Here is a 57671-nt window from a genome sequence, read left to right as displayed (position 1 = left end):
GTGACAAAAGGAACGAATGAACCGTATCGTCTGCTCACCTCACGCGCAGAGTATCGTTTGCTATTAAGACATGATAATGCAGATATGAGACTGACTGAAATCGGTTATCAGATGGGACTGGTCTCTAACGAACGTTATCAGAAATTTGTTGAGAAAAAACGTTTGGTTGAATTAGAGAAGAAGCGGCTGCGGAAAAAGATTATTAAGCCAGAATCCGCTGTCCAGCAGGTGTTAAGAGACGCAGGAGCAAGTGAACTAAAAGAAGCGGTCAGTGCAGCAGATCTCTTAAAACGGCCGGAAATCACATACTCAATAATTAAAAATTTAAGTGAGCCAGAAGAAGAATTACCGCTGGATGTAGAAGAACAGGTTGCCATTCAGATCAAATATGAAGGATATATTGAAAAATCAAACCAGAAAGTTGAAAGAATGAGAAAGATGGATAATAAGACGATTCCTGTTGATATTGATTATGATGCCATTCAGGGAATTGCAACAGAAGCCAGAGAAAAATTGAAAAAAGTCCGTCCATTATCCGTGGGGCAGGCTTCCAGAATTTCCGGTGTTAATCCTTCCGATGTTTCGGTTCTTCTGGTTTATATAGAGCAGGGAAATATCGCCCGCGTTTCAAATGAATAAGAGGAGTATTGGATATGGATAAACAAACCTTCCAGCAGAGTCTGAATGAAAGAGGAATTGAACTGAATCAAAAGCAGCTGAAGCAATTTGATCAATACTATCAAATGTTAGTGGGATGGAATAACAAAATGAACTTAACATCCATCACTGATGAGGAAGGAGTGTATTTAAAACACTTCTTTGATTCACTTTCTGCTGCCTTTTATTATGATTTTAACAAGCCTTTAAAGGTATGTGATGTAGGTGCAGGAGCGGGTTTCCCGTCCCTGCCCCTTAAAATTGCCTTCCCTCAGCTGCAGATCACCATTGTTGATTCATTAAAAAAACGAGTGACATTTTTAAATGAGTTAGCAGATCAATTAGATTTAGAGCATGTAGCCTTTTATCATGATCGAGCTGAAACATTTGGTAAGAATAAAGCGTTTCGTGAGCAATTTGATGTGGTAACTGCCCGTGCGGTAGCCAGAATGTCTGTCCTTAGTGAATTATGCCTGCCACTTGTGAAAGTTGGAGGCACCTTTTTGGCTATGAAAGGGGCCCAATTTCAGGAAGAGGAAAAAGAGGCTGAAAAAGCTGTCCAGCAGCTGGGCGGGGAATGGAAGCGTATTTATGACTTTCAATTGCCAGAGGAAGATAGCAAACGTTACATTGCTGAAATAGACAAAGTAACCCAGACACCAAAACGTTTTCCGCGAAAACCAGGAACTCCTAATAAAAATCCAATCACTTAATTTCGCCGATTTTCTGTATTTCTATCTATTATATGATAAAATATAATTATTATTGCAACTGGACGCTCCCGTTAAAGGGCTGCGTTTTTGCTATTTTAATAGAATTGCAAAGCGACATCAGCTATCTGTTATTTCGTATTTTTGAGGTATTATTTTATTTTTTTGTTCTAATACGATATCTACCTGTTTTTATACATAAGCTGGCGCAGAATAGGAAAATTAAATAGATTTTGAGTGAATGTTTCACGTGAAACATTGGCAGGAAATTCAGCAATCATCCAAGAAATAGTAGTAAGGTACTGTTACGAAAGAGGTGATGTAAGGGGATGCATCCATTAAATCGTTTCTTTGGAGTGGGTGAAAAACAGGATACGGGCAAAAAAGACCAAAGTCATCAGGAAGAAGTTGTCCAGATACCAGTAAGTGAAATTCAACCGAACCAGTATCAACCGAGATCAACGTTCAGCCAGGAGCGTATAGAGGAATTGGCGCAGACCATTCATACGCATGGCATGATACAGCCAATTGTTATTAGAAAAACAGATGAAGACAGGGTTAAATATGAACTGATAGCTGGTGAAAGACGTTGGAGGGCCGCGCAACATCTCAATTGGGAGCAAATACCTGCCATTGTAAAAGATATGACAGACACTGAAACAGCTTCCGTAGCTCTTATTGAGAACCTGCAGAGGGAAGAACTGACAGTGATTGAAGAGGCTATTGCCTATGGTCAGCTGCTTGAAATGCACGGTTTGACACAGGAGGCGCTCGCTCAACGTTTAGGGAAAAGCCAGTCAACGATTGCTAATAAACTCAGATTGTTGAAGCTTCCAGAACCTGTACAGGAGGCTGTTTTAAATAAACAAATTACAGAGCGCCATGCCCGGGCATTGATTGCTTTGGAAGAACCTGAGCTGCAGGAAAAACTGCTAAAAGAAATTTTGGAGAAAGACTTAAATGTTAAACAGACAGAAGCTCGTATTGAACAATTAAAAAATCCTAAACCAAAAAAGAAGCCCAAACCTCGTGTGAAGGGGATCAGTAAGGATGTCAGGATTGCCATGAATACACTTCGGCAATCCATCCATATGGTGAATGACACAGGGATCGAACTGGAAACAGATGAAGAAGAATTAGATGATTACTACCAATTAACAATTAAAATACCAAAAAAGAAATGATAGAATAGAAGTATCCCATCTATTGTGTAACGTGTAGTCCGAGTAACGACAGTGTTCTGTTTTCGCTGCACGTTCCTTTTATTGATGGGGTTTTTAAACATAGATGAAAAATCTTTGTTAAATAAAAGAGAATGAAATAGAGGTAGGTGACACCATGGGCAAAGTCATTTCAATAGCGAACCAAAAAGGAGGGGTTGGAAAAACAACCACTTCTGTGAATCTAAGTGCATCCTTAACAGAAGCAGGGAACAAAGTGCTTTTAGTAGACACAGATCCGCAAGGGAATGCCACGAGTGGGGTAGGAATCGATAAGGCAGACATGGACCAGTGTATATATAATGTACTGATAGAGGACCTGGATGCCCAGGAGGTTTGTGTTCCAACATCGGTTGAAAATCTGTATTCCATTCCGGCAACGATACAGTTAGCAGGGGCAGAGGTGGAATTAGTTCCAACGATTTCCCGTGAGGTTCGTTTAAAGAAAGCTTTGGATCCGATTAAAGATCAGTTTGACTATATCATAATTGATTGTCCTCCATCATTAGGCCTTCTTACCATTAACGCTTTAACAGCATCTGACACAGTATTAATTCCTGTTCAATGTGAATATTATGCTTTGGAAGGGTTAAGTCAGCTGCTTAACACGGTTCGTCTTGTGCAGAAACAACTGAATAAATCATTAATGATTGAGGGCGTATTACTTACCATGCTTGATGCCCGGACAAACCTGGGTATTCAAGTTATAGAAGAAGTGAAAAAGTATTTTCAGGATAAGGTCTTTCAAGCGATTATTCCTCGGAATGTCAGACTTGGCGAAGCTCCCAGCTATGGAGAACCAATTACCACGTATGATCCAAAATCACGAGGTGCTGAAGTTTATAATGAATTAGCGAAGGAAGTGATGGCGAATGGCGCGAGGGTTGGGTAAAGGTTTAAGTACTTTTTTCCCCGATGTAGATGAAGTTGATGCCAAAGATGAGTCTGTTAAAGAAATTCCGATTAATCAATGTCGTCCAAATCCTTATCAGCCTCGTAAGACATTCCAGGCGGATGCGATAGAGGAGCTTAAAGAATCGATTATTCAACACGGTATATTACAGCCAATCATTTTACGGGAAAGTATTAAAGGCTATGAGATTGTAGTTGGAGAGAGGCGTTTTCGTGCTGCTAAAGAGGCTGGTTTAGAAACCATCCCGGCTGTTGTTCGTGATTTAAGCGATGACCAGATGATGGAATTAGCCTTATTGGAGAATTTACAAAGAGAAGACTTAACACCAATTGAAGAAGCTCAGGCTTATGACAGGCTTATCAATGAATTAGGCGTTACGCAGGAAGTTTTAGCACAACGATTGGGGAAAAGCCGCTCACATATAGCCAACCTTGTACGTCTTTTATCACTGCCCGAGAGTGTAATTGCGCTGATTAATAACCGTGAGCTTTCGATGGGACACGGCAGAGCTCTATTAGGATTAAAGGATGAAGAGAAGCTTCCATTAGTAGTGGAGAAAGTTCGGAAGGATAAGTTGAATGTTCGTCAGTTAGAGCTTTTAATTTCGAACTTAAACAATAAAAAAATCAAGCCGAAGCCTAAGAAGGAGAAAAAGGATATCTTTCTGCAGGCAAAGGAAACAGAATTACGCGAACGATTTGGCACAAATGTGACCATTCAGAAAAGCAAACGAAAAGGAAAGATTGAAATTGAATTTTTCAATCAGGATGATTTAAATCGAATCATGGATTTGTTAAATGGGGACGATGAATAAGTTTCAAAAGCTGGTTGAAGAACTGTTTTCAACCAGCTTTTTGTCATCTCATATTATCCTTGCCTTTTTAGAAAGAGATTTTTAAATATCATTTATCCCAATGTTTCACGTGAAACATTGGGGATTGTATAACCTGAAATGAGGGAAGTAAATGGCGTTGTTAGGGACACTTGTAAATGGACTGGGAATATTCGTAGGTACATTTATTGGTTTGTTTTTAAGTAAAATACCTGAAAAAATGAAAGAAACAATCATGAGTGGTATTGGCCTGACGGTCGTCATGATTGGGTTAAGCATGAGTTTTACATCTGATCGGGTGATTGTGATTCTGTTAAGTCTGCTGACAGGTGCGATTATCGGAGAACTTTTACAGCTGGACGATAAGCTGAACCGTTTAGGGGAATGGATAGAATCAAAGTTTCAAAAGCAATCGGGTCAGTCCATGATTGCCCAAGGTTTTATAACGGCTTCGTTGATTTTTGTTATCGGGGCAATGTCTGTCATTGGAGCGCTGGATAGTGGCTTGAGAAATGACCATGAAATACTGTTTACAAAAGCAATGATTGATGGCTTTGTAGCTCTTGTTTTAACAACAACATTAGGTTTTGGTGTTATATTTTCAATTATTCCTGTTGTGCTTTATCAGGGCTCCATTGCTCTTTTTGCCACCCAAATCGAAATGTGGCTCCCGGATTCCTTTTTAAATACATTCATTGAGGATATGACAGCTACAGGAGGACTCCTTATTTTAGCTATCGGCCTTAATCTATTAAATCTAACCAATATCAGGGTTGCTAATCTATTACCTAGTATATTAACAGTAGGTTTTATATTAGCCGGATATCTTGCTGTTACATAAAGTGATACTTCCATCAGTGGGGGTATCCATCCCTCTCTTAGTCTTATTGGGGTAACTCAAGACTTGAATGTGGGGGTATTACGGCCAGTTAATGCGTGATAAAAATAGATTTGAATAAATAAGCATGTGTACAGAGATAGGTGTACACATGCTTATTTTGTTGCCTTTTTTTCCTTGGATACCAAATGATCAAGTAGTCGCAGGGCATGGGCAATTTCCTTAGCCATATTCATGACGATTGATAGACGGGTATTTTGCAGAACAAAATACTCCATATAGCCGCTAATATTAACGACTGCACTTATATATAAGTCGCCAATCTCAGGTAAGTGCTTCTGAACTGCTGCACCAGGTTTCATAGGGCCGGAACCGATGATAATCGAGCCAATGGAGGATTGCTTTCCTAGACAGGCATCGATGGCAAGAATGTTGGCATCAGGATGCTTTTCAGAAATAACCTCCAGCTGCTCCTCTAAATTCTTTGCATGAACAGGCTGGTCCAATGTTCCATATATGTAAAGATTGTTCAGGTTTAATGATTGGTCCTTGAGTAAAGTACCGACCATAGGGCCGAGAGAGTCCCCAGTAGACCGATCTGTCCCAATACATACCACAACAATGTCTTTTTCTTGTTTAGGAATCCATTCTTTTAAGGTTTTGGCTATTTTTAATGTCGCTGTTTTTTCCGCATAGTAAAACCTTTTTTCCTGCTTTTTTGGAAAAAGGATGTCCTTTAGATTCATAGCTGCTCCTCCATCATCATAATAGTATTAGTATACGGAAAACGTTTAAATTCTATACGTGAATCAAAGTAAAAATAAACCATTACGGGCAAGAAAAATGGGGGCTATGATATGCTAAAAGCAGGATTTAAATGGATGTTCTTAATTATTGGTACAATGGTCGGTGCAGGATATGCATCAGGAAGAGAATTGTGGCAGTTTTTCGGCCATGAAAGTGGACTAGCTATTCTTTTATTCGCCATTATGTTTGGTGTCTGCTGTTATGTGATTTTATCCATAAGCTATGATCAGCAGTCCACACATTATGTTCCTGTGCTTCGAATCATTGTGGGGAAGCATTTAACATCTTTATATGACTTTCTCATTCTATTTTATTTATTTACGACAACCATTATTATGATGGCAGGAAGTGGGGCAACCTGGCAGGCCTTTCGTCATTCATACTGGTTTGGAATCGCCGCACTGTGCATTCCACTGGTTTTGGCCTTTGTCTGGAATATAAATGGAATCCTATCCTTAAATAGTATTATTTTACCCTTGCTGATCGGCGGGCTTTTATATGTACTTGTTTTATTTACTTGGCAGGAGGATTTATCGTTACTGTCCCATATTCATGAACAGACGAATTGGGTGTCAGCCTTTCCTTTTACTGCACTGAATATCCTGCCATTAATTGCTGTGCTTGGCGCTGTAGGTAAGCACGTAAAGAAAAAAGGGGAGATATGGATTGCCAGTGTAGGAAGTGCAGCTGTTTTAGGGATTATATCTTTCATTTATAACAACAGTTTAATACATATATCTGAGGAGATTCTTCTCTATGAAATCCCTTTGTTTGCCATTTTAAAGCAATATCCCTATAAGATGTTTATTTTTATTTCATTTTTACTTTGGATTGCCTTGTTTACCACGGCATTATCCGGAGTTCTGGGGTTAATTACGCGAATTCAGGAAAAAATTCAGGTGCCTCTATGGCTGTTAGCACTGGTTACAGTCGTTATTATGATTCCTTTTACATCATTTGGTTTCGCTACTTTAATTGAATATCTATACCCTTTATACGGCTTATTGAATCTATATATCCTGTCGGCAATTTTGTTGTATCCTATTGCCAACCGATATAAAGATGATTTAAGATATTAACGATATGATTCTGTATAAATGGTGGTACTGATCGAAGCACAGCAATTCCATTTATAACAAAAATATAGTAAGCTAGTGTAGGCGAGATTAATCAAGGAGTGATAGGTGATGGACCAAAGCAAACAATTTGGAATGAATGATGTTGTTGAAATGAAAAAGCCTCACCCTTGTGGAACAAACGAATGGAGAATTATTCGTATGGGCATGGATATACGAATAAAATGTGAAGGTTGTAATCATAGTGTACTGATACCCAGAAAAAAATTTGAGAAAAAGCTCAAAAAAATTATTTCCAAGGCAGAAGATTAATTTCTATTGTTTCACGTGAAACATTATAAAATTGATTTCTTTTGGATAGAAACCTAATGAAAATTAAATTTTTTCTCAGGAATAGGGCAAAAACAATGGCTTATTGAGATTGTTTTTGCTCTTTTATTGATTTGTTTTTTAAACGATGACTATCTATAATGAGAATAGCAACGTTGAGAGGGAAGGAATAAAAGGAGTGGAAAGATAAATGTCTTTAACTGCAGGAATCGTCGGACTACCGAACGTGGGAAAATCCACATTATTTAATGCGATCACACAAGCTGGAGCAGAGGCGGCCAATTATCCGTTTGCTACGATTGATCCGAATGTTGGAATAGTTGAAGTGCCGGATCATCGTCTTCAAAAGCTGACAGATATGGTTAATCCCAAGAAAACCATTCCTACAGCATTTGAATTTACGGATATAGCCGGAATTGTTAAAGGGGCAAGTAAAGGAGAGGGGCTGGGAAACCAGTTTTTATCTCATATTCGTCAGGTGGATGCCATTTGTCATGTTGTCCGTTGTTTCAGTGATGATAATATCACACACGTATCCGGCCAGGTAAATTCAGTTGATGATATTGAAACCATTAATCTGGAATTAATTCTGGCTGACCTGGAAACTGTTACGAAAAGACTTACACGAGTGGAAAAAATGGCGAGGCAGAAAGATAAACAAGCTTTGGCTGAATATGATGTATTAACGAAATTGAAAGAGGCGCTTGAAGCTGATAAGCCTGCCAGAGCTATTGATTTTTCAGAAGAGGAAATGAAAACCGTTCAGCAGTATCATCTTCTAACCATTAAGCCAGTATTGTATGTAGCTAACGTTGGAGAAGATGAAATCCAAAACCCTGATGCTAATGAAAATTTAAAGGCTGTGAAGGAGTACGCTGAGAAAGAGGGTTCAAATGTCATTACGGTCTGTGCCAAAGTTGAAGCAGAAATTGCTGAACTTGATGGTGAAGAAAAAGAGATGTTTTTAGAGGAGCTTGGTATTGAAGAATCAGGTCTGGACCAATTAATTAAAGCATCTTATGATATGTTGGGCCTTGCTACCTTCTTTACAGCAGGTGAACAGGAAGTAAGAGCGTGGACCTTTAAAAAGGGAATGAAGGCTCCACAAGCTGCCGGAGTCATTCACAGTGATTTTGAACGTGGTTTTATACGGGCAGAAACGGTTTCTTACGATGATCTTATGGAGGCCGGGTCCATGGCTGCAGCTAAAGAGCGTGGAAAAGTCCGTTCAGAAGGTAAGGAATATGTCGTTCAGGACGGAGACGTTATTTTATTCAGATTTAATGTTTAATGGAAGGCTCATTATGGTGGACATGCTGGTTGGTCAGATGCGCATTTTAACTTGATACTTATGCCGTCGAACCTAACCGGTCGCCTTCGCTTTTCTAATGTCCAGCTACGGCTCCCAGGTCCAAGCGGTCATAAGCAAAATCCCCTCCATGGCCAAAAGCGGCCACTCCGGAGATTTTGCTTATGCCGTCGAACCTAATCGGTCGCCTTCGCTTTTCGATCTATTGTCCACTTTGTTTTTTTGTGGTATAATACATCGATGTGAGTAATTAGACAAATTACTCCTTGCTCTGTATTCAGAGCCGTTTAGTCCAAAAGGAGGTGAAGACGGATGACAAAATATGAAATTATGTATATCATCCGCCCAGATGTTGATGAGGAAACTCAAAAAAGCATTGTTGAGCGTTTTAACAGTGTCTTAACCAATAATGGTGCGGAGATTGAAAAAGTTGATGAAATGGGCAAGCGTCGTTTGGCATATGAAATCAACGACTATCGTGAAGGATATTACGTTGTTGTGAACTTTGCGAGCGATGCTTCAGCCGTTGAAGAATTTGATCGTCAGGCTAAGTTTACTGATGATATCATTCGCCATATGGCTATTCGTGAAGAAGATCAATAAGGAGTGATTCTGATGATGAATCGTGTCGTTCTTGTAGGAAGATTAACAAAGGATCCTGACTTACGTTATACACCAAACGGAGTAGCAGTTGCGAACTTTACCGTAGCTTGTAACCGTCCTTTTTCAAACCAGCAGGGAAATCGGGAAGCTGATTTCATTAATTGTGTCGTATGGAGACGTGCGGCAGAAAACCTTGCAAATTATATGAAAAAGGGAAGTATGATTGGTGTAGACGGTCGTATTCAGACACGCAGCTTTGACAACCAGGAAGGCAGAAGAGTCTTTGTTACGGAAGTTGTAGCGGAAAGTGTTCAGTTCTTAGAAACAAGGGGATCCTCACAAGGTGACAGAGGTTCATCAGGCTTTCGTGCAGATCAGAATCCTCCACAAGATAATAATAATCGTCGTGAAGAAGATCCGTTTGCAGATAATGGTGAACCGATTGATTTATCCGATGATGATTTACCATTCTAAAACTGAAAAAGGAGGGATTTAGCAATGGCTCGTCGTGGACGTAAGCGTAAAAAGGTTTGTTACTTTACAGCCAATGGAATTACACACATTGACTATAAAGATGTAGACCTTCTTAAGAAATTTATTTCCGAACGTGGTAAAATTCTACCTCGTCGTGTAACAGGAACATCTGCTAAATATCAGCGTAAATTAACAAAAGCAATTAAACGTGCCCGCCAAATGGCACTGTTACCATACGTTAGTGAGTAAAACGAAAAGGCATAATGGAGGATTTTTTACTTCCCCATTATGCCTTTTTCTACTTAGAAGGGAATATTTGTCTGAGGCTGTTTCCTGAATGATGTGCTTTGCAGGCCATTTAAAAACAGGGATAGACTGGTCATCCAGCAGTGCACTATGGAAAAATAGTTCATTCAATTAAATGATGTTCATGATTGGCAATCATTATGAATATTCCTCTTCTAAATAGTGAAATTGTGTTATGATGGATATCCTATAGAGGGATTTTATTTTCACTCATGTATGACTATTGGTACACTGATAAACAGATGGATTAAGTTTACTTAATGAGGTGCAAAAGAGATGAAGAAATCAAATGTTGTTACTGAAGGGGCTCTTTTTTCCGGGATATATATTATTCTGTTGTTAATTACAGTCTTTGTTCCACTGGTTTCTTATATTACCATTTTTCTTACCCCTGTTCCTTTTATTTTATATGTATATAAAAATGGTTTGAAACCTGGTTTAATCATGTTTATGGTTACATTGCTCATTTCGAGTGTATTTGCTACTGTATTTTCTATGCCATTAACCATATTTGCGGCTCTTGGGGGTATTACAATCGGTGCCGGTCTTCATGCCCGAAAATCAACCTATGAAAATTGGGCAATTGGCTCAGTGGCGTTTGCTTTGGGCTTTTTGATTGTATTTGCATTAGGGCAGTGGATGATGGACATTCATTTAATGGATGAGTTAAATTCCATGATCAATTCCACCATGAATACCAGTGAACAAGTGATGGAGGAGCTCGGTTATACGCAGGATGAACTAATGGAAGCAATGCGTGAACAAATCAATCAGATATTTTACCTGATGCCAACGCTTTTTGCCTTCATTGGAATTATTTTCGCCTTTCTAACCATATGGATAAGTTATAAAATCATTAATAGGCTTTATAGTGATCACGGTAAGCTGTCATTTCCTCCATTTCGTGAATTCCGGTTACCAATAGCCGTCATATGGTATTATCTGTTCGCCTTGATTCTAACCTGGATCTTCCCGGAACAAGGGGAGCTTTTAAATCAGGCGGGTGTTAATGTTGCGACATTAATCGGGTTTCTTTTTGTGTTGCAGGGACTGTCATTTATTTTTTATTATATACATGTAAAAAAGATGACAAAAACATTAGCGGTAGTTGCCATTATTGCGGCAGTAATTATGCCGATCTTCCTTTATCTTCTAAGGATTTTAGGTATAATTGATTTAGGATTTAATCTGCGAGACCGTTTAAACCCTAACAAAAAGTAATACAGGGTTAGGAGATGACGAATCTATGTCTAAACTCTATAAGAAAGGGGCCGTAAATTATCATACACGGGCCCTGTATGGACTCACCATTGTTTTAATAGGTGTGATTGCCTACTTCAACTGGATGATTGGAGCAGCAATGGCCTTGATTTTGCTCATTACCATTTATAATAGTGTCAGCACAGACAAACAGATTGAAAACGATACGGAAAAATATATTTCAACATTGTCCTATCGTGTCAAAAAGGTTGGCGAAGAGGCTCTTCATGAGATGCCAATCGGGATTTTGCTGTTTAGTGAGGATTACGAAATTGAATGGGCAAATCCCTTTGTGAATCTGTTTACAGAGGAAGAGGACACACTGGTGGGTCTAGATTTAAATGCCATTTATGATGACTTTATTTCCAGTATTAAAGAGGATAAAACAGAAGTCTGGTTCCAGCATAAAGATCGTACGTACCAGGCTTTGATTAAAAGAGAAGAGCGTCTGATTTATTTCTTTGATAAAACCGAACAGGTCGAAATTGAAACTTTATATAAAAATGAACAGACTGTTTTGGGAATTATCTTTTTAGATAACTATGAGGAAGTTACACAGGCCATGGATGATACAACAAAAAGTCATTTGAACTCCAAGATGACTTCTATCCTGAATGAATGGTCGAGAAAAAATGATATTTATTTAAAAAGGACTTCCCAGGAACGCTTCCTGGCAGTGATGAACCTGGAAATATTAAATAAACTGGAAAAAGAAAAGTTTGAAGTGCTTGATGAAGTACGTGAGCTTATTTCAGATAAAAATGTTCCCCTCACATTAAGTATTGGTGTGGGCATTGGCAATGAATCGAGCCTCCGTGAAATTGGAGAATTAGCCCAGTCCAGCTTAGATTTAGCTTTAGGCCGTGGGGGCGACCAGGTAGCGATTAAAGATGAAACAGGGAAAGTGAAATTCTTTGGCGGAAAGACCAATCCTATGGAGAAACGAACCAGAGTCCGTGCACGTGTCATTTCTCACGCTTTAAAGGAATTAGTCAAAGAAAGTGATAAAGTCATGGTAATGGGGCATAAGAGCCCTGATATGGACTCTATTGGTGCAGGGATTGGTATTTTAAAGGTTGCTCAGGCCAATGACAAGGATGGATTTGTGATCTTTGACCCTGATGGTGTAAATACGGGGGTTGAACGCCTGATGGATATGGTGCAGGAGGATGAATCCCTTTCGAAGTGGTTTATATCTCCAGACGATTCATTAGATATTGTTACCAAAAACACCTTACTGGTCGTTGTGGATACACATAAGCCATCTATGGTGATGGATGAAAGGCTGCTGACCAAAACGGACCATGTCGTCGTGATTGACCATCACAGAAGAGCAGAGGAATTTATTGATGATCCTACGCTCGTTTACATGGAACCTTATGCCTCCTCTACAGCTGAGCTAGTTACAGAATTGCTGGAGTATCAGCCAAGCACATTAAAACTGAACATTAATGAGGCAACGTCGCTATTAGCCGGCATTATTGTCGATACTAAATATTTCACATTGAGAACCGGCTCGCGAACGTTTGATGCGGCTTCCTATTTACGATTAAAGGGAGCAGATACGGTCTTAGTGCAGAAGCTGCTTGAAGAAGATTTAGATGTGTACGTAAGGCGTAGTCAGCTGATTGAACGTGCAGAGGTTTATCAAAAGGGAATTGCCATTGTAAGAGCAGAAGAAGGCCAGACGTACGGTCCGATTCTGATTGCACAGGCAGCGGATACCCTACTGACGATGAGTGGAATTAAAGCATCTTTCGTTATTTCTGAGCGGGATGATGATAAAATTGGAATAAGTGCCCGTTCCTTAGGTGATATCAATGTTCAGATCATTATGGAACAAATGAATGGGGGAGGCCATTTAACCAATGCTGCCACCCAAATAAGTGATACAACTGTTTATGATGCTGAAGAACAGTTGAAGGAAATCATAGATGAATATCTGGAAGGGAGAGAAGACAAGTGAAGGTTATTTTCAATAAAGACGTAAAAGGCAAAGGAAAAAAAGGCGAAGTAAAGGATGTAGCTGAGGGCTATGCACGTAATTATCTTTTAAAAAACAACCTTGCCGTGGAAGCAACCAATGCGAACTTAAAAGCACTGGAAGCGAAGAAGAACAAGCAGAAGAAGCAGGAACAGGAAGAATTAGAAGAAGCAAAAAAGCTTAAAGAAACCCTTGCCAATCTTACTGTGGAATTAAAGGCAAAAGCAGGAGATGCAGGTCGGTTGTTTGGTTCAATTACCAGCAAGCAAATTGCCGATGAACTAAACAAAACCCATAATATTAAAGTTGATAAACGTAAAATTGAACTTGATGAGCCAATTCGTGCATTAGGATATACCAATGTTCCAGTCAAGCTTCATCAGGAGGTTACAGGAACCATCAAAGTACATGTTGGGGAAAAATAATTTTTCCTCAGCTGAAAGGGGAAACTTGTTTTGAACGAGATATGGAATGATCGTACTCCACCTCATAATATAGAAGCAGAGCAAGCAGTTATTGGTGCCATTTTTTTAGAACCACAAGCGGTTGTTACAGCTTCGGAAATTTTAGTTCCGGAAGATTTCTATCGGGCAAGTCATCAGAAAATCTATGAAATGATGCTTCAGCTCTCAGATCGTGGAGAGCCGATTGACCTTGTAACCATCACAACCCTTCTTCAGGATCAAAAGCTGCTGGATGACATTGGTGGTGTATCTTATTTAAGTGATTTGGCCAATTCAGTTCCTACAGCTGCAAACATTGAGTACTATGCGAGAATTGTTGAGGAAAAATCCACACTAAGACGATTAATTTCAGCAGCTACGAATATTGTACAAACAAGTTTTTCCGAGGAAGAAGAAGTAACAAATGTTTTAAATGATGCTGAAAAAAGCATCTTAGAAGTTTCCAATCAAAAGAACTCCGGAAAATTTAAAAATATAAAAGATGTTTTAATTGAAGTCTATGATAATATTGAACAGCTTCATCACCATGATGCAGAAGTTACAGGTGTTGCTACAGGCTTTAAAGACCTGGACCAGATTACGTCCGGCTTCCAGAAAAATGATTTAATTATTGTTGCGGCCCGTCCATCTGTGGGAAAGACTGCATTTGCCTTAAACATTGCTCAGAATGTTTCCGTTCAAACTGACGAAAATGTAGCCATATTCAGTCTGGAGATGGGGGCTGAACAGCTGGTGATGCGTATGCTTTGTGCAGAAGGGAATATTGATGCACAGAGACTCAGAACAGGAAATCTCACAGCTGAAGACTGGGGTAAGCTAACGATGGCGATGGGAAGTCTATCAAATGCAGGAATTTATATTGATGATACTCCTGGCGTAAAAGTTAATGAAATACGTTCCAAATGCCGCCGTTTAAAACAGGATGGCGGTCTTGGTATGATTTTAATTGACTATTTACAGCTTATTCAGGGCTCTGGCACGCGCAGTGGTGAAAACCGTCAGCAGGAAGTTTCAGAGATTTCGAGACAGCTAAAAGCCCTTGCCAGAGAATTGAATGTTCCTGTTATTGCCTTATCTCAGCTTTCCCGTGGGGTTGAACAAAGACAGGACAAGCGTCCAATTATGTCCGACATTCGTGAATCCGGAAGTATTGAGCAGGACGCGGACGTTATCGGCTTCCTGTATCGTGATGACTATTATAATCGGGAAGACTCAGAGAAAGAGAATATCATTGAGATTATTATTGCCAAGCAGAGAAATGGACCTGTTGGCACAGTTGAATTAGCCTTTGTAAAAGAATACAACAAATTCGTAAACTTAGATCAGAGGTATGGCGAAGAGGACATCCCGCCAGCTTAGAAACCTATTTCAGTTATGATAGGTTTCTTTTTTTGGTTTCATAGAGAACTAGGAGTGATAAGGCCTGCTGTGGATAATTAAGATAATGGATGTGAAAGATGGATGGCGGGTGTGAATTGTGGATAAAAGGGCTTGAGATTTTATATAAATGGCCTTCATAAACGGAATGAAGGCTAAAAACCGGGGAAATGGCACCCCCATTGTCCTTCAGCCTCATGTTATCTTTTAAAGATGCAAAGCTAATCTTTGTGAAACCACTCCTCAGAGCCATCAACTAAAATGGCTTTTCCTTCCGCATTCTTGTTCCCGGTTAAATGGTACCAGATTTGCGCTTCATCCAAGAGAACCATTTGGGCCTCTTCGCCATCAACCAGAACTTTTTCATATTTGCTGCCGACTGTTCCACAGTAAATGTAAGGGCCACCGTCTGTAATTGTTGTCTGACCCCATTTTTGATTGCAGCTTGCGGATGCCGCCCATTCCCACTTGTCTCCCGCACCCTTTGAAACATTAGCTTTAAAATAAACCAGTGAGGTATTTTTTTTAGGAGGCGTCTGATAGAGTACGATTCCTTTTTCAGCAGCTTTGTCCTTATGTAAATAAAACATTGAATAATTCTCAATATCATGATCGTTCATTTCCTCGTGAAAGACTTCCTCCATCGTTTGGGAGCTGCAGCCCGTTAATAAAAACACTGGGACCAAAATTAAAAAATAGATCTTTTTAATACTACCCCTCCGTTTTCATTTCTATTAGTTCTATCCTAACAAACCTGTCTAATCAGTTTAAGAAGTTTTAATAGCTACATAGATGTAACAAACAGCATCAAAAGCATGAGAATGGTTAGTAAAACACTTAAAAAGATGGATAATAATGCTGCAATTATATTCGTTTTACATTCTCTTATCCCGAACGCAAGGCCACCTAAAACAATCAACCACCAGAGTATTTCCTCTAACACAGAATTAAAACTGGCTAATGCTCCAGTGAAGAACAATAGAAACAGGGTCAGTTGCAGGAATATCGTGCATAACACCAGTAAAGAGGTTTTTTTCAGAGTATCCCTTTGTTGACGGTATACAGCAGCACCTATAATGATAAAAAGAACAGCAAGAAACAGGACAAATAGCAGTACCAAACCGGTAAATGGCATAAATGTTCTCCTCTCATTTAGAATCCCGGACTTCCAAGCTGAGATGTTTTATCTTTTATTTATTAAAACATAGGAGGCTTCTTAAAACAATATAATAATATTAAAATAAAATAATAATTTATTGTAAAACGATATATTATATAATAAGATTGGGATAGGATAATAAAAGAGAGGTGCTTACCATGAAACAAGGAGCAACATTATTTTTAAAAGTGGCCATTTTCTTCATTGGGGTTACCGTGCTTGTTTTGTGTGTATTCGCGTTACCCCGATTAGCGAGCTACACAGCGGAAATGTATCCGGAATTTGCATATTTGCAGTATCCTGTTTTAATCGGATTGTATGGAACCGTTATCCCGTTTTTTATGGGGCTTTATCAGACTTTACAGCTTTTAAAGTTCATTGATCAGAACTATGCCTTTTCGGATAGGTCTGCAGCGGCTTTGATGTATATAAAATATTGTGCAGTAACGATCAGTATTTTGTATGCAGCAGGTACGTTATTTCTTATAACCCAAAGCGCTCTTCACCCTGGAATAGCTATCATTGGACTTATCATCATTTTTACCTCTGTAGTGATTGCGATTTTCGCCGGAGTACTTCAGAAGTTACTTAAAAATGCCTTGGACTTAAAAACGGAAAATGATTTAACAGTCTGAGGTGAGAGCAATACATAATATCTCGAATAAAATGTACTATTATATCAATAATGTTCGGATTTTGCTTGACGATGATTCCATAACATTGGTAGAATTAGCTTGGATATTAGAGTGGTTATATTTTTGGGGGTGTGTTAAATGACAACAGCAGTAGTCGTAGGAACCCAATGGGGAGATGAAGGAAAAGGGAAGATTACAGACTTTTTATCAAAGCAGGCTGAATTAGTTGCCCGCTATCAGGGAGGAAATAATGCCGGCCATACCATCGTATTTAATGGGGATACATATAAGCTGCATTTAATTCCGTCCGGGATCTTTTATGAGGATAAGACCTGTGTAATGGGGAATGGCCTGGTGATTAATCCTAAAGCACTGATTGAGGAAATGAACTATTTAAAGGAACGCTCCATTTCCCTGGATCAATTACGGATCAGCAATCGGGCGCACGTTATTTTACCTTATCATATCAAGCTGGATGAGCTTCAGGAGCAGAGCAAGGGCGATAATAAAATTGGCACAACGAAAAAAGGAATTGGTCCGGCCTATTCAGATAAAATCGCACGTACTGGAATTCGTATTGCTGATTTATTAGATAAAGATATTTTCTGGTCTAAGCTGCAGGCCAATGTGGAAGAAAAAAATCTTCTGTTTGAAAAAATTTATGATGCAGAGCCGGTTGATGCCGAGAAAATTTTTGAAGAGTACTTTGCCTATGGGCAGGAGATTGCTCCATATGTATGCGATACTTCCGTAATTTTAAATGAAGCGGCAGATGAAGGAAAGGATATTTTATTTGAAGGTGCACAAGGCGTGATGCTGGACATTGATCAGGGTACATATCCATTCGTGACATCATCCAACCCTTCTGCAGGCGGCGTAACTGTTGGAGCCGGGATTGGCCCTTCTAAGATAAATCGTGTGATGGGCGTTTCAAAAGCTTACACGACCCGCGTAGGTGATGGTCCGTTCCCGACAGAGCTTCATGATGAGATCGGCAATCAAATTAGAGAAACAGGACGGGAATATGGAACAACCACAGGCCGTCCAAGAAGGGTAGGATGGTTTGATACCGTGGTGGTTCGCCATGCAAAAAGAGTAAGTGGAATTACGGATCTATCCTTAAATTCATTAGATGTTCTGACTGGTTTGGACACGGTGAAAATATGTACAGCCTATGAGTATCAGGGCAAACAGATTGATGAATACCCTGCAAGCTTGAGTGTACTATCTGAGTGCAGCCCTGTATACGAAGAACTGCCGGGTTGGAAGGAAGACATCACAGGTGTTCGTTCTTTTGACGATTTACCCGTAAACACTCAAAATTACATGGAGAGAATTTCCGAATTGACAGGAATCCCCATTGCCATCTTTTCCGTAGGCCCTGATCGTGCACAAACGATCGTTCAGAAGGATATCTACAGTGAATAGCAGGGTCTGTAAGGCAGGAAAACAGATGGCTTCCAAGGCTTATCAGGAGAAATAGAAAATGATATAATTAGTCATCAGCGATGAGCATATCAATAGGTAGTATAAATTGATATGCTTTTTGTTTTGGAAGAGGAAGTCTAAGGAGGGAATACAGGCTTTGAATCAATTAAAAACCTGTTTAATCAAGCTGATTATTAGTTTATTATTGGTGTTAGGAATTCATAAAATAGCACGTCTGGATTTACCTCTACTTTTCGAATTCCCATTTGTCGGCGACTATATACAATATCTATATGATTTTTTATTTAAGGGAATTTTACTGGTTATTGCAGTTGTGCTGTTTTTAAAAGTCGCTTATCAGTGTGCTAAAGAGTTATGGTCCAATTAGATGGATTACTATTTAGGGCAGGGCTCCATATATATAGGTGGTTCCTTTTCTTATGAGCAAGTACCCTAAGGCTTTTCGGGAGGTATAAACATGCTGGAAAACAAAAGATTGTTCTATATGGCCTTTATACCGTTTATAGCTTCAATGATTTTAAACTTTCCATTTCCTCATAGACATCCATTTGGGGAGGAAATCGTATCGATATTGAATATTCCAGTGGCGACAGTAAATGGTTTACAATATGTTGGGCTTACGTCACTGCTCTTACTGATCATCAGCCTGTTTATGTTCTATAAATCCTTAAAAAAGTACCAGTCACGTTTTGTCCTTATGGCTATCATAGCTGGTATCTTTCTGCCCAATGCTCTTGCTGATACCTATCAAAAAACATTAGCAGACGGAATCTACGCCATTTCCTACGATCAGGAAGCGAGTGAGTGCAGTTTTGAAATGATAACCGCCGATACCATGCAGGCTGTGTGTGAATTTCCATTTGAGAATTTGAGTGGTAAGGACGTTTCGTTTCATATTGATTTCTATGATCAGTATCCATTTGAGGAAGAAGCAAAGATGGTTTCATTACTGGGCCAAAGTGATCCATACACTGAAACCATTAAAGTGAACAATTATAAAGTAGTGAAAATAAAAGCAAATATTGATGTTTCAGAAATAGATAATCATGTGACAAGTGGTACAGCTGGTCATGTAAACATTATTTTAAAACATGGAAATCAACTTAGGAAGCTGTGATGGAAAAAAGGATTGCGTTGCTGATTAAATCTATGATATATTATGATCATTGTTGTCAGATAAAGGGCTCGGTAGCTCAGTCGGTAGAGCAACGGACTGAAAATCCGTGTGTCGGCGGTTCGATTCCGTCCCGAGCCATCATAGCGAATAGATCCACCTATTAGACCCTTAGCTAATAGGTGGATTTTTTATTTTATAGCTGTAATAAACCTGTTACATTCCCATGTCGAAACAAAAAACTTTTCTGCGAATGATTGCTAATAAAGTCAAATACTCTCACACTACTGTATAAATTTAACAACTATTATACAAGTATATTACATTTCTACTAATTCTATTTATATTATTAGTAGATTTATGGTAGATTAGTATTATAATTGTGAATAGTAGAAAAAAACCACCATAGCAGATTGAAACCATCTCTATAGGAGGATACAGTAGCGATGAAATATAAAAAGAAGCGATTGATGCATTTGAATGGCAAGGTGATTTTTCTTGTCTGTATGGCATTGCTGTTATCAGTAAGCACAGTACAGGCCGAGACGGATTCCTTCCCAAAGATCTATCATGTATATGTCTCAGGTGAACATCTTGGTTCGGTAGGAGATAAAGAAATCGTGGAGTCCTTTTTAAAGGAACAGGTCGAACAGGCAGAGAAGAATTACGATGATGATCTGAATCTTGCTGTGAATGAAGAGATTACATACATATCGGAATTTGCCTTTCAGCCTTCTTTTAATAATGAGAAGGTACTTAACAAGCTGAAGAATAAAATCACCTTCAATGTGAAGGCACAAAAGCTGGTCGTAGGTGAGGAAGAAATCGGCTATTTCAAAACAAAAGAAATGGTAAAGAAGCTGATGAAAGAATTCCAGTCCAAATATCTTTCAGAAGAGCAGCTGAAGCAGGCCAAAGAAAACAATCTGCTAAACATAGAGCTGGAGAACGAAAAAGATGAAAAGACAAAGTCCAGTAATGACAAACAGAAAAAGAATACTGACAAACAGCAGGGCACCCTTTCTGCGGGTGAGTCAGTAATGATGGATTTGTCTTTAACAGAGGCAATACATATTGAAGAAGAAACGGCCAATCCCAACGAATTATTAACGATTGAACAGGGGTTAAAGCTGTTGGAACAGGATAAGAGCAGCGAAAAAGTTCATGTTATTGAGAAAGGCGATTTTTTAAGAAGCGTTGCGAATGATTACGACTTGTCCATGGATGAAATTCTTGATTTGAATCCTGATTTAGAAGAGGATGAGATTCTGCAAATTGGACAGGAGGTAAAGGTTGAAAAACAGGAGCCTATAGTGCAGGTTGTAACCGTAGAAGAAAAGATCGAACAAAAAGACATCGATTATGATACAGAATACGAGGAAACCTCCTCCTTATATGCAGGCGACAGAAAGGTAAAGCAGCAAGGTGAAAAAGGGAAAAAAGAAATTCAATATAAAGTTGTGAAACAGGACGGGAAAGTTACAAAGAGAATAAAAATTAATGAAGAAATTTTAAAAGAGCCTGTAGATAAGATTGTCTTAAAAGGAACAAAGACTTCTACGTCTAACCAATCAGCATCGGGACCCGCACGTAAAGGGTCAGGTCAGTTTCAATGGCCAGCTGCAGGCGGAATTGTTACCAGTTATATGGGCCCTCGAGGCGGGGGTTACCATAGTGGTATTGATATTTCCGGTGTAAGCAACCGTACCCTTTATGCTGCAGATGGTGGCGTTGTGACCACTGCAGGCTATCAGAGTAATGGCTACGGAAATCGGGTTGTCATTAACCATGGAAATGGATACAAAACGACCTACAATCATTTAGCATCGATTCGGGTCAGCAGTGGTCAATCCGTTAAGAAAGGGCAGGCAATAGGGGTCATGGGAACTACAGGTTACTCAACAGGTGTTCACTTACATTTTGAAATCCTGAAAAATGGTTCCTATGTAAATCCGATGTCATTTTATTAAGAAATAAGGAACTAGCAGAGTAATTTATAAAAACAATTACTCTGCTAGTTTTCTTGTTATCCGCGAAATTATCACGTATGAACTGGCCGTAATACCCCCACTTCAAGTTTTGAGGGTACCCCAACAAGACGAAGTGGGGGATAAACGGCCAGTAAAGACCTGATAAGTTCAACTAACCATCAGTGGGGAATGGAGAAAACCCCCACTGATGGAAGTTTCACTTTATAAAAAAAGCAATTTGTTTGTTTTTTTGTGCAGAAAGACTTTTTATAGAATTTACGATAGAATGTAAAATAGAAGTAGATTGGATCGTTTAAAATTGAAAAAAGGATGTGAAAAGCTTGAGTCAGAAAATTGTGGTTGTTGATGATGAGAAGCCCATTGCAGATATCCTGCAATTTAATCTTGAGAAAGAAGGGTATACAGTAGTCTGTGCGTATGATGGTGATGAAGCCATTAAGGTTACACAGGAGGAGAATCCGGATCTCGTTTTACTTGATATCATGCTTCCCAATAAGGACGGAATGGAAGTTTGCCGTGAGCTTCGAAAGACCCTTAACATGCCGATTATCATGCTGACAGCAAAGGATTCAGAAATTGATAAGGTCCTCGGTCTTGAACTTGGGGCTGACGATTACGTGACGAAGCCCTTTAGCAACCGGGAATTAATTGCCAGAGTCAAAGCCAACCTCCGCCGACACAAACAGGGGGGAGAGGATCAGCGTCCCGGTGATCACCAGAATATTCAAATCGGCAAGCTGGTCATTCATCCGGATGCCTATACAGTCACCAGAGATGGAGAAGAGATTGAGCTGACCCACCGTGAATTTGAATTGCTTTATTATCTGGCCCGTCATATTGGACAGGTCATGACACGGGAGCATTTACTGGAGACCGTCTGGGGCTATGACTACTATGGTGATGTGCGTACAGTAGATGTGACTGTCCGAAGATTGCGGGAGAAGATAGAGGAAAACCCAAGCAGTCCGATGTGGATCGTTACACGCAGAGGTGTGGGCTATTATTTACGTAATCCTGACCAGGAGTAATGTGTTATGAAAAACAAAGTAAGCTTTTTTCAATCCGTTGGGTTCAAAATCATTCTCGTTTATATATTTCTATTGCTGATTACCATTGAACTCATTGGGGTTTATTTCGATACAGAGCTCGAAAGGAACATGGAGTCAAATTTTAAAAGCTCAATTGAGAACCGAATCCAATTACTGACTTACAGCCTGGAGGAGGCTTTTACAAAAGAGAGAACAGAAGGAGATCCCACCCTTCAGCAGGAGGTTCAGACGATTTTATCGGAATTTGATTCTCAGGATATTACAGAGCTGCAGGTCATTGACAGCGAGATGCGCATTATCGGTACCACCAGCCAGTTTAATGAGAATATTATCGGGAAGATTACAACACGCGAGGATGTCCAAAGGCTGTTTTCCTTTCAGACCCAGCTGCCGTATCGAAAAACCTATGATCCGGAAACGGGCACTCGAACGTTAGTCAATACTATTCCCGTCTTTAATCAATCCGATGAAATTGTAGGGGCTGTATTTGTTGAAGCGAGTATGGAAGAGGTCTTTAATCAGCTCGAAAACATTACCAAAATCTTTATGAACGGAACTTTAATTGCTTTGTCCATTACTGTTGTGATCGGAATTCTCGTCTCACGTACGATTACCAGACCGATTTCTGAGATGAGAAAACAGGCCAATGTAGTTGCCGGTGGAAACTTCACCAAAAAGGTAAATGTTTACGCCATGGATGAGATTGGACAGCTGGCGAATTCCTTTAATCATATGACCGAACGATTGAAAGAATCCTATGCTGTAACAGAGGATGAACGTCGGAAGCTGACCTCTGTTTTATCAAACATGAATGAAGGGGTTATTGCCAGTAATAGTGAAGGAAAAATTATTTTAATGAATGAGCGTGCAGAAGAGTTTATCGGCCAAAGCTTTGGAAAAATTGAAGGGCAAAACATCCTGTCTCTTCTCGGGATAGAGGAGGAGTTCACGGCTGTTTCGGATATAACGAGTCGTGAGCCGGTTCTGATTGATTTTAGTAATGATCATAAAGAATTACTGATTAAAGCTACCTTTTCAGGCATTTATGATGAACATGAAAGGGTCAGCGGCTTTATTACGGTATTAAATGATGTCACAGAGGAAGAGCGGATTGAGCAGGAAAGAAGAGAATTTGTAGCCAATGTATCTCATGAATTACGAACCCCTCTGACAACGATGCGCAGCTATTTAGAGGCACTAACGGACGGGGATACCTGGAAGAACCCTGATATTGCTCCTAAATTTTTAGGGGTCACACAAAATGAAACGGAGCGGATGATTCGCCTGGTAAATGATCTGTTACAGTTATCCAAGCTTGATAATGAAGAAAACTACTTGCGAAAAGAAAGAGTGGATTTTACAGATTTCTTCCATAGCATTATCGACCGGTTTGAAATGAACAAGTATGAGCAGGACTTATCCTTCGAGCGTCAGTTACCGGACAAGCCGCATTGGGTATGGATTGATAAAGATAAAATGACCCAGGTTTTATATAATGTTCTTTCCAATGCGATTAAGTATTCTCCTGATGGGGGAACCATCACCTGTAAAGTGGATGTCAAAGGCAAAATGCTGAACGTTACGGTGACAGATCAGGGTGTCGGAATCCCATCTGATCAAGTCGACCGTATATTTGATCGCTTTTATCGAGTGGATAAGGCGAGATCACGAAAACTGGGAGGTACCGGCTTGGGACTCGCTATTGCCAGGGAAATGATTGAAGCCCATGATGGAAAAATATGGGCTAATAGTAAGGAAGGCCAAGGAACATCCATTACCATTACTTTACCTGTAATGCATCAGAAACGGGGTGATGCATAATGAATTTAGAGAGTATTAAATCAGGAATCCTGGCCATTCTGGTGGTCGTGAGCATGGTTTTAACCCTGAGTATATGGAATTATTCAAACTACGAAGAAATTAATGAGGCGACCACCAAACAAATTTCCATAAATGGAAAGGATGCGGAGTTAAACGAGGTTATCCTGCCTTCCCAGATGGTATTTCATCAGCAGAACCAGTCCTATCAGCTGAAAAACAGGACGGATCAGCTCAACTTTTATCAGGACATACAGGAATGGAACGTTAGCTTATCTAATCAGGTGGCAAACGCACAAGATCCGGGGGCATCTTATGTAGAAATGATTTATCCTGTAGAAATTCCATTGAATCTGTTACCTAATCTGATGCAATTTCCTGAGGAGAACAGGAATGCTTCCCTTCCGGACTGGGCCTTTAATCAATTGGTTTTAATTCCTAATCATGATTCAGACAGTATTACTCTTTCATTTCGATCCACACAGCATGAACAGACCTTTAATGCAGAGGTCCAGAATCCTGAGTCGTATACAGCCCTGGTAAATCATACACAGTCAGAGGATGCCCTGAGTGAGCTTGTGGCCTATGAACTGAATGACCGGGTGATTTATTTACCGGAAAATGAAACGGTGTTATCCAAACAAACGTATACAACCAGCTCCATAGCCGTTGCACCCTTAATTAACAACCTGTTTCCAGTCACCAGTTACGTCCGTGAAACCAGCGGCGGCAGGTATATTGATGGAAGTCGTATGCTGGAGGAATACCAGGTGTTTCCGAATCAGAAATACATGCGTTTTGTAAATCCAAAAAGTGAGGAACAATCGCAAGCAGGGGCAGGCTTTTCCAGAGAGGAGCTCATAACAGAAGCCAATTTATTTATTAACAACCATGATGGATGGACGCAGGATTATATGCTGACAAATGCAGAAATTAACAGTGAACATTCCACGGTTACATTTGATATGCTTTTTAATGGTTATCCGGTTGTGAGCAAACTCGGTCATATTGAGCAAAGGTGGATCAACAGGGAATTAAACACCTATATCAGGCCTTTAATGAGGCTTTCAACCCCATTAGGCAGTGAGACGGTTACGCTTCGTTCAGGTGAGGATATCATCTATTTGTTAGAAGAAGCAGAAGGACCCCTAACAGTTCCGAAAAAGACGATTGAGGATATTCAAATGGTTTATACCATGAGTAATGAGGAGGAAGGGTATTCATCTGATATCATAACCCTGGAGCCTGCATGGTTTATGAAATCAAACGGAAGGTGGATGCCTGTTCCTGAAAATGGAGATATGCTGAATGTACAAGGGGGAAGCCGGTCATGAAATGGGGACAAATTAAATCCATTTTTATTATATGTTTCCTTGTACTGGACACTTTTTTAGTTACACAGTATTTAAATAAAAAAAACAGTGAACCACAGGCGCTTCCAAACCAGGAAATATCGTCTATTGAGGACGAATTATCCAGAATGAATATTGGTTATGAAAATGTACCTTCCGAAGCAGAAAGTGCCGCCTATATATCTGCGGGTCGCTATCAGTTTACCGAGAAGGATGTGGAGTCATTAAATAATCAGGAAGTTGTCAATGAAGGGGATATGATTGTATCCACATTTGAGAATCCAATATCCGTTCCAGAAGAGGCAACCAGGAATGACTTAAGTATGTTTTTGGATCAGATGGTTTTATTTGGAGATGAATATACCTTTTGGAACTGGAATGAAGAACATAATATTATGCTTTTCTTCCAGTCTTACAATGACCAGACCGTCTATTTTAACAAAGCGGGTATGCTGATGGTGTTTTTAAATAAGGACCATGAAGTCGAATATTATGCGCAGACAAGGCTGACCAATATTGAACTTGGGGAAGAAAAAGAAATGAGTCAGCCCATTGAGACGCTCAGGAGCCTAATCAGGAATAACCATCTTTATACCGGAGATAGAATTTCAAACATGCAATTAGGCTTCCATACATTAGTGCCTCTTGATAATGGTATTCAGGTATTTGTACCGACATGGGAAATCACGATTAACAAGGAAAAAACCTATTTCGTAAATGCCATTGATGCACAGAGTATTTCCAGAGATGAGGAAGAGTTTATTGAGGAAGTAAAAAACAACGTGGAAACGATTAGACAGAGAGATACAGGGAGTGACGAGGATTGACGTTAGAATTTAGCGTATTGGCATCCGGCAGTACGGGGAATGCTTTTTATATTGGAACAGATCAGCAGAAATTATTAGTCGATGCAGGTTTAAGCGGAAAGCAGATGGAACGATTATTTGCGGACATTCAAACAAATCCTGAAGAGCTTGATGGTATTCTGGTGACCCATGAGCATCGGGACCATATCCACGGACTTGGGATTATGGCGAGGAGGTACCGGTTGCCCATTTATGCAAATGAAAAGACGTGGAAGGCTATGGAAGGGAAAATTGGTGATATAAAACTGGATCAGAAGTTCACATTTGATTTGGAGTCGACCAAAGTTTTCGGAGATTTGGATGTTCAGACCTTTGGCGTTTCACATGATGCTGCAGAGCCCATGTTTTTCGTCTTTCATCATAATGGAAAAAAGGTGGCTCTGGTAACCGATACAGGCTACGTATCAGAACGAATCAAAAAAACGGTTGAAGATGCGGATGCCTATATTTTTGAAGCCAATCATGATATAGAAATGCTCAGAATGGGAAGATATCCATGGAATATTAAACGCAGAATTTTAGGGGACGAGGGACATGTTTCCAATGAAGATTCTGCTCTGGCTTTAACAGATATTCTTGGTAATCGTACGAAGCGTGTTTATTTGGCACACTTAAGTCAGGATAATAATATGAAGGATTTAGCCAGAATGTCGGTTTCACAGATTTTAAAGGAACGTGGCTTTGAGGTAGGAAAAACCATTGAACTGCATGATACGGATCCTAAAAATCCTACACCCGTTTACCAGGTGGGTTAGGTGTTAGGTTTAATTTTTAAAAAGAAGAAGAAAATAGAAAATGTATGCATCCCTTCCTTTTCTTCATACGTATTCATAATGAGAGATTGACTTTCGAAAGGCCAGGTGAGAAGAATGGGGTACTATGATGATCATGCTTTAAATCGAAGGCCGAAAAAAGAGAAGAGAAATTGGCTGATCCCAACCGGAGTGGGATTTATCATTGGTGCTTTGCTCGTTGTTCTTGCATTACCAACTCTTATCAATGCGAATTTATTGCCTTATGATATTGATGAAGCCAATCAGGAACTGACACAGGGAGATAATGGAGAGGATTCAGGACTCACCCAATCGGTAAATGTGGACATTCAGACGAGGGTTACGGACATTGTTCAGAATGTATCGAATGCCGTTGTAGGGGTTGTGAATATCAGCGGTTCTGAATTCTGGATGGAACAGGGGACCGAATCAGGAACAGGCTCAGGTGTAATTTATAAAAAGACCAACGAATATGCCTATGTCGTGACCAATCACCACGTGGTTCAGGGATCGAGTGAAGTGGAAGTTTCCCTGGCTGATGGTGAACGAATCAGTGCTCAATTACTGGGAAGTGACTTATATAATGATTTGGCTGTTCTTAGGGTTGATGCCGAAAAGGTCGATGATCATCCGATTGAGCTGGGTCACTCAGAAAACTTGAAGGTTGGTGAACCCGTTTTAGCGATAGGAAACCCACTGGGGCTTGAATTTTCCGGTTCTGTTACCCAGGGGATTATCAGTGGGAAAGAACGTATTGTCCCTCAGGATTTTAACGGGGATGGAACTCCTGACTGGAATGCTGAGGTTATTCAGACCGATGCGGCCATTAATCCAGGAAACTCAGGCGGCGCACTCATTAATATGGATGGACAGCTGATCGGCATTAATTCGATGAAAATTGCCCAGTCAGCTGTAGAAGGAATCGGTTTTGCCATCCCGATTGACTCTGCCAAGCCAATTATTGAGGATCTCGAGGATGACGGAAAAATCACCCGTCCATATATGGGTGTCACCATCCGTTCTTTATCAGAGATTCCAAGCTATTACTGGCAATCTGAATTACAGCTGCCAAATGACGTAAGTGGTGGAGCTGTTGTTGGAGGAATTGAACCGATGTCTCCAGCCGAACAGGCCGGATTACAGGAATATGATGTCATCGTAGCCTTGGATGGACAACAGGTCACCAATGTCATCGATTTACGAAAACATATTTATCAGGAGAAACAGCCAGGTGAGAAAATGGAAATCACCTTCTACCGTAATGGTAAGAAGCAAACGACAACCATGACCTTATCTGCGCAGGACTTCTAACAAAAAGCAGGGATGTGGATATCCCTGCTTTTTGTTTAGGTATCGTTTGAAGCAAAACTTTAAGAACAGGTGGCTTGGAGATTTTAGCCCAGCAACATCGAAATGCCTGATGATAACCCGACAAACCAAACAACAAAGAGCAGTTATGCACAGTTTTAACGAACTTATCAACAAAATGTGCATAACTTGTTGAAAACCGAGCATATTTTGTAGGAAACATATATTCGCACACAAAATAACAGGCAAACGCATGTGCATATGTGGATAAGATTGTGCATAACTTGTGTTTTCTGTTAAAATCCTGTGTACAGTTGGATTTTGCACAGGGGATGTGGACAAGCTGGTGGATAAAATTTATCATCCAAGAACTGGCGAAAATACCCCACGGATGGAAGTTTCGCTTTATGCTAGGATAACGGATACGGTTTAAAAAGGAGTTAATGGAAAACATGAAAATCAGCCTGATTACAGTGGGAAAGCTAAAAGAAAAGTACTTAAAACAGGGAATTGCAGAATACACGAAGCGACTGGGTCCTTATACAAATATAGAAATTGTAGAGCTGCCGGATGAAAAAGCACCGGAAAATCTGAGTGCTGCAGAAGAGGAGGAAGTAAAACGAAAGGAAGGCCAGCGAATTTTAAACAAGATATCCACAGATACATATGTATTTACTTTAGAAATTAAGGGAAAACAGCTGACCTCTGAACAGCTCTCCCAAAAGATCGATGAACTTACGACGTATGGAAAAAGTAAAATCGCCTTTGTTATTGGTGGATCGCTGGGATTGAGTGAGGAAGTAATGGAGCGGAGTGATATGGCGCTTTCTTTTTCAAAAATGACGTTTCCACATCAGCTGATGCGATTGATATTGCTGGAGCAGGTGTATCGGGCTTTTAAGATTCTCAGGAATGAGCCTTATCATAAATAGAGGCAATCTGAGGTATGCTTAAAATAATAAAACGTGTATAATAAAAAGTAGTAAAGAATGAAATGAGGTAGGTTAGATGGTCCAATCAATCAATACAAAAGTCGATTTAGTTATTGATGCAACCTCACATATAAGGATTTCAGACTATGGGAAGATCATGATTGGAGACAAGGGATTTGAATTCTACAATAAACGTGATCCTCGTAAATATATACAGATTCCCTGGGAGGAAGTTGATTATGTCATTGCTTCAGTCCTGTTCAAAGGGAAATGGATTCCGCGTTATGCTATCCAGACGAAGCGGAATGGAACGTTTACTTTCTCTTCTAAAGATCCAAAAAAAGTTTTTCGAGCGATTCGTGAATATGTTGAACCGAATCGTATGGTCCGATCCTTAAGCTTCTTTGATGTCATTAAACGCGGTCTGAAGAGTAAATTTAAAAAGGAATAGTTTTGCATATAAGACAAGATGGATCTTGTCTTTTTTTGTTGATGCTCTATTTATTTAATTATACTAAAGGTTCAGAAATGTTATTCTGATAGAGCATATATGTAAAACGATAACGGACGATGTCACTTAATTGTAGATAAATACCAATAATTTTTTCCTTCACAATAACGAATAATGTGCTATAATACTAACGGATACTCACTTAAAGTTAATATGGATGGTATATAACACTATATTTACAGCGCTTGCAAAGCAATATTAAAATAGTAAAATATGAAACACATGTTATTGATTAGATTAGGCATGAGAAAAGGTTGTGGTAGAAACGACTTCAGAAGAGTTTACACCATACCTTCATTTAATCAACCTTCCTCATGTTTTTATTTTTGTGAAATTGTGAGCGCTTTAAATAAAGTGAACTTTTAGGAGTTTTCCATCTTTATTTAAGCAGTAATTATTATAAAAGGAGGTTAAAAAATGGTAGGAATTATCATTGCCAGTCACGGTGAATTTGCCGAGGGTATCTTGCAATCTGCAGGGATGATCTTTGGAGAACAAGAAAATGTAAAGGCTGTTACATTGATGCCAAGTGAAGGACCAGATGACGTTAAGGCAAAAATGGAAAAAGCAGTTGCCTCTTTCGACAACCAGGATGAGGTATTATTCTTAGTCGATCTTTGGGGTGGGACTCCTTTTAATCAGGCCAGCAGCTTGATTGAGGAACACAAAGACCAGTGGGCCATTGTTGCTGGTTTGAACTTACCGATGTTAATTGAAGCTTTTGCATCGCGTTTCTCTATGAACACAGCACATGAAATTGCAGCAAGTATTTTGGATACAGCCAAAGACGCAGTTAAAGTAAGTCCTGAAGAATTGGAACCGGCAGAATCATCTGCAACACCGGCGGCTCAACAGGGAAGTGCAGGTGCTCCTGGTAAATTTGAATACGTTTTAGCACGTATCGATTCTCGTTTGCTTCATGGACAAGTAGCGACAAGCTGGACAAAAGCTACAAACCCGACACGTATCATCGTGGTATCTGATGAGGTGGCGCAGGATGAGCTTCGTAAAAAATTAATTCAACAGGCCGCTCCTTCAAATGTGAAGGCACACGTGGTTCCCATCCATAAAATGGTTGAACTTGCTAAGGATGATCAGCACTTTGGCGGTCAACGCGCCTTACTACTTTTTGAAAATCCACAGGATGTACTCAGAGCGGTTGAAGGTGGAGTTCCACTGGAGACCATCAACGTTGGCTCAATGTCACACTCCACGGGTAAAGTTCAGCCGAATAAGGTGTTGGCCTTTAACCAGGATGACATTGATACGTTCGCCAAGTTAAAAGAATTGGGTGTGGATTTTGATGTGCGTAAAGTTCCAGCCGATCAAAAAGGAGATATGGACGATATTATCAAGAGGGCGCAAGAAGAATTAAATAAACAGAACTAATCCTATTTATCAGAGAAAAAGGAGGATTAATCATCATGGATTTGACGATTATTCAAATCATATTAGTTATTATCATAGCATTTTTAGCTGGTGTGGAAGGGATCTTGGATGAATTTCATTTTCACCAGCCAATTATTGCTTGTACATTAATCGGCTTAGTAACAGGAAACTTAGGGCCATCCCTTATCTTAGGTGGTACCCTGCAAATGATCGCTTTAGGCTGGGCAAATATCGGAGCAGCCGTAGCACCGGATGCAGCGTTAGCATCAGTTGCCTCTGCAATCATATTAGTTTTAAGTGGACAAGGTGAAGCCGGTGTTTCGTCTGCAATTGCGATTGCTGTTCCACTTGCGGTTGCAGGTTTGTTATTAACCATCATCGTTCGTACGATTGCAACTGGATTGGCCCATTTAATGGATGCTGCAGCAAAAGAAGGTAAAATCAGAACCATTGAATTTTGGCATATCATCGCTATTATTATGCAAGGTTTACGTATTGCCATCCCAGCTGCATTAATTATCGCTATTGGTGCAAGTCCGGTAAGAAACCTGCTTGAATCTATGCCATCCTGGCTGACAGACGGTTTGGCGATCGGCGGAGGAATGGTCGTAGCTGTTGGTTATGCAATGGTTATTAACATGATGGCTACAAAAGAAGTATGGCCATTCTTTGCTATCGGTTTCGTATTAGCGACCATTACAGAAATTACTTTGATGGGACTAGGTATTATCGGTGTATCGCTGGCACTTATTTATTTAGCTCTTTCCAAGCAAGGCGGGTCAGGTAATGGTGGGAACGGAAACACAGGTGACCCGATTGGCGACATTATAGATTCTTACTAAGAAGGAGGAGAACATAAAATGGATCAAGAAATGAAATTAACAAAAAGAGATCGTATTTCTATTTGGTGGCGTTCAACGTTCATTCAAGGTTCCTGGAACTATGAACGTATGCAAAACGGTGGCTGGGCATTCTCAATGATCCCTGCGATCAAAAGATTATATAAAACAAAGGAAGATCGCTCTGCCGCCCTTCAACGTCACTTAGAGTTCTTTAATACACATCCATATGTAGCTTCACCTGTTTTAGGTGTAACGTTAGCTCTTGAAGAAGAACGTGCAAATGGTGCTCCGGTTGACAACACGGCTATTCAAGGGGTAAAAGTCGGTATGATGGGGCCATTAGCAGGTATCGGGGACCCAATGTTCTGGTTTACCCTTAAACCAATCCTCGGTGCATTAGCGGCTTCTCTTGCTATGAGCGGAAACATCCTTGGACCTATTCTTTATTTCGTATTATGGAACCTTATTCGTATGGGCTTCATGTGGTATTCACAGGAACTTGGTTATAAAGCTGGTTCTAAAATTACAGAAGACTTATCCGGCGGAATGCTTAAAGATATTACTAAGGGAGCGTCATTGCTCGGTATGTTCATACTCGGGGCCTTAGTTAACCGCTGGGTGTCTGTCACGTTCACGCCAACTGTATCAGAGGTTGAGTTAAATGAAGGTGCCTATATTGATTGGAGCAGCTTACCTGCCGGGACAGAAGGAGTGAAAACGGCACTGCAGCAGTATGACAACGGCCGGTCATTAACGGATACGAATGTAACTACTTTACAGGACAACCTGGATAGCTTAATTCCTGGTTTAGGCGGATTGGCATTAACCCTTCTCTGTATGTGGTTACTACGGAAGAAAGTGTCTCCAATTGCTATGATTCTAGGCTTGTTCGTATTAGGTGTTGTCTTCCACGTACTAGGCATTATGTAATAAATAGAACATTATCACAGCTTTTTTAAAAGATAGACAATTAAGGTAAACAAATAGAGAAGCGCCTCCTTGTATCATAAAGCCAATCAACTAAGGAGGTGCTTTTCTTATCATTCAATCAAACAGACTACATATATATAAGGAGGCTGCCATGCTAACAATCGGTTATATTGGAAATGGAAAAAGTACAAATCGATATCATTTGCCATTCGTCCAGCAAAGAGAGAACATAAACGTGAAAACCATTTACCGGCGAAACCCTGATCATGATCGCTGGGATCCAATTGAAGGAGTAAAGTACACGTCAGATTTGGATGAATTATTAAATGACAAGGACATTCAACTCATCGTCATTTGCACCAAGCTTGACAGTCATTATGAATACGCAAAATTAGTACTGGAACATAACAAAAACTGTCTGGTTGAAAAGCCTTTTATGGAAACATCAGAAGAGGCAAAAGAAATATTTGCTTTGGCAAAAGAGAAAGGATTAATTGTTCAGGGCTATCAAAATAGACGTTTTGATAGTGACTTTTTAACCGTCCAAAAGGTGATTGAAGAAGGAAAATTAGGGGACTTATTGGAAGTGGAAATGCACTTTGATTATTTTCGTCCGGAAGTACCTGAGTCTGTTCATTCCTTTGATCCTGTCAGGTCCTTTTTATATGAGCATGCCTGTCATACATTAGACCAGGTCATCAGCTATTTTGGCAAGCCGGACCATGTACATTACGATGTAAGGCAATTATTAGGTGAAGGAAGAATGAATGACTATTTCGACTTGGATTTGTATTATGGGAAGCTTAAAGTATCTGTAAAATCCAGTTATTTCAGACTTAAACAAAGACCAAGCTTCGTCGTTCATGGGAAGAAGGGTTCTTTTATAAAAGAAACCGTCGATCGTCAGGAAGAACATTTGAAGATGTTTTATATGCCTGATAACAAGGACTTTGGTGTAGATACCTTAAATCATTATGGTGTACTGACGTATATGGATGAAGAGGAAACTATCCACGAAGAAAAAGTAAAATCCGTAAATGGTGACTATGGCAGAGTATATGATGATTTATATGAAGCTATCGTAAACGGAAAAGATAAAACCATTACAGATGAACAGACCATTCTCCTGATTGAAATGCTGGAAACAGGAGTTAAAAACTTAAAGTAATCCTTATGTACCCGGTACCTCCAATGGACAATCGTCCTATTGTGGTGCCGGGTATTTTTTGCACTGGTAGATGATGAAGGGTAAAACACCCATATAAAAACGAAGACAATACTGTGTTTGTATGTATTGTCTTCGTTAGAGGTTTATATAACTTTTGATGTGGGTAAAATCCTTGGCGTAAATAATCCACCAGGCCATAATATACGTTTTATATTTCTTCAGCAATTTATGGTGTTCAACGGGAAATTGTTTAAGTTCCTTTCGTGTCAGCTTCTTCTTTTCATTTACAAAGGTTGAGAGATTTTTATTCTCAGAAATCATCTTTGCCATATATATTGCCTCTTGCCGTGTATCAGCATTTTTGGGTGAGGATCTGGGTAAGTCACTTATTTTTATCTTCATTTCTTCTAATAGTTGCGTATACTCTATCATTTCACTTTTTAATGGACTTCTGACCTCGTGTGCCTCTTTTTTATTTTCCTGATGTACGCCCATAAAATAGCCTCCACATTTTAGATTTATAATCAACGAATAACGATATGATGACTAACTGGTACGAGGTGTACTTGTACAAAGATATCATGAAAATGGCCGTATGGATTATACAGTTTGATTTCAATTGTATTACGGTGGATAATGGGCTGCTGTGATGGTATGCAGGAAGTATTTGTCAGGCGTTCAGGAGTAAATGAATCTTATAAATTTAGATATATATGTTAGAATATAAGGTAAATTATTCCACAGTAGAGAAAGCGTGACTAATCATTGAGCTATTGGAACAAAAAAGGATTAAATAACAGTAGCAGAAGATGAAAAATAACATCTTATAAATGAGGCAGTCCCTCAAATCTGCCTCCTGTTACACAAGCATGTGCAGAAACGATTAGGGAAGGTGTTTTTATGATTAAGTGGTTTAAAATTGTCATGATAGGAACCTTAGTATTTTTGGGTGCCTGTCAGTCAAATGAAGTAGCTGAAGAGCCATATGAAGGGATACCCTTAAAGATTGCGGTTGTTGGGGAAACACCTGAAGTCAGGGAGGAACAGATTATTTTTAAAACCTTATCACTAGAGGAATTATATCGTTCACATCCTGACAAGTATGATGCAGTATTCATTAGGGAAGAGCATTTTTCTGATGCTTCACACCAGAAGTATGTAGAAATGTTTAAGAAGAAGCGGGCTCCTTCCTTTTTTATAGCGTCAAAGGCGAATACTATACCGTTTCAGGACCTTGAAAATCCTGTTTCCTATAAAGAAAAAGAAGCAGCTAAAAAAATTAACGACACACAAAACTACATATCAGGATTTTTGTATGAAGGAGCAGATGAAGGCTATCAGGGCTGGAAATTTTCCTATCCAGTGAAAAACAACGAAATACAACGAGACAACGTTCAGGGAATCTATTCTTCTGTTTTCAAGTTGGTTGAAAAGGAATTGAATAAAGCTTCTTCAATAAACGGATAACAGTATCAAAGATCAATGGATAACTCAGAGGTGGGGTTGTAATTGGATAAATTAACTGCAGCAATATTTACATGCTCTGGACTAATAATTATTGCTTTATCTGGCATCGGAAAAATTCTTATGATTGGTTTACCAGATTTTTACCCAGCTAGTGAAGACAGTAATTATATTCCATTAATTACATTCATCGTTGGGCTTATCATTTTGCTTATTGGACTATCGTTCTATGTAAAGAAAATTTTGCTCTATGATCTATCTAAAAAAAAGTAACAATTAAAATAATAAATATATAGAGGGAGGAAGCTTGCTTTGAAAATTATTAGAAAACTAAACATTGGGATTGCCATTTTAGGGATTGGTATGGCTGTTTATCATTTTTTTATTGAAAAAATTGAATGGCCTGCGTATATCCTCTTTTCCTTTCTGGCTGTGATGTCTTTACTCGGAGGAGTCGAAAAACTCAGGGACAGACAAGAGAAAGGCGGATATATCTATATTGCTTTTGCTCTTGTTCTGACTGCTGGGATTACAATGAAAATGGTCGGTTAATTACTTAGAAGTCATCGACGGCTGCCGATGACTTTCCAATATATTTACAACCTCTATTTTACTGCTTTGTTGCGATAGACAAGTAGTGCGATGACATTCGTACCTGACCAGTAATCCAGTTTGCACTCTAAAAGTAAAAATAACACGGCATCAAAGACATCCCTTGCAGTCCCTAGCCTTTTCCACGAATATTATTTAACGATTTTCTTTCATGAAAGGGACAAAAACATAGGCCCGGATTTTGTCTGGGAAAATCAAAAAGGCTGAAGAAGTACACGGTTCATTCATATTTACAACACGTCTGTTAACCATTGTTCAATTCCTCAAACTTACTTTTATTAAGTATTTCATCTGCTGACATTTCAGTCCACTCAGCAATAGATACATCTGGATTTTTTTGAATAAAGCGATCCATAATTTTGTTACCTATTTTATAACTGGACCTATCTGGAATTCCCCTACTCGAATTACCGTAGAAAAAATCATCTTTTATTGAAGCATCGGTAGAGTTTAAATTCTCTCTAAAAGCTTTCCAAGTTGTTTCCTCTAAATGTTGCGATGAAAAATCGCTCCAAGGTGTCTCGGTTGATGGATACATAAGTCGCGCAAACGTGTCCGCTCTACCTTCCAACATAACCTCCTCCAACAATGTTAAGCTGCTACTATTATCATTATTTTCAAAGAAAACAGAATGATGATATTCATGAGCAACAGTATTCTTTAAACTATTCTCATCAAAAAAAGGTGGAGCAATTTGAATGAGAATAAAGTCTTTGTTCCACGCTATTCCTGAAACACCTTTCATCCATTTCATAGTAGCTGCATCATCTGGATTGGCAGGGAGTATGTATACTACTTTATTTTCTCTGGAGGGAAGTTCATCAGTTGATTTTTTTAAAGCATCAATGATTAGGTTATTGATTTTGTTATAATTTTATTAACATAAAGAAACAACATAATTTTTTCATTTTAATCACCTTCCAGTAATGGGATTGGAAAGAATTGATATAATGATTAAGAAAGACAAAATCCATACATAAGTATCCAATCTCATTACACTACTGTCCTTTAGTGAAAAAGCGACTGTTCTTAGTGAACAATCGCCTTTTCGGTTGAATGGATCAGCCAATAGAGTTTTTATAATAAATTAAATTATCTGTCCATCCTCCAAATTCAAAAATAAAACCTCTTCTTGTAAACTCATATTTCATCCCTACACTCGATGCCAGATTGTATGAAGCAGAATTATCTATATTGATATGGGCTTCTATACGATGGAAATTCAAATGATTAAAAGCAATATTAAGAGCTTCTTTAACAGCTTCTTTCCCATAACCTTTTCTCCAATATTGATTATGGATGGAATAACCTATCCTTCCCCATTGGAAGTCATCTCTTGCTAATGTTGAAAAATCAACCATACCTAGATGTGTTCCGTCTTCTTTTCTAAATACACCAAACACGTTAGCAATATCTTTAAGTGATAAATCTTGATGTTTATCTACCAGATTATGAAACCATTCCTGTGTGCATTGACTCATGTCTATTTTCCCTTTATCGTGTCGATGTTGGGATGGAAACCGGTTTTCAAATTCATTTAGCCAATTTTTATAATCATCTTTCCTTAAAGGTCTAATGACTAATCTTTCTGTTTCTGAAACAATCTCAAATGTTTCTTCTGTCAATTTCAATGTGACATCTCCTCTGCATTAACTTTTTCAAAAGACAAAACCTACTTTGTTATCTTGATTTAGTTTATATGCCATAAGACATCACACCTTTCTATATGTATGTAATATAAATACCATATCATTATACTTATATGCCCTGTAACTATAATAACTTCAACACAAAAAAGGATTAACCTTTTTTTGCGTGAAGGTACCGGGTATATTTTTTTATGAATGGGTGCTTAATGGCCAAAATTAAAATTGATGCCAGTCACACAAATTGTCCTTCATCCCCGGAATATGGACTGGCTCAGGCAAAAAAACAAGGTTGGACACTTACCCAACCTTGTTGTGATTTATTTTTTATCCACAGCGTCATTCCCGAGAAAGGCCTGCAACATCCAGGTATTTTTCTCAATATCACCTTTCATGGCAATCAGCATGTCATTGGAAACGTCATCTCCGTTTTCTTCTGTTACCTTAATTCCATCAGATAAGAAATCGCGTAAGGTTTTAAAGTCATTTATAACGGCCTGGACCATTTCCGATTCAGATAGATTTTTATCTTCCGCACGTTCTTCTATAACGGAATGTTCTATGAATTCCCCCAGTGTGGAGTAAGGTTGCCCGCCAATAGCCAGCAGACGTTCGGCTACTTCATCCATGCTTTCCGATACACTGTTATACAGCTCTTCAAATTTTTCATGAAGGGAGAAGAAATGCTGCCCTTTTATATACCAATGGAACTGATGGAGACGTGTGTAGAATAATCCTTGTGTAGCTACCAGTTTGTTCAAGACTTCCTTTACATCTGTGTTTGTCATAATGTTTTACCTCCTCAAAACTTCTCTGGTTATAAAATATAATAATTATTAATTTATAATTATTATAATCTGGATACGAAGCAATCTGCAAATGATTTGCTTGTATGAAATTCATACTTGCTTGTGTAGGGGGTATAATCCGATGAACATCTTAAGGGATAATCATACTGAGTGTGGTAAAAATAACATCAGCCAGGCAAGTGCTTTTCTTCAGTAGTTTAAACGATTGGCAGGGAATTTATTTAATGTCTTTCATTTTAGTTGGAATGGGGTTAATGAAGGCCAGAAGGAAGTGACGAGAAAATATAATTGTCCGTCATAAGCTGGATGAAGGACGTAAGGCGTTAAAATTCCAGGTCAAAGGACTTTCACACATATAATGAAGGACATAATTCAGCAGGTTAGCAAATAAAATGTCCTTCATCAGTCTAACCAGACGTGGATTTAATTATTGATGGATCAGCTTAAATAAGGTAACCAAGATAAGTGTCTTTTTGGCGTGCCGGGTGTTTTTTTGTATCAGTTTTAAGGAGAAAGGGAAGAGGTGGGCGATTAAATTTGGCCTTGTTCGAATGCGTTTCCCCATGACGGACCAGATATATCGTCAACATACATTTACCCCATTTTTCTAAGTGTCAGTGGATGGAACAGTGTCATGACAGTCGTAAGTCCCTTTTTATAAAAAATAGAAGTGGGAATGTACGAAGATTGATAAAAGGAATTCTTCTATATCATTCTGATTGATGATAGTTTATATTATTTCATGACGCTCATTCCAGTAAGTGTATAAGCCTTTTTTCGCATAAAAATAAGTGAGTTCACCATGAAAAGCAGGAAATATAGCCGACGAATGTCCATGACAAAATATGGTACTCTATGATTGAAGTCATTCTATTAAAGGAGCTGCTGCCCTTGGATTGGATAGTCGGTCATTTCAGAGAGAGTATGGCGGTTATTTCAATAGTGCTGGCGATTGTGTTTGTAGCCATTTTTATCTGGACATCATTGTTAAGACGCGAAGTCCTTAAAATCATAGGAATGCTGGCCGTCCTCGGAGTCAGTCTGTTTGCGGACCATCCCACAAGTTATTTTTTAGCCATTCTAGTACTAGCCACCTTAGTGGCGAAGCTTGAATTCCTACAGAACATTGCAGCCATTATTAGAAACAGTGATGCCTATTTTCAGCATTTTGTAGAGAAGAAGTCACAAAAAGAAATAGAAGCCTCCATAAATCATGAAATCATGGAAGAGAATCAAGCGATGAAAGAGAATGGAAATGGGGTAGTTGAAGATGCCGATACTTCTTCTTTTATGAAATCAAATCTAAATCCTGTACAATTTCAGTTCATCGTTGAGGGATGTACCTTTACATTTCTGGAAAATAAATATGGGGCAATCATCAATCGATATGTAAAGTTACCTGGAACAAGTCAGGAAGCCAAATTTGATGGAATGATGAATCTGGGAAAAAAGACCACCTTATTCCTGGAGATCAAGGTGATGAGAAGAGGATCCTTCCCTGTTGAAGATTTGAATAAAGAGATTGAACGGACAGCCAACTTCATAAGCCAATATTCCGGTCAATTGAGCCAAAACTTGGAGCTTCGTTATATATTTGTTGGAAATATAAAGGAAAGCTTTGTAAGTAGAGTGAAAAGTTTAAAACCAGAGGCTGCCGATGTAAACATAAGGTTTGAATTTTACACTTTTGAGGATCTGGGTTTAACCGATATTATAAATGCACCAGGTACCTCAAGTGGAAAATAGTCTTAAGATACCTGGTACATAAAAAAAGCTATTCATCTTCCGGAATTACTTCAAGAGCAATAAATTGTGTTATTTGGGTATCATTGAAGTTATTATCTGAGACCAGTACCAGACTGTCATGGCCATTAGGGAGTTGTTTTCCCCAGGTCATGCCTTCTATATTATCGACTTTATTTAAATCAAGGGTATTCACATCAACGATAAGTTCCTTTTTCGCTGGAATCAGGTTCTTTTCTTTAATAGACTCCATCGTTTTGATATCTGTCGCTCCGCTGATGTCGACTTTATAAATCCGCACGTAATTGCTGTAGTCTCCGTTATCATCCTGGACACTTGAACGTTCAAGGACCAAAAATTCATGCTCATTGATCGAGAGGATCTCGGTCACGCCATTATCTGCATGCATACCCTCACCAGGAGCTTCAGGGATGGCATCAATCGGATAGGCGTATTCAGCTAAGAGGTTTCCGTCCCGGTCGTACTGTGTCATTCGCGACAGTGCACCAGAATCAGGGGTTGGCAGTGTGTCATCCTGAATAAGCGGGCCCTCCATGGCTGTCCAGTATGTCTGCCCGTCAGCAGAGAAAGTAGAAGCTTCTAATGCTAAATTGTTTTGGAAACCTTTATTAGTCTGGTTGTTCATTTTTATCGTCTCGTTAACAGGAGTTTCTGAGAGATAACGTCCATCTAATGCCGCCTGATGGATATATGGATTGAATCCCAGGCTGCGGTCTCCCTCACTTGTATACCAGATATGTCCTTCTTCCGGATCAAAACGAATGGATTCCGGATCCGGTATGACGCCATCCGCTCCAGAAAGGTATTGGTCTCTGTTTGGGTATAGCGTTCCGTCCGGCTGTTTAAGATAGGTCACGTCGGTAAGCTGGACGTTTTGAAAATCGCGTGCATTGTAATTGAGTTTAGCGCTGTAAAAGCGGGCAGGATTTAAGTCTGATCTGTCATCCGATAGCAGCAGCCATTTATGGTTTTTAGGGTTATAGGTAACACCTGAAAAACCACCAGCAACCGTATCCTTATAAGTAAACTCGTTTGGTAATATTTCTGAACCTATGAATCTTACGTCTTCAATGGAACGAGAAGAATCCTTTTTGGCCGCGGGATTCGCCTTTTCCATCCCGGGATGGCCTGGTACCTTGGCAGCCTCCGTTGAAAATCCAGATAAGCAAACCGCAGCAATCCCTGTTAATAGGAGCTTTTCCAATTTCCTCATTTTTCGATCTCCTTTCTAAATGTGTAGAAAATGGTTCACATCTCAATTTAGCAAAGTTGTTTGAATTTTATATAAACTAGCTTTATAGATAGTGTAAAGAAATGCTGTGAACGCCTCAATATGAAGAAAGTATGGGATTTTTCTGCCAGTGTTTTAGATTAATAGTTTAGGGGACTATTGTATTGCTGCTATGTACCTGGTTTTTTTTACCATTTTTTATTCTGAAATTAATCTCATTTTAATAGACATTTATTATAGTAAAGGTACCTGGTACACAGGATGAACATTGTCCAATTATGTATCAGGTACGTTAAATCGAGAGGGGAGATGTTGTTGATGAAAAGGATTCTGTCTATCATGGTTATGTCTGTTTTACTTATGTCCCTGTTTACAATTCCAGCCTTTGCAGCAGAGGGGGGAGAACCTGCTGTACAAGAGCAGCAGCAGGTTGTCAATGTTGCCCACAGAGGTGCATCTGGTCATGCACCGGAAAATACGATGGCTGCATTTGAAAAAGCTTTGGAAATGAAGGCGGATTATATTGAGATCGATGTGCAAATGACCAAGGATGGTGAACTGATTGCTATTCATGATACGACAGTCGACCGCACAACTGATGGAACAGGATTTGTTGGAGATTTTACATTGGAGGAAATTCAGCAATTGGATGCAGGGAGCTGGTTTAGTGAAGAGTTTGCAGGTGAGCAGATTCCAACCTTTGAGGAAATCGTGGATACTTATCGGGGAAAAGTCGGCCTGTTAATCGAATTGAAGTCTCCAGGGTTATACCCGGGAATAGAGGAAAAAGTTGCGAATGTGCTGATGGAGCGCAATATGCATCGACCGGACAACAATAAAATTATTATTCAATCCTTTAACCATGACTCAGTTCAAACGTCAAAGCAGCTGCTGCCGAATATTCCTCACGGTGTACTTGCAGGTATGAGCTGGGCTGATGTAACTGATGAACAGCTTCAGGAATTTGCAGCCTACGCAGATTACTTTAATCCAAACCGGAATTTTGTAGACAAAAATTTAGTCGAGCGCGTACACCAGGCAGGAATGGATATTTACGCTTATACTGTAAGAGAACAGGAACATGCAGATCAATTGTTTGAAGCGGGAGTAGACGGCATCATCACAGATTTTCCAGAGTATGTATATGACTTTCCCGGACAAAAATAATTATCAAAAAACAAGGATGGGGCATCTCGCCCCCCCTTGTTCCAATCTGAAAAAATCTGCAGGGATTAATCATTTTGAAGAAACTAATTATTACGAAGATGCTGAAGGGAACAGGAGAAAAAAGGTTTATCCACGTACCAGGCATATAGTAATTATGTACCTGGCACCGACATGGATGTAACCTTAATTACAAGCTGAACACCCGGCTTTAATCTCAATGCTATGAATACGATTGACCAATTCTCTGTTCAACATTAGGTGCTCATATTTAAATGTCATTTCTTCGCCTTTATGTAACCGTGTAGCTGATTGGTGTAAGAGCGTGTTGAAACCACCTATTAGTTTCCCTGAATCATCGTAATACAAACCGACCACACTTATTTTGTCGCCATCAACATTTTCATCTTCATTGTTCTTTAACACACCACTTATGTAGATGGAACCATTATTTCCTGATTCGTATAGATGTTTTCTAAACGTAATATCCTTTAATTCCAAGGTGACATAATCCATGTAATCCTTCTTTTCTGATAGACGGACATTTATGATGGATTCACCGAAGTCTTCGGCAAACTGCAGATCCCCAAATATCGGACTATTTACAGCGTATACCTTTTCACCAGGCTGAACGATTTTAGGAACGAACCTGAAAGAATCTGAATCAAATTGATGTCCATCTGTGTCGAAATAATCCGCAGCCATACCGTCTATGTAAACAGGGAAGTTATGATCGTTTCGGAATACTAATGCCGTATGACCATCAACCGTGCCTTCTCCCCACAAGTTATCGACCCTCTCCAGTAAATTTAATTCCAGTTTTACCTCTTCAGGCTCTTTTTCCTCTTCTACAGTTTCTTCCTCTGGTTCCTCATTGAAAATAAAAAAAGCCCCCAGAAAAATGAAAAATAAAATAGCCATACTTCCAAACATTTGCTTAATCATTGCTGTTTTTCCCCTTTTCCTATGTATTCTCTGGATGGTTTGGTGGTGTGGTTTGTATATTCGATTTAGCCGTTCGTGGCTCCGTATATGCTCCTTCCCTGCTTAAGACCTATGTACGCATAGATAGATTTTACCATAACCAGATGGAATAAGTACCCGGTATTTCAGATGGATGATTGCCTTTTTGGTATATCGAAAAGAGAAAGGCAGGTTGTTCTGTGTTAAGATAAGTGTCAAAGAGGGATAGTGAAAAGATGATTTGTATTGGGGATAAGGTATTTCTTAAGGCGAAAAGGGGTGAGGCAGATTGTCTCGAACTAATGAGGGGTATGTGAAAAAATGGGAAGTTGTAAAATATATTAGTATTTGTCTGAATGTTATTGGCTTGTCCCTTTTAGTGTTCGATGTATTCATAAATAATGAACCGGAGTTTTTGGAAATAACGTACTTGGTTCTATTAGGTGTTGGGGTAACGTTATCATTTTTATCAGATTTTAATATAAAAAGAAGTAAGTAAAATGCCCCAGACGATCCTCTGATTCTCTTCATCCATAAAAAGAACCGGGATAGCCCCGGTTCCTTTTGATTAGTGTATTTGCTATTTTATTTCGTATTCGTAAACCCGCCATCAATCCGAATCACTTCACCGTTCACGTACTGTGCTTTGGATGTTAACAGGAAGGTCACGAGCTCGGCCACTTCCTCTGGTGTACCCAGACGTTTCTGCGGGATGCCGCCGGTTGCGTTTTCCTTCATTTCAGGGTTGGCTTCATAGAACTCTTTGACCATTGGGGTTTCGGTTGGGCCTGGTGCGATGGCATTTACGCGAAGGCCATCCTTAGCATATTCAGCCACCATACTCTTGGTTAAACCGACAATGCCATGCTTGGTAGCGGAATAGGTCACTACGGAATCCTGTCCGGTTACCCCAGCACTTGAAGATGTATTGACGATTGCACCACCGCCGTTTTTCACCATCACCTCAGCAACGTAGCGAACGCCGTAAAGCGCGCCTAATAAGTTAATGCCCACAATTTTTTCGATTTCACTGATGTCTGTGTCCAGATAGAACTGGCCGCTTCCGGAAATTCCTGCATTGTTGAAGAAATAATCGATTGTACCAAACTTCTCAACGGTCTGATCTACATAATTTTTTACTTCTTCAGGCTTGGAAACGTCAGCTTTTACAAACAGCGCATCTGCTCCGGCTTTTTTCACCATCTCGACGGTTTCATTTCCACCTTCTTCATTCACATCAACGACTGCGATGTTTACTCCTTCTTCTGCTAATCGAAGTGCGGTAGCCTGTCCTAAGCCACTGCCTGCGCCTGTAATGATTGCTACTTTGCTCATGAATAGGACCTCCTGGATGTTTTTATAAAGATTTCCTTCATTTTCATTATAGTAGTTTTATGTTTCGTAAGGGAAATCATTCACTTTTGTCATTCAAATCATAAAATCGAAATAAATCTCCATAAACAATATCATCCGAGTAATCGAGCTCTTTTTGAACTTGATCTTTTACAGGTTCGCATACAGAAGGGTTGCTGCTATTTGTATCTTCTGCCAGGATGCGGCCGGTGCCTCGTTCATAGCAGGTTTCTTCAGTATAAACGTATTTATCACTGACAAAGCTTCCATCTCTGAAGGCGATAAAGTCTTTTCTTTGCTTTGTGAATAGATCGGTTCCAAAGCCGATGTCATGGGTTGTGTCGACGCCAAGTAAATGTAAAAGGGTAGGTTTGACATCGATTTGCCCAGAAATTTTAGACATCACCTTTCCTTCTTGGCCCGGGATGTGAATAAAGAAGGGAACGCGCTGTAATTGTATATCGTCATAGGCATCAATTTCTTCTCCAAAATATTGGCCAAGTGCATCATACTCATATTCACTGATTCCATAGTGATCGCCCATTAAGACAATAACTGAGTTTTCGTAGAGCCCGGCTTGTTTTAACTGTTTAAAGAATTGCTGTATGGCTTCGTCCGTATAGCGTACAGTCTGGAAATATTGGTTGACCGTTTCTGATTCAGAATCAAAAGCTTCAATGGATGTATCCTCTTCCCCTAATCCATAAGGATGATGGTTGGTTAGTGTAATAAACTTCGAATAAAACGGCTGAGGCAGGTCCTCTAAGTATTTCATGGATTGTGTAAAGAATGATTGATCTTTTAATCCCCAGCCAACTGAATTTTCCTTGGTGATTTCATAAGCGGTCTCATCAAAAAACTTCTGATATCCCATTGAGTCATACATGATGTTCCGGTTCCAGAAGCTTTTATCATTGGCATGAAACACAGCAGAAGAATAGCCTTGTTCAGCTAACCTCTCCGGCATAGCATGATATTCATTCTGTCCACGAACAAAGAATACAGCCCCGCCCGGTAAAGGATATAACGAGTTTCCCACCAGGAATTCCGAATCTGACGTTTTGCCCTGGGCTACCTGATGATAAAAATTCTCAAAGTAATAGCTGTTTTCCGTTAAATCATTCAAAAAGGGTGTGATCTCTTCGCCATTAACCTTGTTGCCAATTACAAAGCTTTGCACCGATTCCAATGAAACAAAAATAAGGTTTTTATCTTCTGCAATCCCGAATAAATCGGACTTTTCTTTGCTTTTCACGTGTTCATTCACATAATCCTTGATTTCATTCAGTTTCGATCCATCGGCAAAAACCTTTTGGGAGGTTGTCATGGATTGTAAACCGATATCATACAGGTGATAGTTAAAGAGACCAATGTTCTTCACAATATCCTCCCGATCATAAACATTGGTATATAAGTGCGGGCGGGCCACTTCCGCAAGCAGCAAATTGGCAAGGACCATGACGGCTGATAAGCTTAAAATGGATAGCTTTTTCCTGCGAATATAGCTGGTTGTCGCCTGTTTAAAGCTGAGGAAGACGAGCGTAATCACATCGATAAATAATAAAGGATCTGTCCAGTGGAAAAGCGTGGAAATGCTATTCGTGACATCCCCTGCATTATTGGCCTGAAACATCACGGGAATGGTAATAAAATCCGTAAAGTCCCGGTAGAACATTGTATTTGCCCAAACAATAATGGTTCCTATAAACGCTCCGATACAAATAAAAAGCTTCTGATATTTGCCTTTAAACCAGATGCTTAATCCGAAAAATGCAAACGCAGAAATGAATGGATTAAGGAAAAACAGGATGGCCTGCATCAGATTATCAATCGACATATCAAAAATGAACATATATACAAGGAGTGTTTTTAACCCGAAAAGAATACTGGCTATCATATATAATGGTAAGTGGAATTGTTTTGTCTTCATGCAATGTTCCCCCGCAGTCTATTTATCTTATAATCCCGAAAAAGTGTCACGAATAAATGACGATTTTCATAGACATTTAGTTTCAAATTTTTCTATCTTAAGGTGTATCCTTTTTCCCGCGTGAAGTTAACGTACTTTTCACATGCCTGATATCCGTAACGTTATTCTTCGCCATTTTCCAATAACAAATGGCGGACGGAATGAGAAACAGCTGCAGGATCGATAGAGTCATAATGTAGTTATAGGGCTGGTCAAAATGGGTGCCAACCATGCCAAGAATAATCCCTACCCCTACATTCCCAAGGGTTCGTCCAATACTGTTAAAAAGGTTCGCCACACTAAAGGCGGTTCCTCTGTGTTCCGGCAGATTCACATCCGTAATAAGCGCCAGCCAATTCGGTGTGTTTGCCGACTGAAAAGCAGAGGCGATAAAGGATAATACAAACAGTAAGGCCACCCATGGATTGAAAAAGATCTGCTGAATAAGACTGAACAAAATAGCGATGGAGCTGCCCCCATCAGGCAGGGACAGTCCATTCATAGGGATGGCGAAAAAGCATACATAGAGCGGGAGCGTAAAGATGACAAATAATGCAGTTAAATGAGCCCTACCCTTAAAGCTTTTTCGCTGGACCCGATCGCCAAGATGACCAAGGTATACGGATGCCATGCCACCCACCTGAAAAATCGCATATAAAAACCCGGAAGCGATGACGGCTGTATCCATCGCATAGCCCTGCTGAATCATTTTATACGTATACAAAGTAGGAATCCAAATCAGACTTCCTGTTGCTATGTTCATAAACAGCGCCTGGATGTACAGATAAACATTACTGCCTTTTAGCAGAATCGCTTTTAAATGCTTAAGTTCAATGACGTAATCATAGGTCTGATTGCTGGGTTCCATATTTTTCAATTCCGGATCGGCGGCCCCGCGGTTTGGCTCCGTAATGAAAACATATAAAAAGATAAGAACCAGGCCAATCAGCCCAATGATTTCAAAGGGCCACCGCCAGCTTGTACTGGTAGCTGTTAAAGACGCCATCATGGAACCTGCAATTCCTCCAAGTCCCTGAGCCATTCCCCATAAACTTAACAGCAGCCCCCGCTTACGATAAGGAATGTAATCGGTAAGCACACTGAACCCGATAGACGCCATACAACCCAGGCCAATCCCGGTTAAAATCTGATAGAATAGTAATTCTACAAAACTATGGCTGGTCGCGGTTAAAAAAATCGACCCTACCCAGAGGAGCGTCCCGATCATAATCAGTCGTTTCCGATTATATTTTCCGGATAAATAGCCCCAATAGATGGAAGAAATTGCGGTGACCAGGATATTCATCCCGGATATGAAGCCCAGACTGCCTTCTCCCAGCGATAAATCCTCTGAAATATAAGGGAACAGCGGCGGAAACAGCCCAATAATAATATGTTCAAATGCAGCAAGTGCAATAAATACAAATATGGTATAGTACATATGGAAGTTCGAACGTTTCACGTGGAAGCTCCTTTGTTTATCATGCATGAACTGGCTGTAAAACCCCATACTGATGGAAGTTTCACTTTATCAAGTAACCAACTCTATTATTTTAGCACAGGATGGCTTTGATCTTATATTCATTTAAACAATGAATAAAGACGTTTGTCACATCCATTATTTTACTAATAGTGTTAAAATAGTGTAAAACCCAGGAAACTTATGGATAGAGAAAAGGGGCAGAAAACGTATGAGGCTCATGGCTTTGAGGGCCTTGGAAGCAGGAGTATGGATAAACAGAGAATCTATTAAGCCTTGTAACGAGGTGTGTATCGTACTACAATAACGTTAGCTTATAAGAAAGACAGGAATATTTTTTAACCTTTTTAACGGATTATGAGGATTTTTAAGACCGATATATTTTTTCAAGTTTAAGTTTTATAATAGAGTGATTGATTTGAGCTTATTTGCTCAAGAAAGGCTGGATCGTATGCAGAAAAAAATGCTTATTATCTCTTCTGACCATACTGGACATGGACATAAGAGTATTACAGAAGCAATCTGCGAAAAAATTGATAGACATGATGAGGTAGCGGTTGAAGTCGTTGATGGCTTCTCGCTGGGAGGAAAGCTGCTGACAGGTGTAGGTAAATCCTATGGGCCTATCACAAGAACGTCAGAGGATTTGTGGAAGCTCATTTGGAATGTATCTGCAGTGAAGGCATCCTTCGTTAATACACTAATAGAGCGCCTGGTTGAAAAAAACTTTTTAGCATTAATAGAGAAGGTCAAGCCAGATATCATCTTATCTGTTCATCCGAATTTTAACGGGTCGATTATAAATATCCTGGAAAAACACAACATTCACATCCCTTTCTATACATTGATCGCGGACCTGGTGAATATTTATCCTTTATGGGCAGACCCAAGAGCGGAATTTATTCTAAGCCCTACGAATGAAGCAAAGGAAAAATGTATGGAGTTCGGGGTTGATGAAGAAAAAATTAAAGTACTTGGCTTCCCTGTGCGATCTAAGTTTTTCCCGGATTCAGAGCATTCGGATACCAATCATTCAGATCCGCAGTCTGCTGTAGAAAAAACCAATGCTAAATCTTCGCTGACCTGTTTGATTATGAGTGGAGGAGAAGGTGTCGGCAATATGGACACGATTGCCAGGAACCTGCTGGAAAACTTTGATTGTCAGGTAAAAATTGTAGCGGGTAGAAATGAAAAATTAAAAGCCAAGCTGGAACATTCACTGAAAGGCAGATATGGAGATAAAGTGCAAATCTACGGGTTCGTCCATGCCATCCACGAATTGATGCTGGATGCTGACATTGCCTTTACAAGAGGCAGCCCGAATGTGATGCACGAAGCCGTTGCGGCCAACACCCCCTTAGTGATTACAGGCGCTTTACCAGGACAGGAAGCAGACAACCCATCGTTTGCCGAGCGTGCCAACCTGGGCGTCATTTGTAAAGACACAGAGGATATCAAACCAGTGATTGGTGACCTATTAGCTAATGACCACGAAAAATTAAACAAAATCAAACAAGCGCAAAAAGCATTCATTAACGAACATGCTGCAGAGGATATTTTAACCTTTCTTATCAGTGATGATCGAAAAAGCCACCAGTTGGAGGAAGCGCTGGTGTAAGCTTAGTTATTGTGTACCCGATACTTCAAAAGGCCATTTGAGGTATCGGGTGCTTTCGTGGTGTTGGTGGGTGATGCAGGCCATAGATAGGAAAAACTCATATATTCACAATAATCCTATTTCATATTTAAAGTTTTCATTTTATGTAATTCATTTTTTACTTTCCCACGATGATATTTTTGTTCTCCATTCCTTTCTGCAATAAGAGAAAGCATTCCTAATAGTAGATAAAGGACATAGCCAATAGAACTATCGATACGATTTGTTACTAGCATCCAATCCAAGTTAAAAACACAATATAAGCTACTATTTCTTTTTTGATGTTTAAGTACATAATTTCACAATCCGCCATTTTATCCACCTTGCCTGTCTATTACATCTCCACTTTCTGATAATCCTCTGACAATACTTTCACTACCTATTTTGAAATAATAACGTTTACTTTTACCTTGATGTTTAATAATTTCAGCTTCTTCAAATGACTCTTCTTCCTTTGTTTTGGTCTCTACTTCTACAATTTCGGGATTATTTACTTTACCAAACACCACATAAAATTCATGCAGTTCATTCCCTTTATTATCATATTCACGCAGAGGTTCCATATACACCGTCATATTATCATTCTCGTAATGTGTCCATCCATGATGACCAATGTTTGACCAACCTTCTTCATCACTTCCTTTAAAGAAGGCTAATGCAAGTGCTTCGTAATTTGCAAAAGGAAAGTCTTCTTTGTTAGGGTCTGTCGTGTACATAACAATGGTTACATGATCATATTGTTCAGTGTGGATGATATCATTAACTTTATAAGGAATACCTTTTTCAATTGCTTCTTGAAAATTATCATATTTTCCAATTTCAAAATCTGAAAAAACAACCCAATAAATCAATACTACTGATAAGACAGCAATAAGAGATATACTTATTAGCCTTTTCATCAATAATCCCTCCTCACTTTTTATATTAATATTAAAAACTAAATTCTTGTTCCACTTTCCTGCCCTTTAGTTGAACAAGCTATCTAAAGGTATGTTGAATAAAAATACCGCATCATCCAATAACTACATATCTTAATTATACATAAAATCTAATATTCATACGGCCAAAACCTACATATATTAAATGCCAAATACACTTGCTTCATTAGCGAGTATTAGCGAGTAAGTAAATGATGTATAAAATAACATATCGTTTAGCACTCGTTTTAGGATTATTGTTTTCTCTCCCATAACTGAACCATTAAGATCAGGTAGCCTAATCTTTCTGAAAAGGAGCTGGATTCAGAATATACGAACAATTATTTTTATTGGAGTGTTACAATAATAGTAATTGATATAAAAACCAAGCCCATAGTTCTGAAGCGAAACTAGAAAAGACCTATATGAAAAAATTAAAATCTGCCATTAGGGCTTACAGAAATTCACGCTGATTCGCAGTTCCATTCATTCAGGAAAAGGAGAGGATAATCCGAGAGCGTATTCGAATTATAGGGTCATTTTTGTTTATTTTGTTTATTGTCGTCTTTGGACTTTCTGAGGAAACAACGGATGATAATGGAGTGAGGCATATCGATACAAAATCAGTAGCGGATTACTATGGCGTATCAACAGAAACCGTTCGTAATTGGATAAAGGAAGGAAAGATCTCAGGTAAACAATTATCTAATCGTGGAAAGTGGTTTATTCCGTCAGAGGGGTTTGAGTACCTTAAGAAACAAAGGGAACATGATGATACAGAAGATGAAATAGCTGAACTTCCTGGAGAAGATTTTGGTGACGACTGGGAAGTTGAATTAGACGAAGATTAAGGGGGAAAACGAGTGATTGTTATTGCATTAAATACAAACTTCGTAACCCCTAGAATTCTTCATGATGGAGAACGAAGATGTTAATCTCTTGCAGTCCCTTTATACTTTTAACGTTAGATTTATTTATCTGTAAAAGAGTAGCGCAAGCAATCAAAAAATGGAACCAGGATGTCTCCCGGCTCCACCACCATTTTTCACTATAACCTCAGATACATAACGAACCTCATAAAGCGCTCTTTAATAAGTTGATACAATAGTATGCTAGAAGTAGTTATTATATAAGTTTTTCTCGCTCTTCCATTGGAGGTTGTTCTTCCATCCAACCGTTCCTAATCATAATTTTCGCTCCCTCATGGGCATATTCAAAGATATCTTTAATGAAAGCAGCAGTTTTAGGCGCCAAATCATTTCGTAAGCTAAAGGCAGTTCCCAGAGAGTTTCCTCCAATTGCAAAGCTGCAGAAAAGGCTTGTACAATACATCATCATTTTATCAGAAAACGGAGCCACTGTTGAACGTGTTGGATTTCCACCCGATACAACAGGTGCTTGAACACCGTCTTCGAGAAAGACTTCGTTAAGTTCCTTAATGATGCTTTTGGCAATTTCCCCTCCTTTAGTGAAGTATTTTTTTACTTCGGGAGTATTTGCACATTGCGCAAAACCAGTAATAAATTTTAGCCCCATAATATTTGTTTCAATCGCATGGAACATATTAGCAACTTCTACTGTATTCATCGTTCGTTTTCTACTAAACGGATTAAGCCATCCTCTTAAATAAGAAGTATCTGTAATAAACTCAACCTTTTTGGGCATGGAAACATACGGCGGCCGGGCATGCATTCCTTTTTCAATCAAATACTGTGTACAAGCATTGTAATATTTTTGCGTAATAGCAGTGAGATCTTTAAAAATCATGACAATATCTTCCCTAGATGCCATGGTTATATTTAGTGTGTGCAGACCCATACTAATTTCCGTTATCAAGCGAACGAACATAATATCGAAACCATTGTCGTAAAGTTTTGGTACCCCTTTGTTGACATCCTCGGAAGTAAAACCGACTGGTATTGCAGCTCCTTCATTTTGGAAAATTACCGCTATTTTCTCTACATATGGGTCGATTTCATCGTATAAGTCAACCATTATGTTTTTTGCTTTTTCGTCATCGGCTTTCTCTATGAAATATTCCAACATCCTTAGAATCATTGTTTTTTGCTGGTAAGTAAGCCATAGCGTACCAAGTTCTGATGAAGTAAGTCCGGGTTTTTCAGGCATGTAGCATTCCTCCATAGTGTGTATTCAATGTTATGTAGTCTTTAGTATTCCTTAAACTTTGAGATTTATAAATTTGTAACTATGTAAAGAGAGAATAAATGTTTAGATTGTTTCCTTTGAATATTTTTTCAACATATCCATCATATAATTACCCGGGGAGTACGACTGCTATGGAACATTATATTCTGTGGATGGTAAGGTCTTATGTGGGGAATATCGCACCTCTTAAAGCAATAACCTGCACCAAGTTCTTCGTCATTATTCCATTCATCAACTTTCGTAAGACCTAAGTTTTCTTCGTACCACAGTTTTGACTTTTTTAAATCTGTGACAGGAATAATTACTCCACCTACATTAAACATTTAAATCACTTCCCTACTTTATTTCGCAGCCTACATACGTATATAATATAGATAAGATTACTTAATGTTTGGAATTTTTTGAAGGTATTTTATGATTTTTAAGACTTAAGTATTTAAATATATTTCACAAAAATCCCTTGTATTCTTAGCATAAGTCAACAATCAAAAATAGCTATTCATAGTGCCAGAAAGAACGATTTATTTCAATTAAATCGTCTGTCACCTGAAAGCACAGAATGACAGGACCAAAAAATGAAGACTTGTTACGATCTAAATAGGGAGTGAGCGATATGACGTGGATTGAGTCCATACAGACGGCGATTGACTTTATTGAAGAACATTTGCTGGATGATCTATCCATTGAAAGCATTGCTGGCCAGGCAAATTTTTCAGTATTTCACTTTCAGCGTACCTTTACAATATTGACTGATATATCTATAGGCGACTATATTCGGCGCCGCCGTCTAGCTTTAGCTGCCCATGAGTTAATGGAAACAAGTGCTAAAGTGATTGACATCGCATACAAATATGGCTACGACACTCCCGAAGCTTTCACGAAGGCCTTTCGCAGGCAGCATGGTGTGACACCCAGTGATGCCAGAAAAAATTCCGGAAAGCTAACATCCTATAACCGCCTGGTGATCCAGGTGAATTTGAAAGGAGCAGAACCTATGGAGTATAAGATTGTTGAGCGGGAAGGTTTCAAAGTCGCGGGAATGAAGAGGGAATTTTCATTGGTCAATGAGGAAAATAATAAAGGGATTCCAGAAATGTGGGAAAAGGTAAATTCAGATGGAACCGATGAGTTATTGTTCAGGTTGAATGATGGTGCCATTGAAGGAGTTTTAGGAGTGTGTGTTGATAAAAGCTCCCATTCCATTGACTATTGGATAGGTACCACCTATGATGGGTCCCCGCCTGATGGATTATCAATTTTGGATATACCCTCTTCCAAATGGGCAGTATTCGGAGTTCATGGTCCCATGCCAGATGCTATGCAGAACGCGTGGAAGAAAATTTTCTCAGAATGGTTTCCTTCAAGTGGTTACCAGCATGCGGGTACACCAGAATTGGAAGTGTATTCAGAAGAAGATCCCGCCGATCCGGATCTGTATTCTGAAATTTGGATTCCTGTAAAATAATAAGAGATAATCGTTTTGGAAGTAGTTCGTTTAGGAGTACAAAACATCAACATGTACTCCTGAATGAACTACCTTTTTTTATATTACATATGAAAAAACACAGAATTTGAGGACCAATTGTTACGAAAATGACAATTCAATGGATAGTGATGGGGACAAATCAAGAAATGAAGTAGTTGGTGGGGCGTTTTCAGGTATATCAAGATCTGGTGGAAAAAGGAGAGGAAAGTAGAAAAACTAATTTGAGACTGTAGTGATATTCCCCGGTAGTTCGGTACCAGGAATCTCAAATGGACAAACCTATGCATTCCAAAAGATGCCTTCATTACAACGGAGGAACAAGATAAAAAGGCAGATGAAATACTCCGGCAACTTGATGTGGTTAACGAGGAAGCGGGGCGGGGGATGTGGATGAATTTGATCTATGAGAGGGTGAACCGTATCACAAATAGTGGTAAAGCAGAGAGTAGAGGTTGTTATAGACAGAGAAATACTCTTAAAACTCTAATAGTAATCTCATTTTGACAATCCCTGTTTTCTATAATTTATTGGAAAAGGGATTGTCAAACAAAATGAAATTAAATTATGAATCGGTAATGATTTAATTATTATTAATCCAAACTAAATCCCCTATGTTATTAGTTTTATTACCAGTTTCTTTTAAAACTACTTCAAATCCATGTTTTTTATAAAAGTATAAAAGGCGTTCAATATGATCTTCATCTACACTAGATATCCACCCAGATATCATTGAAACATTTCTTTTTATCGCAATTTTAATTAAATTATTAAGGAGTATTGAACCATAACCTTCATTTGACATGTGTTCTTTGATATCGATATCTGCTAAATTAATTTCCGAAAAAATATCATTAAAAAATGCTTTAATAGTTGGGTCAGGATGTTTTACTCCGCTTTTAGTAATTACTCTTAGGGAGAGAATTATATTCGTTTCTTCTTCTTTAGGTGTATCCTCGTAGAAGTGTCTGTATAAAACTATTATACTTTGGTTATCTTCAAAGACATTTACAACTTCAAACCCATTATCAATTATTAATTGTTTTTGATATTGGGCTTCATATTTTAAATTTCCACTCTTTTTTAAAGGAGTTATTTTACTTGTTTTGAATAGTTCTTCTAAGAATTCTAACATGCAATTCTCCTATTATAAGAAAATACGTTCGCTTTTTTAAGTTGTTTCCTTCTTTTTATGATACTATAAAAATACATAATATTACAAAAATACATTGGAGAAGATTTTTATGAAGGAAAATTTCAAAAAATTATTTTTAGAATCAATAAAAGTAATAAATTGGTTAGAGAGTCCGGGTTTTTTAGGTATGCAAAAGGCCGGTAATATACTTTTTGGATTAATTATTTTAGTAGGAGCCTTATTGTATTACTTAAAAGAAGTCAGTGAAATACTAAATAATATACTTTTGGGATTGTTAATGATAACAATGTTTTCAATACTTTTTATCTTAAGTCTAAGATTTTATTGGTTAAAGCCACCAAGATTTATACGTCAAGAGACAGAAACTCCAGCACAACTGTTTGATAGATTTAATCATTGGTCTTTTTTATATGGAATAATAATTTATTCATTTTTTGCATCTTTTTTTATCGTAGGCATTTGTATTGCATTTGTAAATGCAATGCTTAATTTTAATTTTGATTCTAGTAAGTTATTTTATAACATATTTTTCTTAACGTCCGCTGTATTTTTAGTGTTTTATTTTATGTATCATATTTCTGTAAAGAATATCCCTCCAAAAGTAATCAAAGCAAGAATCAATTTATATTTAGCCATTATAGCCACCATAACAGCAGGCTTAGTTGGATTATCATTAAAGGAATTATTATTACCATTAGTTACCTATCTTGGAATTGGATTAGCATGGTTATCTTTTTTTGTCGAAAAGATTGATAGTGAAGTCTAATATTTATATTGTTTTAGTAATTAAAGATTCAAAGGAGGGCTCAGAATGTCAATTTACCAAAATATATTTCATTACTATAGGGGGCAGACTAAAAACAGTTCTAAAAAGACACAAATTCTTCAAATCGAAAATAATGTAACAAAGGCATTTTTAAATGTATTACAGCACTCCTCTAATGAGTTAACGACTTCCTTTATTAATATGTTAGATATAGATACAAACTCAATAAATAATTATGAATATCGCTACCAAGTAAGTTCGCCACTTTCAAAAATTACAACAATCGGAGTAGTAGTTGGAATTGCGGAAAATAAAGAAATAAGAAAAGGGGTACCTAAGGAATATGGAATACCGGATGGTGCAATAATTTCAAATAATGTTTCTATATTGATTGAAAATAAAATTGGTTATAACTCATTTCTAGATCAAAAGCAATTAGAAAGACACAAAGGGACTTTTGCTAAAGGACAAAAAATAATGGAGGAACCATTAATATTATCATGGCAAGAAGTTAGATGCTTTTTTAGATGTTTATGGCAAACTAAAAATGTAGTCTTTGGCAGTTAATTTATGTAGTTCCCAAAAGGGAGTTATATAAATAAAAAACCACTTGCCAACCTCTCAA

At 38.9% G+C, this 57671-nt stretch carries 60 protein-coding genes and 1 tRNA gene (1 of these 61 running past the window's edge); 45 read left to right on the top strand and 16 right to left on the bottom strand.

The window, feature by feature from the left end; all coding sequences use genetic code 11:
• From mnmG to ABD006_RS16195, 6 genes are all read left to right on the top strand, one after another.
• Positions 1-639, top strand: partial view of a tRNA uridine-5-carboxymethylaminomethyl(34) synthesis enzyme MnmG gene (gene mnmG, locus ABD006_RS16220; protein ID WP_343843323.1) — the end only. It extends 1248 nt beyond the left edge of the window; the window shows 639 of its 1887 coding nt (coding positions 1249-1887); the start codon falls outside the window, past its left edge; it ends in the stop codon at positions 637-639.
• A gap of 14 nt (positions 640-653) precedes the next feature.
• Entirely contained in the window at positions 654-1370 is a 717-nt protein-coding gene (gene rsmG, locus ABD006_RS16215; protein WP_343843321.1) for a 16S rRNA (guanine(527)-N(7))-methyltransferase RsmG, read from the top strand.
• 326 nt (positions 1371-1696) lie between these two features.
• On the top strand, positions 1697-2551 hold the full coding sequence (noc, locus tag ABD006_RS16210) for a nucleoid occlusion protein (protein WP_343843316.1): 855 nt from the start codon (positions 1697-1699) through the stop codon (positions 2549-2551).
• 154 nt (positions 2552-2705) lie between these two features.
• Positions 2706-3479, top strand: coding sequence for a ParA family protein (locus ABD006_RS16205; protein ID WP_044164538.1), 774 nt, complete (start codon positions 2706-2708; stop codon positions 3477-3479).
• Positions 3460-4314 carry a ParB/RepB/Spo0J family partition protein gene (locus tag ABD006_RS16200; protein ID WP_343843312.1) on the top strand — a complete coding sequence of 285 codons (855 nt, stop codon included), beginning with the start codon at positions 3460-3462 and terminating at the stop codon, positions 4312-4314. Before ABD006_RS16205 ends, ABD006_RS16200 begins: the two co-directional genes overlap by 20 nt.
• 151 nt (positions 4315-4465) lie before the next feature.
• Positions 4466-5173: a DUF554 domain-containing protein gene (locus ABD006_RS16195; RefSeq protein WP_343843309.1), complete on the top strand. Its 708-nt coding sequence runs from the start codon at positions 4466-4468 to the stop codon at positions 5171-5173.
• A gap of 152 nt (positions 5174-5325) precedes the next feature.
• Here ABD006_RS16195 and yyaC read toward each other — a convergent pair whose 3' ends face one another.
• On the bottom strand, positions 5326-5916 hold the full coding sequence (yyaC, locus tag ABD006_RS16190; protein WP_343843307.1) for a spore protease YyaC: 591 nt from the start codon (positions 5914-5916) through the stop codon (positions 5326-5328).
• A 111-nt stretch (positions 5917-6027) separates the two neighbouring features.
• Between yyaC and ABD006_RS16185 the strand changes: the two genes are divergently transcribed.
• The 10 genes from ABD006_RS16185 to dnaB all read left to right on the top strand — a co-directional run bounded on the left by ABD006_RS16185 (position 6028) and on the right by dnaB (position 15142).
• Positions 6028-7056, top strand: a complete 1029-nt coding sequence (locus tag ABD006_RS16185; RefSeq protein WP_343843305.1) for a YkvI family membrane protein — start codon at positions 6028-6030, stop codon at positions 7054-7056.
• A 108-nt stretch (positions 7057-7164) separates the two neighbouring features.
• Positions 7165-7365, top strand: a complete 201-nt coding sequence (locus ABD006_RS16180) for a DUF951 domain-containing protein (RefSeq protein WP_343843303.1) — start codon at positions 7165-7167, stop codon at positions 7363-7365.
• A gap of 208 nt (positions 7366-7573) precedes the next feature.
• Complete coding sequence (gene ychF, locus ABD006_RS16175) at positions 7574-8674, top strand: redox-regulated ATPase YchF (protein ID WP_343843300.1); 1101 nt, start codon at positions 7574-7576, stop codon at positions 8672-8674.
• A gap of 330 nt (positions 8675-9004) precedes the next feature.
• Positions 9005-9295 (top strand): 30S ribosomal protein S6, encoded by a 291-nt coding sequence (gene rpsF / locus ABD006_RS16170; protein WP_343843298.1) that lies wholly within the window; start codon positions 9005-9007, stop codon positions 9293-9295.
• A gap of 12 nt (positions 9296-9307) precedes the next feature.
• Positions 9308-9769, top strand: a complete 462-nt coding sequence (ssb, locus tag ABD006_RS16165) for a single-stranded DNA-binding protein (RefSeq protein ID WP_343843295.1) — start codon at positions 9308-9310, stop codon at positions 9767-9769.
• A gap of 24 nt (positions 9770-9793) precedes the next feature.
• Positions 9794-10018, top strand: a complete 225-nt coding sequence (gene rpsR / locus ABD006_RS16160; RefSeq protein WP_093132635.1) for a 30S ribosomal protein S18 — start codon at positions 9794-9796, stop codon at positions 10016-10018.
• Between the two features lie 333 nt (positions 10019-10351).
• A complete protein-coding gene (locus ABD006_RS16155) occupies positions 10352-11296 on the top strand; it encodes a YybS family protein (RefSeq protein WP_343843289.1) in 945 nt (314 codons plus the stop codon).
• A 25-nt stretch (positions 11297-11321) separates the two neighbouring features.
• Positions 11322-13301 (top strand): DHH family phosphoesterase, encoded by a 1980-nt coding sequence (locus ABD006_RS16150; RefSeq protein WP_343843286.1) that lies wholly within the window; start codon positions 11322-11324, stop codon positions 13299-13301.
• On the top strand, positions 13298-13744 hold the full coding sequence (gene rplI / locus ABD006_RS16145) for a 50S ribosomal protein L9 (protein WP_044164560.1): 447 nt from the start codon (positions 13298-13300) through the stop codon (positions 13742-13744). The genes ABD006_RS16150 and rplI overlap by 4 nt, the downstream gene beginning before the upstream one ends.
• Before the next feature lie 30 nt (positions 13745-13774).
• Positions 13775-15142 (top strand): replicative DNA helicase, encoded by a 1368-nt coding sequence (gene dnaB / locus ABD006_RS16140; RefSeq protein ID WP_044164563.1) that lies wholly within the window; start codon positions 13775-13777, stop codon positions 15140-15142.
• Positions 15143-15381: 239 nt separating this feature from the next.
• On the opposite strand, the gene ABD006_RS16135 is transcribed toward dnaB, so the two are convergent.
• Both ABD006_RS16135 and ABD006_RS16130 read right to left on the bottom strand, forming a co-directional pair.
• Positions 15382-15837, bottom strand: coding sequence for a hypothetical protein (locus ABD006_RS16135; RefSeq protein ID WP_343843280.1), 456 nt, complete (start codon positions 15835-15837; stop codon positions 15382-15384).
• A 107-nt stretch (positions 15838-15944) separates the two neighbouring features.
• Positions 15945-16295, bottom strand: coding sequence for a hypothetical protein (locus tag ABD006_RS16130; protein WP_343843277.1), 351 nt, complete (start codon positions 16293-16295; stop codon positions 15945-15947).
• 182 nt (positions 16296-16477) lie between these two features.
• On the opposite strand from ABD006_RS16130, the gene ABD006_RS16125 reads away from it, so the two are divergent.
• The 18 genes from ABD006_RS16125 to ABD006_RS16040 all read left to right on the top strand — a co-directional run bounded on the left by ABD006_RS16125 (position 16478) and on the right by ABD006_RS16040 (position 34446).
• The gene (locus ABD006_RS16125) at positions 16478-16954 is read left to right on the top strand and encodes a DUF2975 domain-containing protein (protein ID WP_343843274.1); all 477 of its coding nucleotides are present in this window, start codon (positions 16478-16480) and stop codon (positions 16952-16954) included.
• Positions 16955-17092: 138 nt separating this feature from the next.
• Positions 17093-18382 carry an adenylosuccinate synthase gene (locus tag ABD006_RS16120; RefSeq protein WP_343843271.1) on the top strand — a complete coding sequence of 430 codons (1290 nt, stop codon included), beginning with the start codon at positions 17093-17095 and terminating at the stop codon, positions 18380-18382.
• A 157-nt stretch (positions 18383-18539) separates the two neighbouring features.
• Positions 18540-18770 (top strand): hypothetical protein, encoded by a 231-nt coding sequence (locus ABD006_RS16115; protein ID WP_343843268.1) that lies wholly within the window; start codon positions 18540-18542, stop codon positions 18768-18770.
• 90 nt (positions 18771-18860) lie between these two features.
• Positions 18861-19520, top strand: coding sequence for a hypothetical protein (locus tag ABD006_RS16110; protein ID WP_343843265.1), 660 nt, complete (start codon positions 18861-18863; stop codon positions 19518-19520).
• Positions 19521-19585: 65 nt separating this feature from the next.
• Positions 19586-19658 (top strand) — tRNA-Phe (locus tag ABD006_RS16105).
• A gap of 305 nt (positions 19659-19963) precedes the next feature.
• On the top strand, positions 19964-21487 hold the full coding sequence (locus ABD006_RS16100) for a peptidoglycan DD-metalloendopeptidase family protein (RefSeq protein ID WP_343843261.1): 1524 nt from the start codon (positions 19964-19966) through the stop codon (positions 21485-21487).
• A gap of 341 nt (positions 21488-21828) precedes the next feature.
• Complete coding sequence (gene yycF / locus ABD006_RS16095) at positions 21829-22536, top strand: response regulator YycF (RefSeq protein ID WP_343843258.1); 708 nt, start codon at positions 21829-21831, stop codon at positions 22534-22536.
• A 6-nt stretch (positions 22537-22542) separates the two neighbouring features.
• Complete coding sequence (walK, locus tag ABD006_RS16090) at positions 22543-24378, top strand: cell wall metabolism sensor histidine kinase WalK (RefSeq protein WP_343843255.1); 1836 nt, start codon at positions 22543-22545, stop codon at positions 24376-24378.
• Positions 24378-25709: a YycH family regulatory protein gene (locus tag ABD006_RS16085; protein WP_343843252.1), complete on the top strand. Its 1332-nt coding sequence runs from the start codon at positions 24378-24380 to the stop codon at positions 25707-25709. The genes walK and ABD006_RS16085 overlap by 1 nt, the downstream gene beginning before the upstream one ends.
• Positions 25706-26554, top strand: a complete 849-nt coding sequence (locus ABD006_RS16080; RefSeq protein WP_343843250.1) for a two-component system regulatory protein YycI — start codon at positions 25706-25708, stop codon at positions 26552-26554. The genes ABD006_RS16085 and ABD006_RS16080 overlap by 4 nt, the downstream gene beginning before the upstream one ends.
• The gene (locus ABD006_RS16075; protein WP_343843247.1) at positions 26551-27348 is read left to right on the top strand and encodes an MBL fold metallo-hydrolase; all 798 of its coding nucleotides are present in this window, start codon (positions 26551-26553) and stop codon (positions 27346-27348) included. The genes ABD006_RS16080 and ABD006_RS16075 overlap by 4 nt, the downstream gene beginning before the upstream one ends.
• Before the next feature lie 114 nt (positions 27349-27462).
• Positions 27463-28677, top strand: coding sequence for a S1C family serine protease (locus ABD006_RS16070; protein WP_343843244.1), 1215 nt, complete (start codon positions 27463-27465; stop codon positions 28675-28677).
• 449 nt (positions 28678-29126) lie between these two features.
• Complete coding sequence (rlmH, locus tag ABD006_RS16065; RefSeq protein ID WP_343843242.1) at positions 29127-29606, top strand: 23S rRNA (pseudouridine(1915)-N(3))-methyltransferase RlmH; 480 nt, start codon at positions 29127-29129, stop codon at positions 29604-29606.
• Between the two features lie 76 nt (positions 29607-29682).
• On the top strand, positions 29683-30057 hold the full coding sequence (locus tag ABD006_RS16060; RefSeq protein ID WP_343843240.1) for a DUF956 family protein: 375 nt from the start codon (positions 29683-29685) through the stop codon (positions 30055-30057).
• 477 nt (positions 30058-30534) lie between these two features.
• Positions 30535-31506 (top strand): mannose/fructose/sorbose PTS transporter subunit IIA, encoded by a 972-nt coding sequence (locus ABD006_RS16055; RefSeq protein ID WP_343843238.1) that lies wholly within the window; start codon positions 30535-30537, stop codon positions 31504-31506.
• Between the two features lie 35 nt (positions 31507-31541).
• Complete coding sequence (locus ABD006_RS16050) at positions 31542-32348, top strand: PTS mannose/fructose/sorbose transporter subunit IIC (RefSeq protein ID WP_343843236.1); 807 nt, start codon at positions 31542-31544, stop codon at positions 32346-32348.
• A gap of 18 nt (positions 32349-32366) precedes the next feature.
• Complete coding sequence (locus tag ABD006_RS16045; RefSeq protein ID WP_343843233.1) at positions 32367-33278, top strand: PTS system mannose/fructose/sorbose family transporter subunit IID; 912 nt, start codon at positions 32367-32369, stop codon at positions 33276-33278.
• Between the two features lie 151 nt (positions 33279-33429).
• On the top strand, positions 33430-34446 hold the full coding sequence (locus tag ABD006_RS16040) for an oxidoreductase (RefSeq protein ID WP_343843230.1): 1017 nt from the start codon (positions 33430-33432) through the stop codon (positions 34444-34446).
• A 135-nt stretch (positions 34447-34581) separates the two neighbouring features.
• On the opposite strand, the gene ABD006_RS16035 is transcribed toward ABD006_RS16040, so the two are convergent.
• The gene (locus tag ABD006_RS16035; protein ID WP_343843228.1) at positions 34582-34941 is read right to left on the bottom strand and encodes a hypothetical protein; all 360 of its coding nucleotides are present in this window, start codon (positions 34939-34941) and stop codon (positions 34582-34584) included.
• A gap of 405 nt (positions 34942-35346) precedes the next feature.
• Between ABD006_RS16035 and ABD006_RS16030 the strand changes: the two genes are divergently transcribed.
• From ABD006_RS16030 to ABD006_RS16020, 3 genes are read left to right on the top strand one after another with little or no spacing between them, the layout of a single operon-like run.
• Positions 35347-35913 carry a hypothetical protein gene (locus tag ABD006_RS16030; RefSeq protein WP_343843225.1) on the top strand — a complete coding sequence of 189 codons (567 nt, stop codon included), beginning with the start codon at positions 35347-35349 and terminating at the stop codon, positions 35911-35913.
• Between the two features lie 42 nt (positions 35914-35955).
• On the top strand, positions 35956-36183 hold the full coding sequence (locus tag ABD006_RS16025) for a hypothetical protein (protein WP_343843223.1): 228 nt from the start codon (positions 35956-35958) through the stop codon (positions 36181-36183).
• A 39-nt stretch (positions 36184-36222) separates the two neighbouring features.
• Entirely contained in the window at positions 36223-36462 is a 240-nt protein-coding gene (locus ABD006_RS16020; protein WP_343843221.1) for a hypothetical protein, read from the top strand.
• 304 nt (positions 36463-36766) lie between these two features.
• On the opposite strand, the gene ABD006_RS16015 is transcribed toward ABD006_RS16020, so the two are convergent.
• The 3 genes from ABD006_RS16015 to ABD006_RS16005 all read right to left on the bottom strand — a co-directional run bounded on the left by ABD006_RS16015 (position 36767) and on the right by ABD006_RS16005 (position 38956).
• Positions 36767-37369, bottom strand: a complete 603-nt coding sequence (locus tag ABD006_RS16015) for a DUF2268 domain-containing putative Zn-dependent protease (RefSeq protein WP_343843418.1) — start codon at positions 37367-37369, stop codon at positions 36767-36769.
• 214 nt (positions 37370-37583) lie between these two features.
• Positions 37584-38153, bottom strand: coding sequence for a GNAT family N-acetyltransferase (locus ABD006_RS16010; RefSeq protein WP_343843218.1), 570 nt, complete (start codon positions 38151-38153; stop codon positions 37584-37586).
• 335 nt (positions 38154-38488) lie between these two features.
• On the bottom strand, positions 38489-38956 hold the full coding sequence (locus ABD006_RS16005) for a Dps family protein (RefSeq protein ID WP_343843215.1): 468 nt from the start codon (positions 38954-38956) through the stop codon (positions 38489-38491).
• An 876-nt stretch (positions 38957-39832) separates the two neighbouring features.
• On the opposite strand from ABD006_RS16005, the gene ABD006_RS16000 reads away from it, so the two are divergent.
• Positions 39833-40723, top strand: coding sequence for a hypothetical protein (locus tag ABD006_RS16000; RefSeq protein ID WP_343843213.1), 891 nt, complete (start codon positions 39833-39835; stop codon positions 40721-40723).
• A 28-nt stretch (positions 40724-40751) separates the two neighbouring features.
• On the opposite strand, the gene ABD006_RS15995 is transcribed toward ABD006_RS16000, so the two are convergent.
• Complete coding sequence (locus tag ABD006_RS15995) at positions 40752-41954, bottom strand: esterase-like activity of phytase family protein (protein ID WP_343843211.1); 1203 nt, start codon at positions 41952-41954, stop codon at positions 40752-40754.
• 336 nt (positions 41955-42290) lie between these two features.
• Between ABD006_RS15995 and ABD006_RS15990 the strand changes: the two genes are divergently transcribed.
• On the top strand, positions 42291-43139 hold the full coding sequence (locus ABD006_RS15990) for a glycerophosphodiester phosphodiesterase (protein ID WP_343843208.1): 849 nt from the start codon (positions 42291-42293) through the stop codon (positions 43137-43139).
• Positions 43140-43322: 183 nt separating this feature from the next.
• On the opposite strand, the gene ABD006_RS15985 is transcribed toward ABD006_RS15990, so the two are convergent.
• Entirely contained in the window at positions 43323-44081 is a 759-nt protein-coding gene (locus ABD006_RS15985) for a hypothetical protein (RefSeq protein WP_343843206.1), read from the bottom strand.
• 307 nt (positions 44082-44388) lie between these two features.
• On the opposite strand from ABD006_RS15985, the gene ABD006_RS15980 reads away from it, so the two are divergent.
• A complete protein-coding gene (locus tag ABD006_RS15980; protein WP_343843203.1) occupies positions 44389-44598 on the top strand; it encodes a hypothetical protein in 210 nt (69 codons plus the stop codon).
• Positions 44599-44684: 86 nt separating this feature from the next.
• Here the strand turns inward: ABD006_RS15980 and ABD006_RS15975 are convergent, their stop codons facing one another.
• From ABD006_RS15975 to ABD006_RS15965, 3 genes are all read right to left on the bottom strand, one after another.
• Complete coding sequence (locus ABD006_RS15975) at positions 44685-45434, bottom strand: SDR family NAD(P)-dependent oxidoreductase (RefSeq protein ID WP_343843200.1); 750 nt, start codon at positions 45432-45434, stop codon at positions 44685-44687.
• 76 nt (positions 45435-45510) lie between these two features.
• Positions 45511-47382 (bottom strand): LTA synthase family protein, encoded by a 1872-nt coding sequence (locus tag ABD006_RS15970; protein ID WP_343843198.1) that lies wholly within the window; start codon positions 47380-47382, stop codon positions 45511-45513.
• Positions 47383-47479: 97 nt separating this feature from the next.
• Positions 47480-48883, bottom strand: coding sequence for an MFS transporter (locus tag ABD006_RS15965; RefSeq protein ID WP_343843196.1), 1404 nt, complete (start codon positions 48881-48883; stop codon positions 47480-47482).
• A 469-nt stretch (positions 48884-49352) separates the two neighbouring features.
• Between ABD006_RS15965 and ABD006_RS15960 the strand changes: the two genes are divergently transcribed.
• Positions 49353-50519, top strand: a complete 1167-nt coding sequence (locus ABD006_RS15960) for an MGDG synthase family glycosyltransferase (RefSeq protein ID WP_343843193.1) — start codon at positions 49353-49355, stop codon at positions 50517-50519.
• Between the two features lie 353 nt (positions 50520-50872).
• Here ABD006_RS15960 and ABD006_RS15955 read toward each other — a convergent pair whose 3' ends face one another.
• On the bottom strand, positions 50873-51457 hold the full coding sequence (locus tag ABD006_RS15955; protein WP_343843191.1) for a hypothetical protein: 585 nt from the start codon (positions 51455-51457) through the stop codon (positions 50873-50875).
• A gap of 560 nt (positions 51458-52017) precedes the next feature.
• Here ABD006_RS15955 and ABD006_RS15950 point away from each other — a divergent pair.
• Positions 52018-52326, top strand: coding sequence for a helix-turn-helix domain-containing protein (locus ABD006_RS15950; RefSeq protein ID WP_343843188.1), 309 nt, complete (start codon positions 52018-52020; stop codon positions 52324-52326).
• Between the two features lie 274 nt (positions 52327-52600).
• On the opposite strand, the gene ABD006_RS15945 is transcribed toward ABD006_RS15950, so the two are convergent.
• Entirely contained in the window at positions 52601-53602 is a 1002-nt protein-coding gene (locus ABD006_RS15945; RefSeq protein ID WP_343843185.1) for a DUF3231 family protein, read from the bottom strand.
• Between the two features lie 140 nt (positions 53603-53742).
• A complete protein-coding gene (locus tag ABD006_RS15940; protein WP_343843183.1) occupies positions 53743-53964 on the bottom strand; it encodes a VOC family protein in 222 nt (73 codons plus the stop codon).
• A 290-nt stretch (positions 53965-54254) separates the two neighbouring features.
• On the opposite strand from ABD006_RS15940, the gene ABD006_RS15935 reads away from it, so the two are divergent.
• Positions 54255-55106 carry an effector binding domain-containing protein gene (locus ABD006_RS15935; protein ID WP_343843180.1) on the top strand — a complete coding sequence of 284 codons (852 nt, stop codon included), beginning with the start codon at positions 54255-54257 and terminating at the stop codon, positions 55104-55106.
• 601 nt (positions 55107-55707) lie between these two features.
• On the opposite strand, the gene ABD006_RS15930 is transcribed toward ABD006_RS15935, so the two are convergent.
• On the bottom strand, positions 55708-56259 hold the full coding sequence (locus ABD006_RS15930) for a GNAT family N-acetyltransferase (protein WP_343843177.1): 552 nt from the start codon (positions 56257-56259) through the stop codon (positions 55708-55710).
• A 109-nt stretch (positions 56260-56368) separates the two neighbouring features.
• Between ABD006_RS15930 and ABD006_RS15925 the strand changes: the two genes are divergently transcribed.
• Complete coding sequence (locus ABD006_RS15925; protein ID WP_343843176.1) at positions 56369-57046, top strand: hypothetical protein; 678 nt, start codon at positions 56369-56371, stop codon at positions 57044-57046.
• 45 nt (positions 57047-57091) lie between these two features.
• Entirely contained in the window at positions 57092-57613 is a 522-nt protein-coding gene (locus ABD006_RS15920) for a hypothetical protein (RefSeq protein WP_343843174.1), read from the top strand.
• Positions 57614-57671: the final 58 nt, after the last annotated feature.

The organism is Salinibacillus aidingensis, assembly GCF_039522525.1.
Classification (GTDB): domain Bacteria; phylum Bacillota; class Bacilli; order Bacillales; family Alkalibacillaceae; genus Salinibacillus; species Salinibacillus aidingensis.
The sequence above is the reverse complement of the archived record's forward strand: the minus strand, read 5'-3'. Positions and strand labels throughout refer to the sequence as shown.

What these genes read in the sequence shown, in the direction of transcription:
- rsmG (WP_343843321.1), top strand. Translation starts at nt 654, where the DNA reads ATGGATAAACAAACCTTCCAGCAGAGTCTGAATGAAAGAGGAATTGAA.
- noc (WP_343843316.1), top strand. Translation starts at nt 1,697, where the DNA reads ATGCATCCATTAAATCGTTTCTTTGGAGTGGGTGAAAAACAGGATACG.
- ABD006_RS16205 (WP_044164538.1), top strand. Translation starts at nt 2,706, where the DNA reads ATGGGCAAAGTCATTTCAATAGCGAACCAAAAAGGAGGGGTTGGAAAA.
- ABD006_RS16200 (WP_343843312.1), top strand. Translation starts at nt 3,460, where the DNA reads ATGGCGCGAGGGTTGGGTAAAGGTTTAAGTACTTTTTTCCCCGATGTA.
- ABD006_RS16195 (WP_343843309.1), top strand. Translation starts at nt 4,466, where the DNA reads ATGGCGTTGTTAGGGACACTTGTAAATGGACTGGGAATATTCGTAGGT.
- yyaC (WP_343843307.1), bottom strand. Translation starts at nt 5,916, where the DNA reads ATGAATCTAAAGGACATCCTTTTTCCAAAAAAGCAGGAAAAAAGGTTT.
- ABD006_RS16185 (WP_343843305.1), top strand. Translation starts at nt 6,028, where the DNA reads ATGCTAAAAGCAGGATTTAAATGGATGTTCTTAATTATTGGTACAATG.
- ABD006_RS16180 (WP_343843303.1), top strand. Translation starts at nt 7,165, where the DNA reads ATGGACCAAAGCAAACAATTTGGAATGAATGATGTTGTTGAAATGAAA.
- ychF (WP_343843300.1), top strand. Translation starts at nt 7,574, where the DNA reads ATGTCTTTAACTGCAGGAATCGTCGGACTACCGAACGTGGGAAAATCC.
- rpsF (WP_343843298.1), top strand. Translation starts at nt 9,005, where the DNA reads ATGACAAAATATGAAATTATGTATATCATCCGCCCAGATGTTGATGAG.
- ssb (WP_343843295.1), top strand. Translation starts at nt 9,308, where the DNA reads ATGATGAATCGTGTCGTTCTTGTAGGAAGATTAACAAAGGATCCTGAC.
- rpsR (WP_093132635.1), top strand. Translation starts at nt 9,794, where the DNA reads ATGGCTCGTCGTGGACGTAAGCGTAAAAAGGTTTGTTACTTTACAGCC.
- ABD006_RS16155 (WP_343843289.1), top strand. Translation starts at nt 10,352, where the DNA reads ATGAAGAAATCAAATGTTGTTACTGAAGGGGCTCTTTTTTCCGGGATA.
- ABD006_RS16150 (WP_343843286.1), top strand. Translation starts at nt 11,322, where the DNA reads ATGTCTAAACTCTATAAGAAAGGGGCCGTAAATTATCATACACGGGCC.
- ABD006_RS16130 (WP_343843277.1), bottom strand. Translation starts at nt 16,295, where the DNA reads ATGCCATTTACCGGTTTGGTACTGCTATTTGTCCTGTTTCTTGCTGTT.
- ABD006_RS16125 (WP_343843274.1), top strand. Translation starts at nt 16,478, where the DNA reads ATGAAACAAGGAGCAACATTATTTTTAAAAGTGGCCATTTTCTTCATT.
- ABD006_RS16120 (WP_343843271.1), top strand. Translation starts at nt 17,093, where the DNA reads ATGACAACAGCAGTAGTCGTAGGAACCCAATGGGGAGATGAAGGAAAA.
- ABD006_RS16110 (WP_343843265.1), top strand. Translation starts at nt 18,861, where the DNA reads ATGCTGGAAAACAAAAGATTGTTCTATATGGCCTTTATACCGTTTATA.
- ABD006_RS16100 (WP_343843261.1), top strand. Translation starts at nt 19,964, where the DNA reads ATGAAATATAAAAAGAAGCGATTGATGCATTTGAATGGCAAGGTGATT.
- walK (WP_343843255.1), top strand. Translation starts at nt 22,543, where the DNA reads ATGAAAAACAAAGTAAGCTTTTTTCAATCCGTTGGGTTCAAAATCATT.
- ABD006_RS16085 (WP_343843252.1), top strand. Translation starts at nt 24,378, where the DNA reads ATGAATTTAGAGAGTATTAAATCAGGAATCCTGGCCATTCTGGTGGTC.
- ABD006_RS16080 (WP_343843250.1), top strand. Translation starts at nt 25,706, where the DNA reads ATGAAATGGGGACAAATTAAATCCATTTTTATTATATGTTTCCTTGTA.
- ABD006_RS16070 (WP_343843244.1), top strand. Translation starts at nt 27,463, where the DNA reads ATGGGGTACTATGATGATCATGCTTTAAATCGAAGGCCGAAAAAAGAG.
- rlmH (WP_343843242.1), top strand. Translation starts at nt 29,127, where the DNA reads ATGAAAATCAGCCTGATTACAGTGGGAAAGCTAAAAGAAAAGTACTTA.
- ABD006_RS16060 (WP_343843240.1), top strand. Translation starts at nt 29,683, where the DNA reads ATGGTCCAATCAATCAATACAAAAGTCGATTTAGTTATTGATGCAACC.
- ABD006_RS16055 (WP_343843238.1), top strand. Translation starts at nt 30,535, where the DNA reads ATGGTAGGAATTATCATTGCCAGTCACGGTGAATTTGCCGAGGGTATC.
- ABD006_RS16050 (WP_343843236.1), top strand. Translation starts at nt 31,542, where the DNA reads ATGGATTTGACGATTATTCAAATCATATTAGTTATTATCATAGCATTT.
- ABD006_RS16045 (WP_343843233.1), top strand. Translation starts at nt 32,367, where the DNA reads ATGGATCAAGAAATGAAATTAACAAAAAGAGATCGTATTTCTATTTGG.
- ABD006_RS16040 (WP_343843230.1), top strand. Translation starts at nt 33,430, where the DNA reads ATGCTAACAATCGGTTATATTGGAAATGGAAAAAGTACAAATCGATAT.
- ABD006_RS16035 (WP_343843228.1), bottom strand. Translation starts at nt 34,941, where the DNA reads ATGGGCGTACATCAGGAAAATAAAAAAGAGGCACACGAGGTCAGAAGT.
- ABD006_RS16030 (WP_343843225.1), top strand. Translation starts at nt 35,347, where the DNA reads ATGATTAAGTGGTTTAAAATTGTCATGATAGGAACCTTAGTATTTTTG.
- ABD006_RS16005 (WP_343843215.1), bottom strand. Translation starts at nt 38,956, where the DNA reads ATGACAAACACAGATGTAAAGGAAGTCTTGAACAAACTGGTAGCTACA.
- ABD006_RS16000 (WP_343843213.1), top strand. Translation starts at nt 39,833, where the DNA reads ATGATTGAAGTCATTCTATTAAAGGAGCTGCTGCCCTTGGATTGGATA.
- ABD006_RS15995 (WP_343843211.1), bottom strand. Translation starts at nt 41,954, where the DNA reads ATGAGGAAATTGGAAAAGCTCCTATTAACAGGGATTGCTGCGGTTTGC.
- ABD006_RS15990 (WP_343843208.1), top strand. Translation starts at nt 42,291, where the DNA reads ATGAAAAGGATTCTGTCTATCATGGTTATGTCTGTTTTACTTATGTCC.
- ABD006_RS15985 (WP_343843206.1), bottom strand. Translation starts at nt 44,081, where the DNA reads ATGATTAAGCAAATGTTTGGAAGTATGGCTATTTTATTTTTCATTTTT.
- ABD006_RS15975 (WP_343843200.1), bottom strand. Translation starts at nt 45,434, where the DNA reads ATGAGCAAAGTAGCAATCATTACAGGCGCAGGCAGTGGCTTAGGACAG.
- ABD006_RS15970 (WP_343843198.1), bottom strand. Translation starts at nt 47,382, where the DNA reads ATGAAGACAAAACAATTCCACTTACCATTATATATGATAGCCAGTATT.
- ABD006_RS15960 (WP_343843193.1), top strand. Translation starts at nt 49,353, where the DNA reads ATGCAGAAAAAAATGCTTATTATCTCTTCTGACCATACTGGACATGGA.
- ABD006_RS15955 (WP_343843191.1), bottom strand. Translation starts at nt 51,457, where the DNA reads ATGAAAAGGCTAATAAGTATATCTCTTATTGCTGTCTTATCAGTAGTA.
- ABD006_RS15945 (WP_343843185.1), bottom strand. Translation starts at nt 53,602, where the DNA reads ATGCCTGAAAAACCCGGACTTACTTCATCAGAACTTGGTACGCTATGG.
- ABD006_RS15940 (WP_343843183.1), bottom strand. Translation starts at nt 53,964, where the DNA reads ATGTTTAATGTAGGTGGAGTAATTATTCCTGTCACAGATTTAAAAAAG.
- ABD006_RS15935 (WP_343843180.1), top strand. Translation starts at nt 54,255, where the DNA reads ATGACGTGGATTGAGTCCATACAGACGGCGATTGACTTTATTGAAGAA.
- ABD006_RS15930 (WP_343843177.1), bottom strand. Translation starts at nt 56,259, where the DNA reads ATGTTAGAATTCTTAGAAGAACTATTCAAAACAAGTAAAATAACTCCT.
- ABD006_RS15925 (WP_343843176.1), top strand. Translation starts at nt 56,369, where the DNA reads ATGAAGGAAAATTTCAAAAAATTATTTTTAGAATCAATAAAAGTAATA.
- ABD006_RS15920 (WP_343843174.1), top strand. Translation starts at nt 57,092, where the DNA reads ATGTCAATTTACCAAAATATATTTCATTACTATAGGGGGCAGACTAAA.